The following is a 57,671-nucleotide window of genomic DNA, read 5'->3' as shown; positions in this document are numbered from 1 at the left end:
TCCAGTACCTCGATGATGATAACACTCACGTTGTCCGGCCCCCCTCGGTCGTTGGCCATCTGGATGAGGTCCTCGGCCATCTTTTCGAGATTGTCCCGCCGTGGACGGGCGATCTCGAAAATCTCGTCATCATCGGCATATCCACAGAGACCATCGGAGCACAACAGGAATTGATCCCCTGGCTGCAAACGGATGATGCGGTAGTCGATCTCGATATTCTCGCGAACACCCAGTGCTCTCAGAATGATGTTCTTTCCCACCAGCGCGTTCGCCTCTTCCCGGCTGAGATTCTGCTGAGCCTGCATCTCCGCCACCCAGGAGTGGTCGACAGTAAGCGGCTCGATCTTGTCCTGACGCAGACGGTAGGCGCGGCTGTCCCCCACGTGAGCGATTGACATGATGTCCGCCTCACAGGCCACCGAGATGATCGTTGTGCCCATGCCGGTCAGCGATGGGTCCATCTGCGCCTTCCGATAAATGGCCCGATTGGCCAGGCGAATTGCCTTGAGAAGTAGGTCGCCGGTGCCGGGGACGGTTCGATTCAGCGTGAGCAAGGGGTCCTGCATCAATTCCGCGGAAAATTCCAAAAACGCCGTCTTGATAACTTCTGAGGCGGTCATCGATGCTACCTCACCGGCCTGGTGTCCTCCCATACCGTCGCATACTGCGTACACCAGGTTTTCGTCATCGATATGGAGATAATCCTCATTGCCGGGGCGGACCAGCCCTTTGTCCGTGCGGGCGATAACCTTGAGTTTCAGCGGCACATGTGTCCTTGCTGCAGAATTGTCCAAATCAAATATATCAAAAAGTATACCACCCATCGCAACCAGCGAGCAACTACTAAATTGACACCACTGCTCCGATTTCGCCGGAAGCTTGCCGGACTCGAAGAGCATTTCCAAAGGCTCCTGTCACCCGTCACACTCCACTATAAGAAAAACCCCGGCGGCAGCCGGGGTTTTCCAAGGTTCACGATCGGATGATAATTCTATTTGACCAGCATCATCTTCCGCGAGAGGCTCGCCTCTTCGGTCACGATGCGATACAGATAGACGCCGCTGGCAAGCGATGAAGCGTCAAACTCGATCTCGTGGTTGCCCGAATTCAGACTCCCCAGGTCTCGGAATTCAACCTGTCGCCCTAGCATATCGTACACTTCGAACTGCACGGCGCTTCGGCTCGGCAGCGAGAACGAAACAACCGTGCTCGGATTGAACGGGTTCGGGTAGTTTTGGAACAGCGTGAATCCGTTCGGCAGCGAACTGCTGCCGTCGTTCACATCGGTAATTGAGACGAATAAAATGCACGAATCGTCAATGTGCTGGCTGGTATCAAGGTGGCTAAAGAACGAATAATAAACGTGCTCGACCGTGTCAATCCCCGGCCAGGTCGGTACAACAACGCCAAACCATACGTCGACCCACTGTCCCTGACCAGCATAGTTGTATTGCACCGGATAGATGATTTCCCACCCCTTCGAATCGGTGACATTCACGCCATAAAAGTCGAGCCCGTCGCCGTTATTCTGAATCCTGCCATACAACATGATGGTGTCGTTGAAGGGAACCAGCGTGTCCCTCGGAAGCGACAATGCAGAAAAAGCGACCACCGCACCCGTGACGGAAAGGGAAACGGGTCGCAATACCTGATCAGCCCAGGTGTTGTCACCGGTTACCGTCGCCCAGCGGCCATTGACCTTGAATCTGATACTGTCACCGTCAACAGCCCCTTCGTCGACAGCCGGCGTGTTGGCAACGTCGTCACCGTACACCGACATGAAACCGAAAGTCCCCGCTACACCAACCGTATCCTGACCGCACAGCACATCCTGTGGGTCGTAAGCCTGTATGATCGAACCGGGCGGTAATGAATCACCGTTGAACGTGGAAAGATACAAACTGTCATAGAAGCCTGCCCACCACGGTGTGGGTATGATCTGGGCCGACAGGTTCCCGGAAAGACATACTGTTATTCCTGCAGCCAACAGAAGCATCACAATGCGCTTTCTCACAACATCACCGCCTTGTTCGTCCGGCCCCGCCCAGGCGGGGCCGGATCGATAGAGTATCTCAAAAACGCGACTACTTCAAGAGCATCATCTTCCTGGTTTCGGTGAAGCTGCCCGAGGTGAGGCGATAGAGGTAGACACCCGAGGCGACCGTTTCGCCACTGGCGTTCTTGCCGTCCCACACCACGTCAGTTTTCCCGGCTTCGGCAGCGCCATCATACGGCGTAGCCACCAGCACACCAAGAATGTTGTAGATCTCGAGCTTCGCCTTTCCGCCCACCGGCAGCGAGAAGCTTATAGTGGTCGACGGGTTGAACGGGTTCGGATAGTTCTGCGCGAGCTCGAAGCTGCCCGGCAGGGTGGCATCCGAGGATTTCGCCGTCAACCCCGCCACCTCAAGCCGATCACCGTCGGTGCCGTAGGTAAACTGCTCGTTGGTCTCCACGCCGTTGACCTTCAGAACGAATGTCTCACCGCGCTTCAGACCGTTACCTTCATCATCGGCATACACCGGCATGAAGCCGAAGCTGCCGTCTTTGGCCAGCGTGAAGCTGCCCACTTTGACGCCGCTTTCGGTATGAGCGGTAATTGTGGTGCCCGCTTTCACGGTCCGGCCATCAAGCGTAAGGTCGGCAGAATACAGGTTCATCCAGCTCATGGTAGGCGTGATGTCCGACGGAACCGCCAGACGAGCCGCGATATTGTGCGGATTTTCAACAGCCGCCACAGTCGTGCCGGCGCCTCCCGGATAGACCAAATCGCCGTTCTGAGTCACTTTGACCCAGTAGCCGTGGCAGGTCGACATCTCGGTAAGGGTATTGAACTGACCGCCGCTCGGACGGTAGATCTGGATGCCATTGTCGAAGCCGTAGGCGATAACGAGATTGCTCGCGATCGAGGACAGCGCGTCAACCGGCGCCAACGGGGACTCCGGCAGATAGCTGACCAGGTTCCAGCCACGATACACGTGGATCGCCGTGTTGGCGGGGACCGGAATTCCGGTGAGCGACAACGTGGCGCTGCAACCCGACCTGACCTTTATCCAGTAGCCACTGTAATGGTCGGCATACCATAAGGTCGAGAACTGCGGCAGTGTAGGATCGTACGTCAGACCGCCCCCTTCGAATCCAAGCACCACTTCGATACAACTGTCGATCGGCGCCAGTATGTCGGGCAGGAAATCAACCGGTGTATCGATATTCCAAGAGACCAGATTCCAGCCTTCTTGGAGCGGGCAGTTCTTCTGGATAACGCCACCGGCGTTGAGACAGACCATGACCCGGTCGTACGCAGCCGGATAAGTAACGTCGCCGTTGGCGATCGCCATCTGTCCGTTCACCCAGAACGTGAGCACGTCGCCGGTCATGGCGCCCAGCGTGTCGGTCAGCGTGTCGTTAGCACGATAGACCGGCATGAAACCGTACTTGCCGAATTCGGTCACGTAGAACTGACCGACCAGCAATCCGCCCGGTTCAGTCGCTTCCACCACCGATCCGGCCGGCAGCGGATAATCGTTTAGGAGATTATTATCGCAGAAGTAGTCAACCCACTGGCTGGTGACCACCACGGGACGGAGCGGGTGAAGCACCAGCATCACACCCTTGTTGCCAAACGACAGATCGTTCGCCACAGCCGGATAGTACCCGTCTTTATGCGCAAACAGGTCAAACGTATCCGGGAAACTGGGGAACCAGACCGCGCCACTCGAATCCGATATCTGACGATCGAGCCAGGTGTTGCTGTCCGGGAAACTGGCGTACAGGTCCACGAAAGCGCCAGGGATCTGGATGCCGTCGGGGTCCACTACCCACGCGCAGAACTGATTGGCGGTGCTGTCCACCACGGTCATCATCACCGTGACAACCTTGAACTTCGGTTCGCATACATAAATGTTATCGGTGCTGATGCGGCAGTCGGCAAAATAGGTACCGGGCAGCAGACCAGTCGGGTCGACCGACACCAGAATGCTTTCGGGAGAGGTGCCGAAAGTCGGGGCGAAATGCACCCACGCGGAATCCGATGATACCGTAAACTCGAAACTGACCAGATCATCAGAGCTGTACACGAACAGCGAGCGTGCCGCCGGCGTGGTCAGCGAATCCCCCTGTGTCACGTTGAACGACAGGAGTGAATCCGAGGTCACTATCAGGGCGCACGGCGCCTCGGTGACTTCGACCGTGACACAGAATGAATCGATCGCGCTGCAGGCGCTGTCCTCTATTAGAATGCAGCGGGTAAACGTCCCGGGGCTGAGATACGTGATCGTGTCATAGATCGTCATGACACCAGGCGTCACCCCTGAGGTCGGGTTGATCTGGAATCCGGCATCATTGAGTATGTTCCAGCCGTATGCCGCGCCGCCAGCTCTGGTGAGCTGTATGGAATCGCTGATTTCCAGCAATGTATTAGTGTACACGGAATAATTTCGGCTCGCCGGGGTAAGAATCAACTGTGGACACGTGGACACATCGAGTAGCACCACCACGGTGTCGGCATTGACAGCATCCGCCGACGTTGTCACGACCGCCTCGCTGTAGCTGCCGTCTGTGAGTCCGGCAATATCAACGTTGACTGTGACAAGGTCCGGGGTGTTCCCTGACGCGTTGGTCAAACTCAGCCAGGACGCTCCTTCAAGAGAGGTATATGGAATTACCGCGCCACCCTGTTCGGAAACGGCAAACGTCTGGGAGGCGGGATTCGCGCCACCCGCGACAGCCGTAAAGTACAGCGTATCAGGTGACGTCACGAGGATCTTCGGACGCGCCACCACGGTCAGCATCACGACCCGAGCCTGCGGGCTGTTTTCGGCCGTACCTGAAGTGAAAGTTACGTCGCCGAAATAATTGCCGGGCACAAGACCGGTAATGTCGACCAGCACCTGAACCGAGTCGGGCGTGACACTGTCTTCATTTAACAGCGAGAACCACGTTGAGGTGTCTTCAGCAAAATAGTCCACGCTGCCGCCGGTCGAGGTGACCTGGAATTGCCCGTTCGGAGGATTCGGGCCGCCTTCGATCGCGATGAATTTCAGCGTATCCGGAGAAATGGCCATTAGGCTGGCCGCCGGTGTCACTGTCAGTTCGATCACTACCAGCTGCGGCGAATTGCTTGCTTCGGCTGCAGTCACCGTCACCAGATCCGTATAGCTCCCGGCCGTAACACCCGCCATGATGACGTTCACTGTCACGTCGCCGGGCGTTGTGCCGGATGGATTAGTCAGCGAAAGCCAGGTAGCAGATTCACCCGCCGTGTAGGCGATAGCCGCGCCGCCCGCTTCGCTCACGTTGAAATTCTGGGAAGCCGGATTCGCGCCCCCTTCCTGGGCAGTGAAGCGCAACGTGTCAGGCGATACCACCAGTACTTTCGGCGCCGGATTGACCACCAGCGTAACCTTGACCGTCTTCGATGGTGCCGAAGTCGAGCTTACCGTCACCAATTCGGTGTACGTGCCTGCTGCGACACCTGTAATATCGACATTCACGCCGACATCCGCCGGTGTATTGCCGCTGGCATTGGTGAGCGAAAGCCAGGTCCCGGCTTCCGATGCGCTGTACGGAATCACGGTGCCGCCAAATTCGGAGACATTGAACTGCTGTGCGGCCGGATTGGCGCCCCCCTCCGTGGCCGTGAAACCGAGACTGTCGGGAACCACTACCAACTCGGCGGTGGGCTGATTCGGATCAACTATGGTATAGCAGACCTGCCCGCTCCACGCCGGAAAACGTTGAATTCCACCGGATGCCTGCCACTTCCAGGTACCGCCAGGACGGAACCACGTAGAATCAACGCAGATATGTTTTCCATGCGACGACGGGTTGATGTTAAAGGCAGTCACCGCCCATGCCGTGTCATTGAAATTGGGAGGAAGTCCCGTAGCAAATATCTTGGCTGCGATGAAACCAACAGTATCACTCCCCACGCTTGTTGACGGGCTCGGCGGGAAGTAGTTGATTCCGTATGGCAGATCAAAATTGGCTTTTCCCAGGATCGCCACTCCGGGCGTTGGGTCTCCCGGCCGCCAGCCGAGTGTATCACCGCGGGTACTGTCCCACGTGGCGCCATCAGGCGTAAACACTCTAAAGCCATTGCTGAAGGCGAAATTGAACGAGTCGTTGCGAAGTCGCAAGATCCATCGAAGGTCGCTGCCTACGTAGACCGTGTCACCGTGGGCCAGACCCTGTACTGCATCGACTCCTATGCTGCCGCCTACCCAACCCTGGGCATGAGCCGTGTCGAACGACACTAGCAGGACGACAAGGAGTCCCAGCAACAGAGACCATCGCTTCATGTTGTTCTCCTATCCATTCATGTTGGACAATTGAATGTTTCCCATATCTATCTGTCCGCGCGATCTCCGGTCTCAGCTCAGGGGCTCTTGGGCCGGACTACAGGTCCCGGATTATGCCACTGCTTCGCCGCGGCGCTTTGTCGAAAAGGGACAATACCGGTCCCCGAGACATAGCCGCCGCTTACCAAAGTGGTGACTGAATCACGCGAGTGTCAAATTCTTACCAGTGTACTAAACAAACCAGCTCTGTTAGACCACATGAAGTAGAAAAGGCCTTGTCGTGAGGAATACCAGCAACCCTTTTCCCCTGTCGACCGGCCAAAATATACCATTTCTCCAACCCTTGTCAAGGAAATAGCCCCAAAATGTGCAGGTTCCAAACAGATACATTTCGTATCATGGTTGCGCATTTCTACGAGAGCGGAGCCATAAGAATGTCCCCACTAACACCGCTCCCGCTAAGTCAGTTGCAAAATCTTTCACATCTGTGTATCTGCCGGGAACATACCTCTGGTAGTATTCGTCAAACCCGGCAAACAGCGCAACAAACAGCAGACAGAGAACATACGCAAGGTCGAGATTCATCTGGGGGACCAATTGCGAGAAGGAGCGATAAGCCAGAATCGCAAAAACTGCGTATTCAAGAAAATGGGCCAGCTTGTCGAAGGGAATAAACTGCAGTTGCGGACCCTTGAGGTCCGGAATTGACGAGACGGTTATGATCGCCGACGCGAAAAAGAGCATCGGCGCATGATACCGAACAAAGACCCTACCCGGACTGGTACCAACAGGCATAGTATACATCGCTCCCCTCCCACGCAAACGGCGTGCTTGATAGAAAGGTAATCTGGGACCGACAAAATGACAACAGGGTCCAGCCAGTATCAAAATTTCTTCGTCCTTTTCTGCCATTTCCCCCATCCGGTCCGTCGACTTCGCGTGGGACGGCTCCTGCGGCTACCTTCCTCAGAAGGCAGAAGAATACCCGTCGAACGGACTTAGAATAATGACAGTGTTTCGTTAGAAGATTGTGGGCTCGCTACTAATATTCCAGACAAATTCCTCTCCCCTTTGGGGAGAGGATGTCGCGAAGCGACAGGTGAGGGGCCGAGATCGTTTCCTGCCTTGCAGAACTCTTGAGTCGACTCAGGTGTCGGGCAGAGACGCCCGCCGCCCGAGTGTTTTAGAGTGGCGTTTCCCACCGATAGTGCCTACTATCCGGCCAGCCATGCCAGGAATGAACGCCAATCACCACTTCAGCGCCGGCAAGAAACTTCAACTCGCCTTGCTGGCGTTCCTGACGCTTCTGATCGCTGGAACGATTGGGTTCATGGTCATCGAGAGCATGAGCCCGCTCAACGCCGTATACATGACCGTCATTACCCTCTCGACCGTTGGCTACGGTGAAGTGGAGGCGCTCTCGTCGAACGGCAAACTATTCGACATGGTGCTCATCCTGTTCGGCGTGGCGCTGGGTGGGTTCGTGGCCTCGGTGATCGGACAGGTGGTTATCGAGGGCCAGTTCGGCGAAATGGTGACACGAAGGAAGATGAATAATATGATCCAGAAGATGAATGAACACTGTATCGTGGCCGGCTACGGGCGCGTCGGCCGGCAGGTGGCGCAGGAACTCGCTCTCAAGAAGGCGCCGTTCGTGGTGATCGAAAAAGAGCCCGAGGCTCTGGCCCAGGTGAAGAACGCCGGGTATCCGTTCGTCACCGGTGATGCCGCCGAAGAAGAGGTACTGAAACAAGCTGGGATCGACCGCGCCAAAACCCTGATCACCACGCTGCCACAAGAGGCGCAGAACGTTTATCTTATTTTGACCGCGCGCTACCTGAACGCCTCGCTCACCATTATTTCACGCGCCGAGTACGAAGACGGCGAAAAGAAGCTGCTTCGCGCGGGCGCCAATCATGTGGTCGTGCCGCACGTGCTCGGCGGTACTCGCATGGCCATGGCAGCGCTCCGACCCAATGTAGTCGATTTCATGCGGATGGCGATTGGCGGTGAAGAAGGATTGTTCGTCGAAGAGATCCGAGTACCGGAGAGCTCACCGTTCGTCGGCAAGAGTCTCTCGGATTCAAACCTCAAGCGAGACTACGGCGTCACCATCGTCGGTATCAGGCAGGGTGCGAACCGAATGGTCCTCAATCCTGCCTCGCAGACACCGATTGCGGGCAACGACATACTGGTGGTGATGGGTCAGGGCAGCGACCTGGAGCGGCTGAACAAAGGGCTGGGGGTCTGAAATCCGGCCCACCGGTCATTCCAAAAACCACTTGCCATATCTTTAGCGGTCACATATCGTTACGTCGCTTTGGAGTTAAGCGATAGGCGGCGAGGCCGCCGTAATCAGGCTGTCCGGACCCGTGAAGGTACCTTGCACCGAGGGGTCGACAGTTCGCGAAGCGATCCAACCGGGGATATCACCGCGCCATGGGGCGCCACTGATCAACCCAACCCAAGTAGTCTAAACCGTGGCTCGCTTGACCGAAAGCAAGAATATGGCGGTTGGATCACAACACTGAGAGCGAGTCACATTGTATGAAGCGTTATGAGAGGTAAAATCTCAAACCTGGTTCTGCTCGGGATGCTCGTGGGCGTGCTCCTCGGCGGACTCCTCGGCTACTTTGTGCCGAGCGTTATGCTTGCCACCAGTTTTGTCGGCAGGCTGTTTCTTAACGCCCTCCGTATCATCATGGTGCCGCTGCTCATCACCAGCCTTATTGCCGGCATCAGCGCACTTGGCGGCACACGCCGAATCGGCCGCATGGCAGCGGTCACAATTTCCTACTACGTGGCGATCAGCATTGTCGCCGCCCTCATCGGTCTCGCAGCGGTTGGCCTGATCTCGCCGGGCGAGGGCATGAATGCCTCCAGCGCGCAGATCCCGGCCGGACTGCCGGCGCCAGAGGTCCGCACCCTGACCGACTTCTTCGCCACCCTCATTCCGGACAATCCGATCCTGGCGATCGTCCAGGGACATTTGTTCGGACACGTCCTCCTGGCATTGTTCGTAGGGGGCATTCTGGTCACGCTTGGCCCGCGCGGTCGCACGGCCATTCATTTCTTTCACGAATTGCGAGAAGCACTGTTCCGGCTGGTTACGCTTCTCCTGAAAGTGGCGCCGATCGGTCTTCTGTCCTTGGTGGGAACTATCGTAGCGCAAAATCCTGAGTCGGTCGCGGGCGCCGGCGGCAATCTGGCCATGTATACGGTCACGATGGTAGTGGGGTTGTTGCTGTATGCAGGTGTCGCGTTACCCTTGATCCTCAAATTTGCCGGCAAACGACCGCCGTTTGAGTACCTGAGCAATATGGTGCCGGCGCTGGCCACCGCCTTTGCGACATCATCACCGGCTGCCACGCTCCCGGTAACATATCAGTGTGTTACTGAAAAAAACCGAGTCGACCAGCGTGCCGGCGGCCTGGCGCTTCCGTTTGGCGCCATGGTCAACATGGGCGCGACATCACTCTATTTGGTGGTCGCCACTATGTTCATCGCGCAAGCCTTTGCGGTCGACTTGGGCGCCGGACAGGTACTGTTGGTCGTGGTTTCTTCGATTCTCTTGTCCATGACCGCCACCGGTTTGCCGTCGGCCGCATTTCTGACCGTCGCCGGCGTGCTGGCTATCGCAGACTTCCCGCCCGCGGCCTTCGCCGGACTCGGCTTGATCCTGCTGGTCGATTGGATCATCGACCGGTTCCGAGTTAAGGCGGGCGTTTGGGGTGACGCGGTAGGCGCCGCCATCGTTGCACGTGTGGTCGAGCAGCAGGGCCAACGACCGGGCGAGACTTTTTCGCCTCGTGGCGAAGGATTCCGACAGGACCGACCGCGCCAAATGGACCGCCCGATGGGGCGCCCGCAAGAGCGCGAACCGTTCCGCCGGGACCGGCAGTTCGGAGGCCGTCCTGGTGATCGCGGTCCGCGGCGTGACAGCGAAAGGCGCGACCGCCCGCCGGAACGACGCCGGGATTTTGACCGTCGGTCTCCTTTTGCGGTGAGCGATAAATCGAGCCCCGTGATCGAGGGAGAACATGTGGAAGCGGTCATGATGGAGCCGCCGACCGAACCGCGTCGCACCGAGGAACCCTCGCGCGGTCAAGACCGACCACATCGGGATGACCGGCACGGCCGGCGAGACCGCCGCCCGCCCCGCGGACGACGAGATCATCGCGATTCCGGCTACCCACGCCATGTTTCCGAACCGGAGTCAACTGAGCAACGAGATCTCCCGGTACCGGCGCCACTGCCGGAGCCTGAACCGGCTGCCGAACTGACCTCGGAATCAATCGGTCTGGGAAGCGACGAGCGGACCGAAACCTGGCCACGCACCGAAGAGGCTGAGGATACCGAGGTATCTCGCCACACCACCGATCGTTCCGACGAAGAAGCCGGCACTGCTGGTTCTGGGTCGGACGTACATAATGCCGAAGTCGACGATGCCGAAGTGACATACGGCCGTACGCGTGCTCGACGTTTTGAGCGAACCCGCTCGGACAGCGCCGGGAACGAGTCAACGGCTGAACCGTCACAGAGTGCTGTCACTCCGGATACGCCTGAGCCGACCACGCCCGACGAGCCGATCGAATTTGGTCGCACTCGCCGGAAACGGTTCAGATGATTGAGCTTACAGAGCACATTGTGGCGTTGAAGACGGGTCTGTCCGATTTTGGAAACTTTTCGAATTCTGGCGCAATATATTGAGTGTCGGTCGGCCTTGTGGCCGAGGTTCGAAAAGTGAGAGGATTGACGATATGAACGGCTTCAAAGTGACAATACTCATGCTCGTCCTCATGGCACTGTTCATGTGGCTGGGCAATATGTTTGGTGGCACGCAGGGCATGGTGATCGCGTTCCTGGTGGCGACCGGCTTGAACTTCTTTGCCTACTGGTTTTCGGACAAGATGGTGCTGAAGATGTACCGTGCCCGACAGGTGCAGGAGGCGGATCACCCCAAGCTGTTCCGCGTGGTGAAACGAGTCGCCACTCAGGCAATGATGCCGATGCCGAAAGTGTACATTGTACCGAGTCGTGCGCCCAACGCCTTTGCCACCGGTCGTGATGTCGACCACGCGGCGGTAGCTGCCACCGAGGGACTATTGGAGCTTCTCAACGAAGATGAGCTCGAGGGAGTTATCGGGCACGAGGTTGCCCACATCCGCAACAAGGACATGCTGATCGGCACCGTGGCGGCGACATTCGCAGGCGCGATCGGCCTTATTGCGGAGTTTGCGCGTTTCAGCGCCATTTTCGGCGGCATGGGGCGCGACGATGATAACCGCGGCGGCGGCATCGGTCTTTTGGTGGCGGCAATAGTGGCGCCGCTGGTGGCGATAATCATCCAATTCGCCATCTCGCGTCAGCGTGAATACGGCGCCGACGCCGAAGGGGGGCGTATCACGGGCAAGTTTCTGCCTCTGGCCTCGGCTCTCAAGAAGCTCCACACCGCGCCGGTGCGCATGAACCTGGATCAGCATCCGTCGACTGCTCACCTGATGATCGCCAATCCGCTCTCGGGAAAGGGACTCACTTCGCTGTTTTCCACCCATCCACCGGTCGAAAAGCGGATCGCCAAACTACAGGAACTGGCTCAAACCGCCGTGTATCAACCGTATGTCGGCTGATGGTTCCACCGAGCCTCCGGCTCCCCGTTCAAACAACGTGAGAAAGGTGGCTGTCTGATATGGACAGCCTCCTTGCTCTTGAGATCGGCGCGATCGTCATTCTGATCCTCGCAAACGGGTTCTTCGCCCTTTCCGAATTCTCAGTTATTGCCAGCCGCAAAACCAAACTGCGACAGAAAGTCGACGAAGGGAAATTCGGCGCTGCCACCGCTTCTCGCCTTCACGACAATCCCGAAGGATTTCTGGCGACCATCCAGGTGGGCATCACCCTGGTCGGTGCGTTAGTCGGCGTGTTCTCGGGTGCCACCATCGTGGCATCGCTGGAAAAGTACTACAGCGCCAGCAGCATTACTTTCGTGGCCAATGGTGCGTCGGCGCTGGCGGTGCTTACTGTCGTTGTACCGATCACCATTCTTTCGGTCGTATTGGGGGAACTGGTCCCCAAGTATGTCGCATTATCCTATCCCGAGAAATACGCCCGACTGGTTGCCGGTCCGATCAATCTGTTTTACAAGACCACGTACGTGTTCGCACGCGTGCTGAGCGGGGTGGCCCGCTTGATCGTACGTCTGCTCGGTGTCAGGCGGGATCCGGAGACCGGAGTAATCAGCGAAGAAGAGGTCGAACATATCATCGTGGAGGGGCGGAAGCGGGGATTGTTCGAGATCACGGAGGAGGAGTTCATCAAGTCGGTCTTTGCCTTCACCGACTCCACGGTTCGTCGCGCCATGAAGCCCCGAACTGATGTTATCGGCATCGCGGCCGACGCATCGCCCCAGGAAGCGATGAAGATCATCGCCGAAAATGGCTACAGCCGGTACCCGGTGTACGAGAACACGGTCGACCACGTCGTTGGAGTGTTGTATACCAAAGACCTACTGACTGATTTGACCGAGCGGTCGCAGCTGGATGTCCGGAAGCTCATGCGCGACCCGGTGTTTGTTCCGGACTCGATGCCGCTCACGCGGGTACTTCACCAATTCCAACGCGGCAAAGCGCACCTCGCTGTCGTTCTCGATGAATTCGGCGGCACTGCCGGAATAGTAACGCTTGAGGACATTCTCGAAGAGTTGGTGGGCGAAATCCAGGACGAGTATGACGCCGAGGCGCCCCCCGTGCTCAAGCTATCCGAGACCGTAGTACATGCCGATGGCTCCGTCTGGCCGGGGGAGGTGAACGAGTTACTCGGAACTAAGCTGCCTGAGGAAGAAGCTGAAACGATAGCCGGGCTGTTCATCGACGAGGCTGGGCGGGTCCCGGATCGATATGAGTCGGTGCAGCTTGCCGACGCCAAACTCACCGTTCTGGCCAAAGACAAGAACCGCATTATGCGTATGAAAGTTGAAAAACTTGGTTCGCCGGAGGAAGGGGAGTAGAACTCGGCATGTGCGGCAGGTACACACTCGCGTCGGCCATCAAGGCCTGGGAAGAGCGCTTCCAGCTCAACTTCGGCGATCATCTGACAGCACCGCGCTTCAATGTCACCCCCGGACAGTCGGCGCCCGTTATCGTTCAGGGAAATCGCCGCGAAGTGCGATCCATGCGCTGGAGGCTGGTGCCACACTGGTCTAAAGATGAGACTATCGGCAACAAGATGATCAACGCCCGTTCCGAAACTCTGGCTGAGAAGCCGAGCTTCCGCCGTCCGCTTGAACGCACGCGCTGCCTGGTGCCCGCCGACGGATTCTACGAATGGCGATTGAAACCAAGCGGCAAGGGGAAAGTGCCGGTGCGGTTCGTGCTCAAGAATGGCGAACCGTTTGCATTTGCCGGGCTGTTCGATCAATGGATGGGTCCCGATGATCTGGTCCTTGAATCGTTCACGATCATTACCACCTCCCCCAACGAACTGGCCGCAAAGGTGCACAACCGCATGCCGGTGATCCTGCCGCGGGACTCCGAGAACCTTTGGCTCACCCGTGAGGCGGCAGATCTCACAGGGCTTACGACCCTGCTTCGCCCGTACCCAGCCGAGCAGATGGACTTCTACGAGGTCTCCTCCGTTGTCAACTCCCCAGCGAATGATACCAAGGCCTGCATCGCCAAAGTCCAAACGATTCTCTGACGTTCTGTATCAGCAATGAAGGCTGCAGCTTGACGGTCTGTTCGCCGCCACGTACCTTCCCCCCATGGCCGAACAGAAATATCACTCTGCCAAGCTGAAGGGGCGCATCATCGCCATCGATGGGCCCGCCGGGTCGGGAAAATCGACAACCGCCAAGATCCTGGCGGCCCGCCTCGGCTACAACTACCTGGACACCGGCGCCATGTACCGCGCGGTGACACAAATTGCGCTCCAGAACCGCATCGCTCCCAACGATGCCCCCCGACTTGCCGCCGTCGCGCAGAAAATGAAGATCACATTCGAGACGCATGAGGATGTCAACCGCGTGTTTGTCGACGGTGTCGAGGTGACCGCGGCGATACGAACACCGGAAGTGACCCGCCATGTTTCAGAGGTGTCGGCTCACAAGGCGGTGCGAGAAGCAATGGTGGCACGGCAGATGGAACTCGGCAAGAACGGCTCGATCGTCGCCGAAGGACGAGACACCACCACCGTCGTGTTTCCACACGCGGACATCAAAGTGTATCTGGATGCTTCCGTCGAGACCAGGGCAGAGCGGCGGATGCTCGACCTGGCCAGAATGGGGATCACCACCACGCTCGATGAGCAGATTGCCGACCTCAAGCGACGCGATGCGTTCGATTCCGGCCGCGAACATTCCCCTCTCCAAAAAGCCGGTGACGCTTTCACTATCGACACGACCGATATGACGATCGACGAACAAGTGGCAAATATCGTGGCGCTTCTGGAACGTGTGCTTTCCCGAAAATGAAAATCCTTTATTACACCGGTTGGTCGCTGACCCGGATCATCTCCAAACTGGTCTTTCGCATCAAAGTGACCGGTCAGGAGCATTTCCCAAAATCCGGCGGGTTCATTCTGGCCACCAACCACATATCCTGGTACGACCCACCGCTGGTCGGGAGCTGGGCGCCACGGCAGGTCTACTTCTTCGCCAAGCAGGAGTTGTTCAGAAACAAGCTGTTCGGAGCTATCATTCGCCGCACCAACGCTCTGCCGGTCAAACGCGGGACCGTCGATCGTGCAGCTCTCGAACTCTCGGAAGAGGTGATACGTAGCGGTTACGGGTTGACCATATTTCCTGAAGGCACTCGTTCAAAGCGGGACGGTTTTCTTGACCCAAAACCAGGAGTGGGACTTCTGGCCATGCGGGCCAAGTGTCCGATTGTGCCCGGATATGTCTATGGCTCCAACAGACTTAAGGACTGCCTTCTGGGGCGAATCCGGCTGCAGATTGTCTATGGTGAACCGTTTGCAGCGGACTGGGCGGCCTCTTTCTCCGATGGAAAAGAGAGCTACCAGAGGATCTCCGAAGCGATAATGGGGCGGATCGGCGAAATTCGGGACCGTACCCTCGACCTAAAGTGATTTCCCCACGTTGCCGAGAAAACTAAGCAGCCACCCCAAAAATCCACTTGGCTTTGGCCGGGAATTGGGTATATAGCATAGCTAACTTCTTACTGTTCGCGTGGTAATCACCAGATCATAAGAAGTCACGTTCGATAGTTTTCCTTTCGGGGAAAAAATCCAAACTATCGGGCGGTTTTAAGGAGGTTCTTACAGGCACGATGGCAGTAGCCAAAAAGCCCACCAAACCGACGTTCGACGCCAAGACGAGCAAACGAAAAGCGTCGACGGCCAGGAAGACTGTCAAAGTCAAAACTAAATTGGTCAAGCGGTCTCCCACCGAGGTGGAAGATGTTTCCGCCGCGGTTGTTCGCCAGCGGGAGCAGCTTGATCGCGCGCTGACCACCCGTCGTCAACGCGTCGTCGAAAAAGCCAAGGGTCGCATCGAGATTTCGATGCCGGCCGAACCCACTGAGGTACAGGCGGTCAAGATCACCGATGTCTCCGGCGTTGTCTACGACAAGGCGGAGTACGACGCGATGGTCCAGATGTATGATTCCACCATCAAGGACATCAAGGAAGGTGAGATCGTCCGCGGCCGGGTGCTCGGCGTCACGATGACCGACGTCATTGTCGATGTCGGTTTCAAATCCGAGGGGATCATCCCGATCAACGAGTTCACCGTTCCGGTGAACATCAAGGTTGGCGACCCGATCGATGTCTACCTTGAGCAGATCGAAGATGCCAATGGTCAGCTCATTCTGTCCAAACAGAAGGCCGACTTCATGCGCGTCTGGGATCGGATCCGCGAGGTGCATGATTCCGGCGAGACGATCCAGGGGAAGATCGCCCGCCGTATCAAGGGAGGCGTGGTGGTGGATATCATGGGAGTCGACGCTTTCCTCCCCGGCTCGCAGATATCGCTGCGGCAGGTTCCGGATTTCGACGCTCTCATCAACCAGATGATCGATGTCAAGATCATCAAGCTCAACAAGAGCCGCCGCAATATCGTGGTGTCGCGCCGTGTGGTGCTCGAGGAAGAGCGTGAAAGCATGCGCGCCAACCTGCTTCGCGAGATCCAGGTCGGCCAGATTCGCCAGGGTATCGTCAAGAACGTCACCGATTTCGGCGTCTTTATCGACCTGGGCGGTGTCGACGGCCTGCTGCATATCACCGATATGTCGTGGGGACGGATTCGTCACCCCAGCGAGATGGTGACCCTGGGCGAGAAGATCGACGTCAAGATTCTCGACTACGATGACAAGACCTCGCGCATTTCACTTGGTCTGAAACAGATGACTCCGTACCCGTGGGAGAATATCGAGGAGAAGTATCCGGTTGGTTCCAGGCTCACCGGCCGCGTTGTCTCTATCACCGATTACGGTGCGTTTGTCGAGCTGGAAAAAGGCATAGAGGGATTGATTCACATTTCCGAGATGTCCTGGACCCAGCATATCAAGCACCCGTCGAAGATCATGAACGTCAACGACAAGGTTGATGCCGTGGTGCTCTCCATCGACAAAGAGAACGAGAAGATATCGCTCGGCATCAAGCAGATGGAGCCGGATCCGTGGCTTACTATCGAAGGGAAGTACCCGATCGGCAAAGTTGTAGCCGGCAAGGTGCGCAACCTGACCGCGTTCGGCGCCTTTGTCGAACTCGAGGAAGGGATCGATGGTCTGGTGCACATCTCCGACATGTCCTGGACCAAGCGGGTACAGCACCCATCTGAGATCATGAAGAAGGGGGACAAGGTCGACGTGAAAGTGCTCAAGATCGATCACGAAAACCGTCGCATCTCCCTCGGCTTCAAACAGCTCATGGATGATCCGTGGCCCGAACTGGCCAAGCGGTTCTCCATCGGCGCCGAGTGTCTTGGTATGGTCACCAAGGTACTGGATCGCGGGGTCGTGGTGGACTTGGGCGAAGGTCTGGAGGGATTCGTGCCGGTCGCCCAGCTGGCCGGACGCGACCTGACCGACCCGACCGGCGTGTTCCGTGAAGGTGAGCAGATCCCGCTTACTGTCATCGAGTTCGACAAGAATCAGCACAAGGTGATTCTGTCGGTGGTAGTGTACTACAAGAAGCGGGAGCGGGCCGAGTTTGAGCAGTATCTGGCACAGCATCCGACCTCGGCCAGCCGGGCCATGGCGGAAGCGATGCCGGAGGAACTCAGAGCGACCGCCCAGGCGGAAACCCCGCCTCCGACTGACTCTGCCCCCGAGGCAGGTGCGGCTGAAGCGTAACCTGTTTTATAGATTGAAAAAGAGAACGGCGCTCGAAAAATGGGCGCCGTTTTTCGTTCGGGGGAATTAGGAAGATCAACAGCGGCAGGGTAGTGCTGCAGCGACCATGATCCATCTGCGCTCAATGAACCTGTAAGCGCCAATCCATCCGAAAGGGAGTAGTTCGGGGTCTTTTGAACGAAAGGCCACGATGACGTCGCCTTGGCGCAAGAGACCCAACGCGTAGCTTGCGCCCAGTTTCAAGTGATTCCAGCGTGTGTATTTCGTGACGAGATAGTAATCAGGGGTAGAGAAATCCACTAAGTTGGCCATTGCTACTCCACGGAGTCTGCTGTAGGATCGTGATTTGAAGAGGCCTCTGAATTGGGTGATTCTGGCGGTGTCGTATCGTACGCGGCTACCCTCTACGAGATCAGCATAGATGGAATCAAGATTGGACGCCAGGGAATCGGCTTCACCTGTCAACAGGAACTGCAGATTCCGCAAGTGAACGGCAGCGACCTCATCGAACAGCTTCTGTCCCTCAGCGCGTCTTATTAGAGAATCCTCATACGTGAAAAGTCGTCGATTGTACAGGTCAGCCACTAATGGTGGAACGGTGTCAGCGGTGTCAATTGAAGCTATGAGGCCGACTGGGTCAGAGTGTAAAAGGGCGACGTCACCACACGACACCACTCCTCTCATAATAGCGACTCTCTGGATCTGCATCTTCTCATAACTTACAGATGAGAACGCACAGTCGTATGTCCCCGGTTGTATCTTTGGCACAACAAAAGAGCCGTCACTTTGCGACATCGCACCAATCGTGGTGCCCACTAGTAGTACGGAGGCTCCGAAGATCGGCTCCCCGGTCCGGCAATCGACGATTCGCCCGGTCAGAATGGCAGTGTGCGGCGCGCGAGAATGGAAGACACACCCTGACAAGAGCGTCGGGACAATCGCGGCCGCGATTCCGATCAATGGTTTCATACTATTCCCGTCAAGCCATTCCCCCATCACTCTCTTAAACAGACGACCCAGCCCCTTATTGTGTTCAATCAAGCCGAACGGACTATAAACTCCTTTTCCTGTGGCGGAAATACTCCACCACCCCCGGCAGCACTGATATCAGAATGATGGCCACGATGACGATCGAAAAATTGTCCTTCACGAACGGAAGGTTTCCGAAGAAATATCCGGCCCAGACAAAGCCCCCCACCCAGAGAAGCGCTCCAATCACGCAGAAGACAATAAACCGCGGATAGTTCATGGCCCCCACGCCGGCCAGAAACGGCGCGAACGTACGGACAATCGGCACGAACCTGGCGATAATCACCGTCTTGCCTCCATACTTCTCATAGAATTTGTGCGTCCGATCAAGATACTTCTTCTTCAGAATCCGACTGTTCTCCTTGGCCAGCACTTTCGGCCCAATAAAGTGCCCAATCCAATAGTTGGTGGAATCACCGGCGATAGAAGCACAACAGAGCAGGACATAGAGAAAAATCGGATTGAACGATCCGATGGCGGCAAACGATCCGGCCGCGAACAGCAGCGAATCTCCCGGAAGAAATGGCGTCACTACGAACCCGGTCTCCATGTAGATCACCAGAAACAGGATGGCGTATGTCCAGACGCCATAGTCCGTTATGATCTCAGCCAGATGTTTATCCAGATGCAGAAAGAGGTCGAACAAGCCGGTCAGGAATTCCATGCGTTGATAATACTCTTGGGGGCGGCCTTAATCGTACGTCAACTCGTCAGTTTGGCCAGCCGCGCGCGGGCATCCTTGATTTCTTTGAGTTCGACCTCGGGCGTCCCCCAGTATGAAAGCATCTCGGTATAATATTTGACGGCGTCCTGGTTTTCGCCGAGCCCTTCACTGGCTTTCCCCAGCATGTACAAGTTCATAGGATAGTAATAGCCTGATGACGATTCATGCTTGCCAGACACGAACTGCTCCAGCAATTCCCTGCCTTCTTTGTACTGGCCGTTGGCGATCAACGTATAGCCCAGTTCTCGAATATTGCTGGAGCCTCGCTCTTTCTGGACATCGATAATGGCGCGCAGCCCCTTGATCAGACGGGCGGTATCCACCGCGCAATGGGCTTCAAAAATTTCCTCAAGGGCATCGGCTATCGGCCACAGATCCGATGGGATGCGGGAACGAAAATTGGAGACATCGGCCTTGAATAGCGGGCGAGCTTTCGGTTCGTTCTTAGGATCGGCCGCCACCAACTGGATGGGGTAGGAGGAAATCTGAGTGCTCACTGTCCACGAGTCAGCCAGTTCGTAGTAATACAGGCTGCTGTCAATCCGTCCGAGCTGCTCCTGGCGATTCGCGATGCTGTTGAGAGCATTGACGACATGCATGCTGTCGCCGGTTCTTCTGGCCTGGTTCAGTCGCTCGAATTGATATTGAAGCGCCGTGTTGAACCGGCCGGACCAGTCGACCAGAATTGCTTTGTCATCCCAGTACTCTTCGAGTTTGTACGGGTCGTTGGCCGCTGCCGTCCGGTAGGACTCCAGCGCCTCTTCCGCCGCTCTGAAATCTCGCTTGCGAATATACAGGAAACTCAGGTTCACCAGGGCGTCGGTTTCTTCCGGGTGCTTGCTCAGCAACGTCTGGTATTCCGTGATTGCTTCACTGATCTTGAGCATGCGTCGGTACACATCCGCGGCCAACCGATATGGCAGAGGTGACTCGGGATGAGATTTCTTGATTCGGCCAATGTGTTCCAGTGCCACATCGTAGTGACCGTACCGCGCGTTCTGCTCGGCTAGGTAGCCAAGCGCCATCTGAAAACCGGGGTTGGTTGCGAGCACTGAGTCGAACTGTGCAAAGGCTTTGGTCGTATCCTGCTGAAATTCGTTAATCAGGATACCGTAGATCGTTCGTGCTTCGTAGTCATCCGGATAGCTGCGCACCATCGCCTCCATCTTGGCAAAGGCATCGTTGAACTTGCGATTCAGCCAGATATCGGCATAGATATCCAAAAGCGTTTGCTCACGCGGCGGCAGCTTATCCTGGAACTTCTTGGCCAGCGCCAGGTAATGTGCTCCTACCTGCATTTTGCTTTGAAACGCACTGGCCATGCCGATCCGCATATAGGGAAGCGCGAAAGTGGAGTCAATGGCGATCGCTTCGTTGAACTTGGCTATGGCCTGATCATGCAACTGTGAGCTGAACAGCTCCATCCCCTCGAGATACTTGCGATATGCTTCCGGTGACGACGACGTGTAAGTGGCCACGCTGCGGGCATCCACAGGGTGGCGAAGATTGAGCGAGGCGGCAATCTTGTCGGTCAGGCTGTCGACCAGACCGAACGGATCATCCCCCACAACTTTCTCGCCAAGCAGAATCTTGCCCGTTGCAAGGTCCTCAAGCCGCGCATCAATTCGAATGCGATTCCCCAGCTTGTAATACGAACCCGTCAGAACAGTTGTCGCGCCCATTCCTTTGGCGGCTTCTGTCCAGGCTTCGTGTGACCCCTCCCCCATCTGCTTTCGTTCCGCCTCGTTCAAATTGTCCAGGATGCGCTGTCGGCTGATCAAGTTGACGGATGGGTCCTGCGACAAATCGGTCAACAGAATTTCCGGCAGGCCGGTCTGGAGCCAGTCCAAAGTCGCGTCTCCCGTTTTGTTATCGAAACTGAGGATGGCCAGTGCGTTTTCACCAGCTATCGCTTGCGAGCCGGAGCCAGAACCGTCCGGTCTCGAACGCGACATGATGAAAGCCCACGCAAGCGAAAGCACGAACATGATCAGCACGATCTGCTTCCAGCCAAGGCTGACAAAGAAGTTGCGCCTGGATTCGGTCGGACGGTCGGTCACTGTCGACACACGGTCGGTCACACCGCTGTCGTACTGGCGCCTGAGATTGCGAAGATCCACCACCAGGTCGCGCGTGTCCTGATACCGGTCATTGGCGTCCTTCTGCAGACACTTGTCGATGATCCGCTCCATCTCAGGCGGCACCGCGTCGTTTTTGACGCGCGGCGACTCGTGCCGCGACTCGAGTATCTTCGCCAGGGTAGACACCTCAGTTGTTGCAGCAAACGGGAACTCACCGGTGGCCATCCGGTACAGCAGGACACCGAATGAGAAGATGTCGCTGCGGGTGTCCACGGCTTCGCCGCGTATCTGTTCCGGCGACATATAGGAGACGGTCCCCATAATCTTTCCGGCTTTCGTCAGCTCGCGCGAAACCGTCTGCGTGCCCCCCTGTTTCTCACCAAATGACACCGGGTCAAGCGGCTTGGCCAGACCAAAATCGAGAATCTTCGGCTGGTCGTCCTCATCGACAAGGATATTGTCTGCCTTGATATCGCGATGCACCACGTTGATCTTGTGCGCGGCCGCCAGCCCGGATGCTATCTTCTCGGCCTGCCGCGCCACGGCCGCCAGGTCTCCCGACCTGCCTTTCAGATATTCCGACAGAGATCGTCCCTTGACATACTCCATCACAATGAAACTGAGGTCGCGTCCGCTGGCGGGATCGGGCGCCACGCTCAGGTCATAGATCGCCATGACGTGCGGGTGGGATATTTGTGCGGCGGTCTTGGCCTCCCGTTGAAACCGCTCCAATCGCTCCATATCGCCGACAAACTCCGGCGACAGCACCTTGAGCGCCACCTGCCGGTGCAAATTCTGATCGTCGGCCAGATATACCTGACCCATCCCCCCCTCGCCCAGCATCCGGACGATACGAAATTGCGCCAAAGACTGGCCCGAACTTAGCATCGGCTATCCCTCTTGAGTATAAGCATGGTAATGTCGTCCGATCGCGGGGCATCACCCACGAACGCATCGATATCCGCCATCAGACGCCGGGCGAGTTCCGCCGGTTCCATATCTCTGGCTTCGATCACCAGCCGCTCCATCCGCTCATCCGAATACTGCTGATCCCCTTTCATCGCTTCAGTAACACCATCGGTGAAAATAAACACGAAGTCGCCGTCGAACAACCGTTGAGTCTCGACATTCCAGGCACTGAAATCGAAAGCCCCGATCATCGTGCCGGAGGGTTGCAGATATTCCCTGGTGCCGTCGCGCCGCACCAGAAGCGGCGGATTATGCCCGGCGTTGATGAAACTGATCTGATCGGAGTCGGGATTCGCGATGCCGATGAACAGGGTCGCAAAGTCCTCCGGCGCGCTGTAACGCAGGAGCTGGGTGGACACATGCCTGACCACTTCACCCAACTCAAATCCTGACCCGCCATACAGGATTCGGAACGCCGCCAGGATATTCGACATCAGAAGGGCCGCTCCCATTCCTTTGCCGCTGACATCAGCCACCAGAAACACGAGCCGTCCATCCGGCAGCACCGTCACGTCGTAGAGATCGCCGCCGACCGAGCGCGACTGTTTCTGAAACGCGTGGATCCGGTATCCCCTGAACGCGGGAGCGCTTGTGGTCAGGAGATTTTTCTGTATCGAGGACGCTCGCCGGAGTTCCATATCCAGGGCGTGTCGTTCTTCGCGCTCTTGCAATAGCGTGTAGTTGACCAGGCGTGAGGCGATGATGTTTCCGAACGTGGCCAAAAGATGCAGATATTCGTTACTGTACCGGTGCATCGGGTTGGTGGTATCCACGTAGAGGATCCCCAGCACCCTGGCCTCATCGAACAGCGGCACCGCCATGGCGGACTTCAGCGCCGACATGATGATCGACTGCTGCGAGGCAAAACGGGGGTCCTCCGACGGATTCCCGATCAGGATAGCTGTCTTGTTGCCGAGGAGGTCTTTCAGGATCGTGCGCGAGAGGCTGAACGAACCGGGATCTTTCCCCTCCGGCAGGAGTGTCGCGGCAGTATACACCTCATCCTGGTTGTCGGAGACGAACAGGACAGCCAGCCGTTCGGCCGGGATCACTTTGGCCACCATGCCAAGCGAACGCTGCAGCATGGATTCTCTCGGCTCCGGCAACACCAGCGTGCGGGCCATTTCAAACAGGGTCGGCATCAGTTCAGGAATATCAGCTACCCGCTTCGGCAACGGTTTCATGGCCTCATGCAGCGACAAGAACACCGATTGTTCGAAATTGCCGTCAGCCAGCCGGGCGGTCGGCAGGGACGACATCGTGGATGCCTGTTTATCGTCCAGCGTGATCTTGAACTCCGCCTGCCCGAACATAAGGATATCACCGGGATTAATCTGGGTGCGCACGCTGATTCGACGCCCGTTCGCGGTTGTGCCGTTGTGGCTGTCCAGATCGGTCAGATAGAATTCGGCGCCGGATGGGGCCATTTCCAGCTCGGCATGCGACCGCGACACCGTTTTGTCCGGTATGCAAAAGTCACAGGTTGGGTTGCGGCCGATCAGATACTTGCCCGGTTCCAGCGGGAACGAGTATAACCGGGTGCCGTCGGTGCCTATCAGTTTTGCCATGGCGGTGTCATCAAAGGGTGGTTGCGGTTCACGCCGTCGCGCCCCCGGTGTCTACCGGTCGTCCGGGCCGCGACATCGCCAACATACCACACCTGACGCGGTGAGCACAAGCGGAAATGAGACGTCGCTGGGGGGGCACCCCGACGCATGGTCTTCGTTCATCCCACATAGTCAAGAAACCCCGAAAACATCCGACAATCATGCGTACGATCCTGAGATGCTTGAATATGAGTTCAGAGAGACAAAGCGGGGCAGGGCACGGCGGAGGCAATCCCCGGCAGAGGAAAACGATTCTGGTGGTCGACGATGACCCCATTGTCATCAAGCTCATTCAGCACCTCCTGGCGGAAGGGGAATACGATGTCATCGACGCCGGTGACGGCGAAACAGGCATTCGCCTGGCCGTGGAGCGGCGACCGGACTTGATCATTCTGGACGTCAGCATGCCAATTATGGACGGCTACGAAACAGCCGATCGACTGCGTACGTCACCCCAGCTATCATCCGTCCCGATCGTATTCCTGACCGCCCGCCAGCCTGAGCTTGATGAGGGGCGTGCTTTTGCCCATGGCGCGGCTATGTACCTCAAGAAGCCGTTTCCGCCCGACCAGCTCAAGCAGCTCATCGGCAGGGTGCTGTCCCCCCATACAACTTCATCGCCGTCGTGATCTGCACTCGCTCTGACTGCAGGGTTCGGCCTGTCAGTCCATCACTATTCATGTGTCTGCAAACGCAAAATTGTTGTCTTGCCCGGCGCCCATCGGACTATGGAAAATAGATGCACCGCTCTCCGACGCCTCTATACCGGCGGACCAACCGACCGATATATAAAACGATAGGAATCTGAAGGGGAATTCAAGGGTCCGGGAAGAAAGTTGTGAGGTCGTTGAAGACTCATACGAAGCTGGTGTTCCTGGTTTCGGCGGTCGCCATTCTGGGGGGTGTTACGTTATGGCTGAACAGCCGCCAGGAGACGCGCCAGCTCGGGCTGTTTCTCGACCGGGAACGGTCCGAGACCAAACGCGTGATCACCGGTTTTCTGGAGTTGTCGGGAGAGAGGCTTCGGGCTTTTGCCTATGACTACAGTTTCTGGGATGATCTGGTTCGGTTCGTTTCTACCGGCGACACCACCTGGGCCAGGAATTATTTGGATCCCGCGCTGTCCACTTTTGGCGCCGACGCCGTCTGGGTCCTGCGTCCAGACTGCAGCCTTTTTTATCTGACCACGAACTCATCGCTCTCGATCTCCTCCATCATGCCGGCCTCGCCGAAGACTCTTCGGCAGACATTTGACACCTCCCTGTTCTGTCATTTCTACAGCCTCACGCCAGAAGGCCTGTTTGAAATCAGGGGAGCATCGATCCAACCGACCGTCGACACCTTGCGGGTCACGAGGCCGAACGGGTACTTCATGGCGGGACGGCTCTGGACGCCTGCATTGATCGCCTCACTGGATAGCCAACATCAAGGGCAATTCAGCCTGGTCACGGATCCCGATTCCATCAGCCGCCATGAACATGCCGAGACCGATGGAAACAGGTCGAGAATCGACTGGGTATTGACGGATCCGGATGGACAGAAGGTCGGGCTCCTGCACTACGGATTTGCGACCGACCACATGTTTGAGCTCAGGTCGGTCGGCGATACCGAGATGCTGGTACTCGTGGGGTTCGTCGTCACCCTCATCGTGATCCTGACGATCGGGTTACGGCGTTGGGTGATCGCGCCGCTCAACTTGCTCTCGGAGAGTCTGCTGACTGACAATCCTGCGCACCTGGCGGGTATTCCCCTGTCCGATCATGATTTCGGCCGGCTTGCGCAGCTCATTGCCGAGTTCTTCTCCCAGCGCGAGCGATTGCACCAGGAGGCGACTGAGAGGCAACGCGTCGAGCGCGCCCTGCAGGAACTCAACGCCGACCTTGAAGATCGGGTCGCTCGGCGAACCACCGAGTGGGCGGAGGCAAATCGATCACTCGGCAACGAGATCGCCCGGGGTCGGCAGATGCAGAATGAGTTGCGCGCCAGCGAACAGCGCCTCGCGCAGGTGTTGGACTCGATACAAACCGGCGTGCTCGTTATCGATGCCCAGACACATGTGATCGTCGACGTGAACCCCGCGGCAGCGGCGATGATCGGCCTCGAGGTGAACCGGATCAAGGGGTCAGTCTGCCATCGCTTCATCTGCAACAAAGACGAAGGGCAGTGCCCGGTCACAGATTTGTATCAGAACATCGATCATTCGCAACGCGAATTGCTGACTGCCGCCGGTACGACAGTTCCGATTATCAAGAGCGTCACACGGATTACGCTCAATGGCCGTGACCACCTCCTTGAGGCGTTTGTGGACATCACCGATCGGGTCAAAGCCGAGGAAGCGCTCCGCCGCAGCGAGGAGTACTTCTGGTCATTGATTCACAATATCTCCGATGTCATCGTCGTACTGGAACCGACTGGCATCTGCCGGTACGTCAGCCCTGCTGTCGAAACAGTCCTCGGGTACTCGCCGGAAGATCTGGCCGGGCGGAAACTGACCGATCTGATACACCCTGATGATCTGCGACAGATCACGCCTCAAGGCTTCGACGGCACCCTGTCAGCCCAGACAACGATTCAAATGGAGTTCCGTCTAAAACACAAGGGCGGGGAGTGGCGACGAGTCGAGTCGGCCCAACGAACGGTGATTGATCCGGATGGGCGGCCATCATTGGTGCTTAACCTCCACGACATCACTGACGTGCACGCGCGCATGGAAGAAGTTGGGCGGTTCAAGGCCGCGCTCGACAACGCGGTCGATGCCATCTACCTTCACGAAATACCCTCCATGCGTATCATCGACTTGAACCAGACGGCAGCGGCGATCCTGGGCTACACCCGCGACGAGCTTCTCGGGCAGACCCCCGAATTCTACGATCGGGAGTTCACCCTGCAAAGAGAAGGCGAGCAGGCGCGGCAGCTTGCCGAGCAACACGGACACATAGAACTGGAGCGACGACACGTAAGGAAGGACGGCACAGAGATACCGGTCGAACTGCGGGTTCATGTGCATGACACCTCGAACGGACCTATCCTTGTCGTGCATGCCCACGACATCACGGCGCAGAAGGCCCAGGAGGAACTCAGAACTCGCCACGCGCAGGAAATCATAGCCAAAAACCGGATGCTTGATGCGGCCGTGCGACAAGTGACAATCGCCAAAGAGGCGCAGGAACGGGATGCAGATCAGTTGCGCTTGTTCGTCAAGGAACTCGAGGAAGCGCGCCAGATGGCTGAAAGTTCCAGTCGTGCCAAGAGCCAGTTTCTGGCCAATATGAGCCACGAGATCCGCACGCCCATGAACGGCATCATCGGTCTGACCGAATTGACACTGGATACGCCACTGACGGAGGAACAGCGCACTAATCTCCTGATGGTTCGAGAATCGGCCGACCACCTGCTGGAGATCATAAACGACGTGCTGGATATCTCCAAAATCGAGGCTGGGCGAATGATGCTGGAGCAGATCCCCTTCCGTCTTCGCGAGACCGTCCGTCAGGCGGTAGAAACTACGGCCCTTATCGCCCGCGAGAAAGGACTCGAGCTGGTGATTTCAGTGGCGGACAGCGCTGAAGAGAGTCTGGTGGGAGACCCGACCCGGCTGCGTCAGGTACTGGTCAACCTGATAAGCAATGCGATCAAATTCACCGAGCGGGGCATAGTCCGAGTGCGGGTCGAGCAGACCACGTGCGATGAGCAACGAGCCGCGTTCGAAGTTACCGTGTCGGACACCGGCATCGGCATCCCAGCCGAATATCAGAGTTCGATCTTTGCGAGCTTCGTGCAGGCCGATTGTTCCACCACCCGTCGATATGGCGGCACCGGACTCGGGACCACTATCTCAAAACAACTCGTCGAGTTGATGGGGGGACAGATCTGGCTGGAAAGCCCGACCAATAGCGACAGAGAGATCGGAGGACCCGGTACCACCTTCCATTTTACGATGACACTCCGCCGGGCGCGACCGGTGACGGCTGCAAACACTCACGGTAAAGAACAAGAAGCGGTTTCTGCGGCCCGATCTACCGGACCCAGCCGGTCACTGAACATACTCGTGGCAGAGGATACCCGCGTCAACCAGGAACTGATCAGACGTCTGTTGACCAAGTTGGGGCATCGGGTGACCATGGTCGCGAACGGACTGGACGCCATCACCGAGTCAGGGCGGCAAACGTACGACCTTGTTCTCATGGATGTCCAGATGCCCGATCTGGACGGCTACGAAGCGACTCGGGTGATCCGGCGCTCAGAGCAGTTGTACGAGAACCACCTGCCTGTCGTGGCCATGACTGCTCACGCCATGGACGGTGATCGCGAGAAGTGCCTTGCCGCGGGCATGGATGATTATATACCTAAGCCGATCGACAGCCGGCTGCTGCTGCAAATACTCGAACGCCATTGCGGCGCTTTGACTGGCTCGCCGGTCGGCGCACCCTCTCCGTCGTTTTCGCTGTCATCCTCCCTTTTCGACCCGGCCGACCTTGACCAGATCGTGGCCGGCGACGGAGCTCTGCTCGAGGAGATCATTTCCATTTTCCTCCGAGTCGCACCCGACATGATTGCACAACTGGAAAGCGCGGTTACAACACAGGACGCCGCGCGGATCGAACAACTGGCGCACAAACTCCGAGGCTCGGTCGCGAACTTCAGGGCCCAACCGGTCATGAGCATCGCACAGGAGATCGAGACCATGGGGCACAACCGTACATTTGACGGTATGGCCGAGCGGTTTCAGCGCCTGAGAGAATTGACAACCCGATTGAGCGAGGAGCTTGCGGCTCTTCAGAAGAGGCCGGTGGTATGAAAGTACTTGTGGTCGACGACGATCCGGTGACCCTGGGCACGATCAATGGTTTTCTCACGCCCGAGGGATTCGAAGTGGTGGCGGCCGCCACCGTCAAACAGGCGATTCAGGCGCTGGACGCCCAGCGTCCGATCCGCCTCATCATTGCCGATATCATGATGCCGAGCAAGGACGGGTTTGAGTTGCTCAATTTCCTGCATTCGAACCTGCGCTACCGCAAAGTGCCGGTGCTCATCTGCTCCGCGTTGGGCGCGCCCGATATCATTGTCAAGAGCATCCAGCTGGGAGCCCGTGACTTCCTCAAGAAACCCATCATCAAGGAGAACCTGCTGGCGCACGTCAAGAAGCTGGTCGCTGAGAACGCCAACACCGTTCTGATCGTGGACGATCAGAAGACCATCGCCGATCTGCTCAAGCGGGTTGTCGAACGCGAAGGATACGCCTCGATCGTGGTCGACAGCGGTGAGGAGGCGCTGGAGGCACTGGCCGCCAATCCCGTGGTGGCGGTGATCTCGGAGATCGTGCTGCCCGGCATGTCCGGTTTCGACCTGCTGGTCTCCATCAAGGATCAGCGACCTACACTGCCGGTGCTCATGATAACCGGCAGCAGCGAACAGTTCAACCGTGAGGACGCTATCGGCGCCGGAGCCGACGGGTACATTACCAAACCGTTTAAGAACGTCGAGATCGTGCGCAAACTGACCCACCTGATCATGAATCGTACTGGCAAGATCGATATCAGTAGGATAACGGCGGAGAAAGGCTAAGCACCGGCGCTCTGCTGTTCGAGCCATCTGCCTATCTGCAATTCCAGCGTGTCGAGCGGGAGGCAGCCATATCGTAGCAGTTCGTCGTGGAAGGCTCGGATGTCGAACCTCTCCCCCAGGAGTTTCTCGGCATTCTTCCGAAGCCGGGTGATCCTGAGTTCACCGATCTTGTAGGCGAGCGCCTGCCCCGGCCAGACCAGGTAACGATCGATCTCAACGGCGATATCGTGAAGCGATTTGCTCGAGTTCGCTTTGAAATAGTCAATGGCATGCTGACGGCTCCACCCCTTGGCATGCATTCCCGGATCAACTACCAATCGGATCGCCCGCCACATTTCGTATGTCAACTGGCCAAAACGAGAGAACGGATCCTGATAGAACCCCATCTCCCTGCCGAGGCTTTCGGCGTACAGCGCCCACCCTTCACCATAAGCTGTGATCCATGAGAAGCGGCGAAACTCCGGCAACTCCGCCATCTCCTGGGCTAACGCGATCTGAAGATGATGTCCCGGCACCGCCTCATGAAGCGAAAGCGCCTCCATCTCCCAGATCGGCCGCGAGGGCAGATTGTAGGTATTCACGAAATAGTATCCGGCACGACCGGCCTTGACCGAGCCGGGCTGGTAGTAGCCGGTGGTTTGTGATTTCTCCTCGTGCGGCGGTATCGGTATGACACCGTACGGCAACCGGGGAAGTCGTCCGAACAGCTTCGCCAGTTCCGGGTCCGCTCGCTTGGCGATCTCGCGATACTTCGTTACCAGTTCAGCCGCGGTGGCACAGAAAAAGCGTTGGTCAGTCCTTAGCCAGTCGCAAAACGATGCGAAATCCCCCTTGAATCCAGTCTGTGCGATCACACTCTCCATCTCGCGACGAATCCCCGTTACTTCGGCCAGACCGATCTCATGCACCTCATCAGGAGTCAGTGTAGTCGTTGTATGATGCCGAACCAGATAGGCATACCAGTCTTTGCCCTCGGGAAATTCGGACCAGGCCGTTGTGGACCGACAACCCGGAAGATACCTGCCAATGAGATACCTGCGCAGATTCTCGAAAGCCGGCACAACCTTCTCGAGATAACAGAGTTTCGCGCTTCGCTTCACCTCCGCCGATGACTCTGCGCAACTATCGTCGAATTTTCTGATCGGCGACAGAATAGGAGCCATCTCGACATCCTTCACGGCCTGTGCTTTCACCTGATCGGGGACGTCGGAAAGAGTCACTCGCGGCGGCGTAATCCCCTGTCGTAATCCTTCATCAAGCAGCGCGAGAGTCTGATCAACAAGTTCCGGAATCTTCTCCAGACGCGCCAGGATGTCCCCGATCTGAGCTTTCGTCTGAATCGGCATCATGCCCATCAGGCGCGGGATATCCTGCTGGATGCCGTGCATCTGGCTGATTGGAAGAAGTTCGCTGGGGAACCGATTACCGTCATTGGCGTCTTGCAGTGAGCGGGCGAATAGATCATAGCTGAGTTGATCGGTTTCGTTCAATGCAGAACGATCGATCGACTGCAGCACCTTCAACTGGTCAGTCACCTCGCGCTTCCGACGCGCGATTGTTTCTGGAGACAAATCAGTCCACCGGTCATTGTGCCCCGGGTAACCGAACTCAGTGGCAAACTCGGGGTTCTCTTCGAGACGATGTTCCCAGGAAGCCCGGAAAAACTTATGAAGACGGTCTGGTTCTGGAACGGTGCCGCGTTCGGCTAGGAATACCTTACATAGTTCTGAATAGCTCATCGGTATAATTCTCTCAACATCCTGGAATCCACAATACGACGGAACGCTCAAGACTTAAGGCGCAATGATCGGAGTTGCTGCAGCTCCATTCTTCGTTGCGCGCGGTTCTACATGGTCTTCACATACCGAGCTATCTGGAGCGTGTGAACCCGTTCGTGCCAGATCGCACGACGCATCAGCTTCCTCGGCGACCACTGTTCTCCCGAGCATACTGTCGTCTGCGTATCCCCAACTAATCCGTGCAGGCGCGTCAAAGTGAAATCGCGGACCTTGGCCAGAAGCTCAAAGGGGTCATCCGGTCGTTCCCCTTGAGGAAACGCCAAACCGAGACGGTCCCAGTACCACCACTCGGCCGTCCCAATATGCCTGAGAATGCCATTTATGTTTCGCTGGACCTCTCCGGGAATAGGCTTGTCTCGTATAGCTGCCGGCAAGTTAGCGACCACGGAAAGTAATTCTCGCCGATTCAGGCCGAGGAGACACTCAGCATACTCTGTATCGCCGACTGTGAGCGGGGACCTGTCGTTTTCGAAGAATGCGTTGACCAGGTAGTCAGGAGAACTCTGAAAGGCCCGAAATTCCTCTGCGATAACGAATTCAAATGGTGGTTGGAAGCTGCCCAATGCGAGGAACTTCGCCTGCGTTAATCTTGCCAGAGTCTCGTCAAGGGCATATGGCACCGAACTAATGGCCTCATCACGAGTCGATGCCCGGGCATAACATCCCGGAACTTCAAACACCCAGGCTACCCAGTTCCGTGGTTCCATATCCTCAATGCCGAGACTGAATTTCATTGAGACTGTCTCTGTTTACTGAAAGTGCATCGAACCATGATTTTCAACGCCTGATCGTCGAACGAATGCAGAGGGCGACTGGTTCCATGTAGGCTCGGTGCAAGGATTGGGACACTCGGCAAACCAAAATGACAGGTCACAGACCCTCGACTGGAAACCGCGAAGCGTAAGACTGACGATATCAGCGGGGGACTTGGGATACATATCGAACCGCGATTCTCAACGTCTGATCATCGACTAAATGCGCAGGGCGATTGGTTCCATGTACTACATGGCGGAGAGACTGGGATTCGAACCCAGGAGACGTTGCCGTCTACACGCTCTCCAGGCGTGCGCCTTCGACCGCTCGGCCATCTCTCCGACTCACACGTATATATCAGCCCACCTCAGAGCGGACCGGCGCCCAATCTACAGTAATTTGGCCAAATCGCAACAGGCGTCACTCGATTTGATCCTCTCATGGCTTGTCGGAACCCGGCGATTCCCCGAAATACAGAAACCTGTCCAGCATCTTGACATACTCCGACCATCCGGTTCCCCCCTGGCGGACGCGGATTCGGTCAATCGCCCCCATCTTGGAATCGATCTCATCGCAATAGTACAACACGAATGCTTCGGGCATCATAGGGACTACCGGCGAACCAAAATCCCGCTCCCCCTGATGCGACAGAATCATGTGCCGAAGTTTGACGAGTAATTTGTCCGGGAACCCCTCGATTCGGTGCGCTCTTTCGGCAATCCAGTTATCACAAATCGAAATATGGTCCACCAGGCGCCCTTCATCGGTGAAATCGATCATCATGTCCGCGGAATACGACCGGATCTTGCCGGCATCGTGAAACAGTCCGCCGAATAGCAGATAGTCTTTGTTCAGAAAGTCATATCCGGCAGCCACTCGAAGCGCCAGTTCGCCGACATTGGCCGAATGCTCGGAGAGTCCCCCGATATACGCATGGTGCCAGAGCTTACCGGCCGCCGCACGGAGGTACTCCTCCAGGAACGATTGGTCAGACCAGAATGACTCGGCCAGCGCCTTGATATAGCTGTTCTCGATCTTGTCGGTCAGCGCCCGGATACGGGCCAGCCGTTCATCGCGGGATTGGGTCGAATGCGGCAGGATATCTTCGATACGGTATTCATCGTCGGTGGCCAGTCGGACGCGGCTGACCGTCACCTGGAGCTTCTTGTTGTATTCGGTAACGACACCACGCACCTTGACCACCATCCCCTCGGTCAGCTCGGTCAGGGCGAACTGATCCGGCTCCCACATGACGCCGTTGATACGTCCGGTGTTGTCCCCCAATTCGAGCGATACAAACATACCGCGCTGGAATTCGCGCAGTTCGCGCCTGCGGACCGCGAAGAATCCCTCCACCTGGTCGTCAACGACGAACTCTTTGATTTTCTTGCTTTCCATCCCGACCGATTATAACAATATTTCCCCCAAGCGGTCAATGCCTACTGTCACACCGAGGGAACATCGAGTCCGCTTGAACGCTATAAGTCAATGAACGCGACATAGATATGAGAATCCTCGCCCGCTATATCGTCAGGGAGCATATCGCTCCGTTTCTGTTCGCGTTCTTCACGATCACCTTTCTGCTGATCATCGATTACGTCCCCAAGATCATCGACCACGTCATCGACAAAAATCTCTCCATCTGGGTCGTGCTTGAACTGATCGGCGTGAACCTGGCCTGGATGCTGGCGTTATCGGTGCCGATGGCCGTCCTGGTGGCCACGCTGATGGCGTTCGGGCGGCTGAGCGCCGATTTCGAAATTACCGCCATCAAGGCCTGCGGCGTCAATCTGCTTCATATCCTGATCCCGCTACTCGCCGTCGCCTCGGTTCTGGCCTTCGGAATGGTCCAGTTCAACGACAAAGTGCTTCCGGACCTGAACAAGCGGGCGCGGATGCTCTGGGGGGATATCTCCGCCATGCGCCCCACGCTCATCTTTCGGTCCGGGATATTCGTGACCGATGTGCCCGGCTATCTCATCTTGATTGACCGGATCAATCACGTCACCTCGCGCGTCGACGGCGTCCGCATCACTGAGACCAAAAACCCGACCAAGCCGCGCATCATCGTGGCCGAGTACGGTTTCCTCAAAATGACCGATAACGGCAAGAACATGGAATTCACCCTGTACAACGGTGAAGTGCACTCGCTGGACACGCAGGAGCCGGACAACTATCGCAAAGTCAATTTTCTGAATCAGGTAATCAATATCGCCGGCTCGCCGTCCGAACTGGTCCGCACCGATTCGGATTATCGCACCGACCGGGAGATGAGTATCAGCGACATGCGAACACGCGTCATTGAGGCGCAAGCTCTGGTAGAACCGTTTCGAGAGCGAATTGCCGCCAGTCTACACGACAAGTTGAAATACCTGCTGGCCGAGCCGTTCGAGTTCCGGCCGCACGTCCTGCTGTCGGATTCCGCCGCCACATTCGGCGTGCGAACTGATGCCATGGCTCTGGCCAAGACGGTCGAGCGGAGCAGCCAGCAGATGGACGCCCACGAAAAAACTGTCGACAAATTTCAGATCGAGATATATAAGAAATACTCTATCCCGGCTGCCTGCCTGGTGTTCATCGTCATCGGTGCACCTCTTGGGATTCTCTCGCGCAAAGGCGGCATGGGTGTGGCGATAAGTATCTCCATCGCACTTTTTATAATCTATTGGGCGTTTCTCATCGGTGGCGAGGATTTGGCAGACCGCGGGATGGTTTCGCCGTTCTGGGCCATGTGGGGCGCGAATATCTTACTGGGCGCGCTCGGACTGTATCTCATGTATATCGTTGTGTCGGAGCGCCCAATCTTCGCCTTCTTCCGGCGGTTATCCTAAAGCCATGATCCTCATTAGAAAACTGGACCAGTACCTGCTGAAGAGCTTCTTAAGCGCCCTGTTAGTGGTGGTGATGGCGATCGGGCTGACGATCATTGTCATAAACATGGTGGAAGAGCTACGGGATTTCATCGATCACCATGTGCCGTTCCTGCAGGTGCTGCAATACTACGCGTATTTCGGCGGCTGGGTGGTCAAGTCGTTTTTGCCGGTCTTTGTTCTGCTTGCAACCCTGTTCTCGGTCTCGATCCTGGCCCGGCGAAACGAGATCCTGGCCATGAAAGCCAACGGCCTGTCGCTCTACCGGGTGGCGCTTCCCTATTTCTTCGCCAGCATAATGCTGGCAGTGGGTCATTTCTATTACAACGAATACATCTTCCCGCCGCTCAACCAGCGACGACTTGAAATCAAGGAATTCACGATCGAGCGACGTTCCAAAGACCAATTGACCAAAGTGCGCAATCTGTACCGCCAGATTAGCCCCGGCTATTTTTACACGCTGGCCAATTTCGATGCTGACCGCAACATGGGCCAGGATTTCAAGCTGTACAAGACTTCCGGTAACCAGCTCAGGAGCCTGGTCACCGCTCAGCGGATTGAGTATGCCGACTTTCAGTGGCACGCCTTCCAGGGGAGTGTGCGCATATTCGAGGATTCTTTGCGTGAATCCTACGAACGGTTCGACACCATGACCATAGCCGACATCGCCGACAAACCTGAGGACCTGATGCGACGTCTTGGTAAGCCTGAGGACATGGGACTCGTAGAACTCAAACAGTACATCGACCTGATGAAACGTGCCGGCGGGCCGCACTTGCGCGAGTCTATTGACCTCCGTATCAAGTACTCGTATCCGGTCTCATCGGTGATCGTCATTCTCATTTGCCTGCCGTTCGCATCGAATCCACGGCGAGCTGGTGTTGCTGTGTCGTTCGCGCTCGGCGCCGTGCTGGCGCTCTTGTATTTCATTCTGTTCCGAGTGATGCAATCGGCAGGATACAACGAGAAGATACCTGCCGACTTCGCCGTCTGGGGTGTGAACAGCGTGTTCTTTCTCATTGGAATCGTTTTGATGCTAAAAGCGAGGAAATGATGCCGCACCCGGATCACGAGAAAAACCGCGCGCTCTGGAACGAAACGGTCGACCTGCACTACACGCATCCGCGGTATCACGTCGAAGAATTCCTGCAGGACCGGTCGAGCTTGTTGCCATTGGAGCGACAGGAATTGCCCGATGTTCGCGGCAAGAAGCTGCTTCACCTGCAGTGCCAGTTCGGTCAGGACACGCTTTCCTGGGCGCGTGAGGGAGCGATTGTAACCGGCGTGGATATCTCCGACCGCTCTATAGCACGCGCCAATGAACTCAAAGCCAGGGCGGGACTCGAGGCGCGCTTTGTGCGCTCGGATGTCCTCGATTTGATTGGTGCCATCGATGATCGATTCGACATTATTTATCAGTCGTAGGGCGCCTTGATCTGGTTGGCTGACCTGCAGCGCTGGGCTGCTGTGGTGGCGCATTATCTCAAACCGGGTGGAATATTCCTGCTTATCGACAGTCACCCTGTCTCGGTGCTTTTCGAAGAAACGACCCTGAACTATTTCAGCAAAGAGCCGGAGCGGCTGATTGATTCGCCGGATTACTGCGTGCGGGAGCATCGCTCGAAGAACGAGTCGGTCGAATGGCAGCACACTATCGCAAATATCCTGAACGCTTTGATTCGCGCTGGGCTGACAATCGAGAAGTTGGGGGAATATGATTTCTGTTTTTATCCCGTGAAAGAGGACTGGATTCCCAAAGGGGACGGCTACTGGTATCCGCCGTCCGGCCCGACCCCGTACCCCATGATTCTGTTGGTCAGAGCAAGGAAGACATAGTCCACCGTTTCTCTGCCAGGTGAAACTGAACCTGTGTCATTGCGAGGCGCTTCGCCGAAGCAATCTCAGTTTCCTTGAGTCCGTCATTGCGAGGAGCGAAGCGACGAAGCAATCTCTCATTGCGTCTTGAAGCTCACATGTCCGTTCGGTCGGGTCTTGCGAGCCGTTCTATATGCAGACTTGAGGCGTCAAATCACTCACAACGTTTGAATTAGCAAGTTGTCCATTAGCGCCAAACAGGCTCGTGTGACCCGACCGAATGAACGATTCACTTCAAGTTGCGGTAGTTGTAGTAGGGCGGAACCGCCTCTGGTTCCGCCATCGATGTAATGGCATAACGGCAGAACCACAAAGGGGTTCTGCCCTACGCCTACTTCAGTCATAGCCGACTCCAACCCTCTACGTCCCCATCTCCCACGAACTAAGATATTTCTTCTGCTCAGGCGTCAGCTTGTCTATCGAGATGCCCATCGATTTCAGCTTGAGCGCCGCGATAGCTTCATCGATCTTCTGCGGCACCACGTACACTTTCCGCTGAAGTTTCGCGTGGTTCTTCACCACATACTCCGCTGCCAGCGCCTGGTTCGCAAACGACATATCCATCACCATCGCCGGATGCCCCTCCGCCGCCGCAAGATTGATTAAGCGCCCTTCTGAGAGCACATGGATCCGCTTCTTTGCGAGCGTAAACTCCTCCACGTGCGGGCGGACCATACCCCGTTTTGAGGCCGCTTTGGCAATCGAGGCAAGATCGATCTCGACGTTGAAATGCCCCGAGTTGCAAATGACCGCGCCGTCTTTCATGCGCTTGGCATGCTCCAGACGAATGACATTAATATCTCCGGTTACCGTGATAAACAGATCCCCCAGCGGCGCCGCTTTCGCCATCGACATTACTTGATATCCGTCCATCGCGGCTTCTATCGCTTTCACAGGGTCAACCTCGGTGACAACCACGTTCGCACCCAGCCCTTTTGCCCGCACCGCCACACCACGGCCACACCAGCCATACCCGGCAATCACGACCGTCGAGCCGGCTATCAGCATGTTGGTGGCGCGAATGACACCATCAATTGTCGACTGCCCTGTACCGTACCGATTGTCAAAGAAATGCTTGGTCTTGGACTCGTTCACCGCAATCACCGGAAACAGAAGCGCGTCGTCCCGCTCCATCGCCTTTAATCGTATCACGCCCGTGGTTGTCTCTTCCGTCCCGGCCCAAACCTTCGGAGCGAGATTCTTGCGCTCGGTATGAAGTGTCGACACCAGATCGGCGCCATCATCCATCGTAATCTGCGGTTTGAAATCCAAACACTGGTGAATATGCTTGTAATACGTCTTGTGGTTTTCCCCATTGCGGGCAAAGACCGGTAACTTGAACTCAGCCACCAAGGCGGCGGCAGTCTCATCCTGTGTCGAAAGCGGATTGGATGCGCACAACGCGACGGTCGCGCCACCCGCGCTCAGGGTTCGCATCAAGTTGGCGGTCTCGGTTGTCACGTGCAGACATGCGGCAATGGTCGTCCCCTTAAGCGGCTGCTCTTTTGCGAACCGCTCGCGAATCAACCGAAGCACCGGCATGCTTTTCTCGGCCCATTCGATCTTGCGGAGCCCCTCTTTGGCCAGCCTGATATTGGCGATATCGTATTTCAGTGCCATCACGCTCACGCTTCCTTTGCCAGAATGGCCGCTTTGTCGGTCCGCTCCCAGGTGAATTCCTTCTCGGTCCGGCCAAAATGCCCGTACGCGGCGGTTTTGCGATAGATGGGCCGGAGCAGATTAAGCGACTTGATAATGCCGCGCGGCGTGAGATCGAAATGCTTATTGATGAGTTGAGCGATTCGCTTCTCGGGAACCTTGTTGGTGTTGTCGGTAAACACCATCATCGAAACCGGTCTGACTACGCCAATCGCATACGCCAACTGAATGGTGCACTTGTCCGCCAATCCGCTCGCCACCACGTTCTTCGCGATATACCGCGCCATGTAGCTGGCTGAGCGGTCGACTTTGGTCGGGTCCTTGCCCGAAAACGCCCCGCCGCCGTGTGAGGCCATCCCGCCGTAGGTATCGACAATGATCTTTCGCCCTGTCATGCCGGTGTCGCACTGCGGACCACCCACCACGAACTTACCGGTTGGGTTCACGTAGAACTTGGTCCTGTTGTCTATCATGCGGTGCGGGATGACCGGCATCACCACCTTCTCGATCATCTCATCCACAGACCGCTTCGTGATCCTCCTGCCACTTTTGTCCAGAATATCCTCGGAATGCTGCGACGAGATCACGATTGTATCCACGCGAGCCGGCATCCCATCGACATACTCAATAGTCACCTGCGATTTGCCGTCCGGACCAAGATACCCCAGTATCTTCTTCTTGCGAACTTCGGCCAGCCGATGAGTCAGCTTGTGCGCGAGCATGATCGGCATCGGCATCAGTTCTTTCGTCTCACGACAGGCGTAACCGGACATCAACCCCTGGTCACCCGCGCCACCGGTGTTCACACCCTGCGCGATATCGGGAGACTGTGAACCTATCGTGTTGACAATCGCACAGGTATTGTAGGTGAATCCCATGCGCGGATCGGTGTAACCGACTTCGCGAATGATTTTTCGGACCAGCGTGTGAATGTCGACATAACCGACCGTCGTGATTTCGCCGCCGACGATTACGAGCCCAACCGTCACGAATGTCTCGCAGGCCACCCGGCCATGTTTGTCCTGCCGAAGGACCTCGTCGAGGACGCCATCGGATATCTGGTCAGAAAGCTTGTCGGGATGCCCCTCGGTGACGGACTCCGAGGTGAAGAGGAAATTCCCTCCTGCCATGAGCCTTACTCCTTGTATGCGTGAAATACGTGTATGATCATGATTTTCAAGTGATAATCATCTCGGAGGAATCGCCGATATTGAGCGTGCGCGGCGATCCGGTGATAACCACATGATGACCGATTAGCGAGTTTTCGAGCACCACATGCTCGACCCGCGCGTGCGGCCCGACGATCGTGTCCCGAAGAATGGCATGCTCCACTACGGCTCCCTCCGAGAGCGAGACATTCGGCCCCAGCACGCTGTGCTTGACCACCGCCCCTTCGCCGATAAACACAGGCTGGACAATCGTAGAGCCAGCCACTCTGGTCTGGTGCGCCATCCGTTTCAGCAGATGTCGATTAGTTTCTAAGATTGTCTCTTTCTTTCCGCAATCGAACCATTCGGCCACCTCGTACGGCACGAACCGGCTGCCCGACTCGATCATGGCCTGGAGAGCATCCGTAAACTGCACTTCGCCCCGGGTGATCCGACCGGAAGCAACGTGATCATCCAGCGCCGCCTTGAGCTTGCCGGAGTCCTGGAAATAATATAGCCCGATCACTGCCAGGTCGGTTTTCGGGTTAGTGGGCTTTTCTTCGAGTCGAACCACCGTCCCGTCCTCGATCTCGACGATGCCGAACCGTTGAGGGTCTTCCACCTGCCGAACGCCCAGAACGTATTCACCGGCTGAGACGAACTTCTGCAGGTCGCATTCCACGATCGTGTCGCCAAGCACCACCAGCACGGGGCCGTTTTGTATCTGGTTCATGGCCAAACTGACCGCATACCCAAGCCCCAGCAGGTTCTCCTGCCTGACGAATGACGTCCTGAAGCTGTAGGACTTCTCGATATATTCTCTGATATCATCACCGCGGAAGCCGATGACAAAGACCACTTCCTCTGGATTCAGTTTCAGAATCGGCTCGAGCACGTGCGAAATGATGGGTCGCCCGGCCACATGGAGCAGAACCTTGGGCGTGGTGAAGGTGTGCGGGCGAAGGCGGCTGCCGACTCCGGCGACTGGGATAATGACTTTCACGTGTGACCTCTCACTTCGCCTGCCAAGGTAGGCAATGGCACTGTCCCTGACAAGTCCAATCAGGAGTCTTCCGGGAAATCCGGCTGCATCCCTGCGCTATTTGCTCTGAAACGTGCTTGTCGGTAAGGTGAGGAATCGCTCGCCTGTCTCAAGCACCCGGACAAAATGCGCGCTGTCGGCGCCCCGTTCATAGAGACCAAGCTGCAGTTCGACCGCCGGGCCGGCATAGCGAAACCGCCGGTACACTCCGGCCGGCTCGCCGCTCTTCCAGCGCGAGGTCGGTACGACCGGCCGGAAGTCAAACACCAGGTCCTGACTATCGGCCAGGGTGCCCCCCTTTGCGCTTGAATCCGCCGCCTGAATGCGGAACGCGACCGTGTAATTAACGGTCAGCGATTCATGTGGGACGAAGTAGAACTCAGCCGCACACCAGTCGCCGGACTGACGGGTTATCTGTGCCGCGACAAGGTCGATCGGCGGGTCCGAGAAGACACCGATACGGCCATGGGGTGATTCCTGCTTGAGTCCCAGGAGCACCCGGAACAATCGGTCTGCACTGGATATATTCTCAGTTGAAGCCGGTTTGTCGAGTGGGTTGATCACCAGCAGTTCCGGAATCAGGTACTGCCGGGCGAACTCGCGGTGAAGGGTGTCCCCCAGGACAAAGTATTTGAGAAGCGCCAACTCGTCAGCTTCGGACAGTTTCACTTTCTCCGGATCGAAGTCGCCTGGGATTATGGAATCACTGATCGCCTGGATCCACCCGGCGAACAGCTCCTGGCGGTTTCGAAGCCGCTCGTCGTGAGGGCGCGCCATGCTGGCCAGGCCGTAGAATTGCGCGGCACGGGCGAAACCGACGATCCCGGCTTCAGCAGCTTGCTCCGCCTTGAACTTGAACTGCACCCCAAGCCGTTCGATCACTTTGCGCCACCGGTAGTCATCCAAAAGCTCCGGATTACCCGTGTAGAGGTTGCCGAAAGAGGCAACAACCGTGTCGTAGCTGTCCAGACTGCCGGACCGGACACCATCAAGGAGCGAAAGAGCCGGCGACGGGAACTTGTCCGGGTTTTTTGTCGTGTCATAGACCGGCGTCTCGGGGTCATAGCCGCAGCCGGACAGCACTACAAAGATTTCGGCGCAAAACACCAAAACCGCCATTGACAAGCATCTATTCGCTCTCATATGTTCTATGATACGAGTCGCAGTCTTCAAATGCAACGGTCTTGAGTACCTGGGAGACTGATATCCAGCATAGGGTAGTACCTTGATTTGGGCACATCTCGGATTCAATCGCGATATTTTCTTCGTGGAGCCACTGCGGCCCACAGAGCAAGACATTAAGCTTTTTGTCGGCCGCGACAAAGAGATAAACAGATATTTAGTCGATACTCTAAGCGGTGAGCGTTCATTAAAAGTGGTTACCGGAGAGGTCGGCGTTGGCAAGACGACTTTCGTCAACGCCTGCCAATACTTTTCCTACATAAACCAAGAACCTGAGGGCTTCAGGTTTGCACTTCCCAGGGTTCTGCCTTGCTTCGAGAAGATTCAGATCAGGGAGGCGGACGACTTAGACCTTTTCATCCAACAGACAATTACGTCCGTGTGTATTAGCATCGCACTGCATTGTCGGTTGGAAAAGATCGAACCGCCCAAAGAAGTTCAAGAGATTCTATCTGTATTTCTTGATGTCATGATTAAGACCGGTGGCGCCGGTGTCAGCATCGGTGCTTCCCTTTTAGGCTCAGGGCTTGACTTCGGACGTTCGGCTGAGGGAAAGGCACAGAACGTCATTAAAAATGGGCGGATTCACCTGACGCATTTGGTGGAGATTGCAAGAGAGAAGCTCGGATTTCGCGGTGTGTTCATACTCGTCAATAATCTTGACCTCCTGTCCAAAGAGCGGTTGGTGACCTTCTTTAATGCTGCCAGAGATGAGCTGTTTGACCTCCCGGGCATTTACTGGACTGTCATTGGCAGAAAGGGAGTAGGTAGTATCATAGAAACAGAGATTAGCCGGGTGGCAAATTATCTGTCTGGTACAGAGCTATACATCCCGCCTTTGACATATGAGAAGGCGAAAGAGGTGATAGACCGTCGAGTGCAGATGTTTCGGAAGCAAGACTCTATTCGGAGTCCCTTGACCGACGAAACCATAAAAATAATTCACCACTTTTCCATGCGAGAAATCCGCGAGACGCTCAAGACCTCTGGTGACCTCGTGAAAAGCGTGATTATGGTAAACCCGTCCCTAAATCCCATACCCACCGACGTCGCAATGTCAGCATTCGTGCAACTTGCGCATGAGCGTGCGAAGGATCTTGAGTTGTCTACTGCCGCCACGAATATACTTAAGGCAGTAGCAGACAAAGAAAGCTGTCGTCCAAAAGACTTTGCAAAATACGGCTACAAAACCCCGCAAGCTTTTTCTGCCGCGCTCAAGGGCCTGGTAAAGAAGAAACTTCTTTCAGTCGAAGAGAGGGGCAAAGCGACATACTACAGGATGACGGGAATGACCTTATTTGCAGCAATCACCGGGGCATTGGGAACCGATATCCAACGAGAAGCGATGGAGAAGCTTCAGACACACAGGAAGTCAATCACAGGCGAGGATCGCCTCTTCTCCGGACAATTGGAGTTTCAGTTCGACGATTAGGTTCGCTACCGCATCGTTCCGATCCAGTCGTTCCAGAGGAAATAGACCCGTCCAATCAGCAGCGATACCCGCCCCATCACGGTGTATCCGAAATGGGCCCCAAACGAAACCATAATAAACCAGATGCCGACTCGGGCTGTTCCCCCCAACACCCCCCGGTGCTCCTTGGAAAAATAGAAATAGATCAAAGTTGTGATAAGCCCCACAACTACGATAGCGGTAAGCCACCAGTTGACCATCCCCTGAACTCGCTGTGGTGACATCGTGCCGACCATCTGCCCCAGCACATTGCCGTGAAGTTCCGATAGCAGGTAAACACCTGACGTGGTCCCCATCACGAAGGCAAGTCCCAGTCGCGCCAGCCAGGAATACCGCGTGGAGAGCCGGGCGAACATCAAGAACCCAAGCAGGCCAGGCACAATCAACCACCATTCCCCTTGTTCGCTCAGAGGCATCCACAGCCGCTGCTTGATCACCGTATCATAGTACAGTCCGAGGTAATAGCCGGTCGAGAGTCCGGCATACATATGCTCGACGAACTTGAACAGTGGGTTGTCTCTGTACAAAAACGAGAAAATGGCCAGCGTGAGAAACGCCATCAGCCAGATCTGGAAGATCTCCCAGCCGCTCACGCCTTCACCTTCCGTTCGCGCGTGCGTGCAACCTGCCGAGTGACAATGTACCCCACGTTACCGACCACGATCAGGGCTATGAGCAGGAAATGGACCAGCGACTGCATCCCCATGCCGGTGGTGGCCAGTCCGCTCTTTCCGACCAGCTTTTCATATTCGGCTGCCCCTTTCATCCCGCCCAGAAGTCCTACCAACTGACCGGATCCAACATATGCAAACTGCTTGGGCGCCATAACTGCGGTCACACCCGCCCCTACCGGTTTTCTGAACTGGGCGTTGACTATCGACACCCAGTAGTCGACCGTGGCGTTGTCGGCTACTACGAAGATGAAATCGACCTGCTCGTAATTCTTCACCCGCTGCATGAGCGGAAGTTCAGACAGTGGCGTCCCGCTGTTGTCAGTCGGGAAGATCCCCTCAATCGATGTCCCCATCCCCCGCAGAACCGACACATACCCCGGCTTGTAACCCAGGTTGACATAATCAACACCGTACGTCTTGCCGTATTGCGCTGCCAGTTCGCGGGTCACACGCTCGGCCACCGATGGCCCACCAAGCGGAATATTGGCCACGGTAATAACATACATGTTCTTGCGAAACAGATGATGTAGGGCGGCCCTCTCCATCGGCTCGGTCTCGGCCAGCGCGTTCGGCCAGATGTCGAACGTCAGGATAACAGTCGACGAGTCCGGCAGGCGGTCGACCGCCTCAAACAGACTCTTCCCCTCGGGAGAGATACTGATCTTGAACGTGGCCGGGACGATCAGGGGGATAACAGCGGCGATCCAGACGAGAAGGAAGACCCAGCGACGGTCGAGCTTGTCCAGTTGCTGCCAGAGATTCACCGGTTATCCCTTCCCCATATACGTGCGCTCGATACCGAGGATTATGCGGAGCGACATGGTGGCGGCTCCGAGTGCCGCCCCGATAATGATACCGCGTTGCACCGACAGGTTGACGCCGTTCATAATATAGGTGTTGATGAAATCCGGGAGCGCCGGGGTAATCGTGTTGAGAAGCGCTTCTCCCATGGGGACACGCCAGAGCATTACCAGCGAGGCGGTCAACAGGAGAAGCGTGGCTTCGGTGCTGCGGGTTCGAAACGCCCGATAGGCGGCCGAGGCAATATAGAACGCCAGAATTGCGAACATAGTTTGGCTCATGGGGGTCATGATGTTTACAAACAGCCAATCGTAGACCGATCCCGCGTTACGCCCGGCCAGTGATGTCATCCCCTCCGGCAGCCAGCCGGCAGGTATCAGAGCCGGGAGTCCCATGACAAACACCGAAATGACAGTGACCAGATTGTAGCCCCAGCCGTGCTGTCGCGCCGCAACCTTGCGCCAGTTCACGCGCGTGATGGACACGACGCCAAGCAGGAACGAGAAGCCGCCGATGATTGAGCTCCAGATCAGAAACTCGGCGGAAATATCACGCACCACCGGCACGCCCGGACCGGAGAAAAACGAAAGCACCATGGCGAGTCCGGCCAGGAATGCGATAATCAGTGGGACCGTGGTCTTCATTGGTGACGGAAAAACTCCACGAATTGATCCCCCACTCCGAACACCACCAGAGCGACCCCCAGGAGAATGCAGATCGCTATGATCACTTTCATGAAATCCTGTCCCTTGAGCCCGCCAAGCAGCAGCGGCTCGTGCGACAAGTATGCCGAAGCCGCGTACAGTTCCTCGCCCATCAGGGTGTAGTCACACGCTGCGATAAAAAACGGGATTTGCTCCGGAAGCGCCGTGCCCGCTATCTGAATTGACCCGGCCGCATTGCCGGTTTCGGCCAACAGCAGTGATTCGGCGAAAAACGCCCCCATAAAAATATTCGCCGCAGGACGCTCCCGCATCATCATGCCGTTGACTGTCGCCGCAAATGCCATCTGCTCCCCCGCTACGTACCGAACGGTATCCTTGTTGTAGGAATCTTTCTTCCCCTGCTCCACATACGCTTGTTCGACCACTTCCTGGCCGGCCGCCAGAACCAGCGGGTATCGCACCGGCACCACCAGCGGCGTTTCGTACTGGGCCGTAATCTTGGCCACCCGGCCCAGGATCGAAATGCCGGCGATCGTTTGAATATCATCGAGTTCCTGAAGCCCCGGGATATAGAGCACCGGCTTCCCCATCTCGGTGGCGCGCCCCACCGCTTCTTCAATCGCATCCAGCCCGGCGATTTTCCGTATGAAAAGCGGCTTCCCCTGTTTCGCCCATCGGGTGTACAATAAGACCGCTGTCGAAAAGATTATTACCAGAATTAGGGCGTTGATCCGGTCGCTCCGAAACAGCGTACTGTCCGGCTCCTGGGCCATCGCCATGGCGGGGTACAATAGAATGCCAAAGAAAGCGCCGACCAAGAGACCGGTCAGACGCCCGCAAACTGTCTGATGGCTGAACTGTTCAGACCGGCTCACGCGTGGGCCTCGCACGAAAGTATGCATCCACAAAGAACGACGACTCGGCAACAAATCTGTTCAATCCGTTTCGGCATGGGTTCGCCCAAAATCCGCGATCAGGGACTCGATCTGCGAGTCGGTGAAGTTCTTCTGCTGTGCCAGTTCAGCCAGTGTGCCCCAAAATGGCTCGCCACACACTACACAGGGCAGACCATGCTCAATAAGAAAGCCCACCGCATCCGGGCGGGCTTGTACCAGATCCTCGATCAATGTGTCCCTGCTTAATACGAACGCCACTGCCGGAATCTCAGTTGCCTTCGGCCAGCGCTTTCTTCAGGGTCTCGATCGCCGCCACCGGTGTTGGATCCACGTTGTTCAGGATCGCCAGATAGTAGGAGACGAAATCCCCAAGCTGCACCAGCGACAATAGCCGACTCAGCGGGGTTGTCCCCATCCCCCAGACATCCACCACCGGCACGCCGGACTTCTCGATGATCCCTTTCACAATGTCGATCCGTTTGGTCACCTTGGGGTGATCGTCGCCGGTCCGAATCATCACCACCACGAGATGGTCCTTGTGGGGCTTGAGCACATCACAATAACCGACCAACTCGTTGTGATTGAACTCCGGAAACTGGTTGGCGAACGCCATATTCTTGCCGTTCTCGCACATCTGCCCCTTCCATCGCACCGCCACGACATCAGTGAGCACCGGACCGCCATAGATAATCGGAATGCGGCCGTGCAGTCTGGCGGCGACCGCTTTGGCCAGATTCTTTTCCGTCGGCGTGTCTTCGATATACACCTCCCGCCGCATTTGCATCTCTTTGATCGTCTGCGGGATCTCCTTGACCAGCCCTTTGACCAATCCGATGCGGTCGAAGAGTACCAGCAGCGGGATCATCGAATACCCCAGCGCCGCACGCGGCTGCAAACCGGCCGGAAGGGTCAGCATGGGGATATCATTCAATTTGCAAACTTCCGCCATCATGCCACCGGTGGTGAGCGCCACCAGCATAGCTTTGCGCCCCAGGGCATCATCGAGCGCCGACATGGTCTCTTCGGTATTGCCGCTATAGGACGAGGCAATCACCAGCGTCTCATCATCGACGAATTCCGGCAAGGCGTAATGACGGCAGATCACCATGGGGACCTGTAGTCGTGCCCCGAGATAGGTGCGGACCAGGTCACCGCCGATGGCCGACCCGCCCATGCCGATCAGGACGATATTTTTGACGCCGGCGAAATCGGTCGGGTTGACCTTCCACCCCTCGGCGAGTTTGAACGCCTCGGCCACCTGCTCCGGAAAGTCGAAAATCCGGTTATACATATTGCCCGGGTCGACCGAGCGAATGGTATCGACATTATCTAACACTGCCAAGGCTCTGTTTCCTGTTATCTAAAAGGTTGTTTTTGTTCCAACGCATCCCGGAAACTCTGGAGCTTCCGGGTCACCGCTGCCACCGAACTGCTGCTCATCACTGAGCCGACCAGCAGCCGGACCAATTCCGAGTCCAACTGCTTTACCAGCCGGCACATATCAAAGATCTTCACCGGGCTCATGGACAACTGGTCCACTCCCATCCCCATAAAGAGCGGCAGCGCCAACTGGTCCCCGGCCACCTCCCCACATATAGATACCGGTTTCCTTCGCTTTTTACAAGCATCAACCGTCAGCTTGATCAAATGAAGCACCGAGGGGTGGTATGGACTGTAGATATCGGCCACTCGGCCATTGCTCCGGTCGGCCGACAACGTGTATTGTGTGAGGTCGTTGGTCCCGATCGACATGAAATCGACCTTCTCCGCCAGGCAATCGGCGGTCAGCGCCGCCGAGGGGACCTCCACCATGATGCCGAGTTGGATATTTTCGTCAAAGGGTATCCGGTCGCGCCTGAGCTCCAGCATTACCTGTCCAAGCAGTTTGCGTGCCTTTTCGAATTCTGCCAGGTCAGACACCATGGGAAGCATGATCTTGAGATTCTTTCGCACGGAGGCACGAAGCATCGCCCGGAGCTGATCTTTGAACACTTCCGGCATGGCGAGCATGGGGCGGATCCCGCGGAACCCCAGCGCCGGGTTATCCTCATGCGGCATCTGGCCGGACGGATGCATCTTGTCCGAGCCGATATCAAACGTGCGAAGAATCACCTCGGAATGCGCGAACGTCTCTGCTATTGCGGCATAATGCTGGTACTGGGCCTCTTCGTCGGGAAACGTCCCGGCCTCGAGGTACATGAACTCCGTCCGGTACAGACCCACCGGAAATCGTTGCTCGGCCAGGATCTCGTCCATCGGGCCCGGAAGCTCCAAATTGGCCGCTATTTTGAATGGCTTGCCGTCTTTCGTCTTGGGCGGTATGGTCGAAAGTTTCTTGATGCGTAATATAGTCGCCGGACCTTGGCGTTTGCGAAGCTTCTGATACTCGGTCCACTCAGCCTCTGTCGGATGAGCGATTACCACACCCGTGTTGCCGTCGATAATGATCGGGCAGTCATCGCATGCCTGTGTCCAGATATCTTCCACCACCACGGCAGGCACCATGAGCGACCGCGCGATCAGCGCCATGTGCGAGTTGCGTCCCCCCTCGCCCACCAGAAAACCGACCGCCTTCCGATGGCGATAACTGAGGACATCGCCGGGGGTGAACATCTTACCGACCAGGACCGTGTCCGGCTGGAAATTGGCCTGTGAAAGTTCGCCCGAACCCTGCAGGTGCGACAGCACTTTCCGCGAAACCGCCTCGATATCGAGCGCCATCTGCTGCATGTAGGGATCCCGCGACATCCGGAGCGGAACCGTGGTCCGTTCTACCAGCGAGTTGTACACAAAACCGGCGTTCCGTCGCTGCGATGTGATCTGTTCTTTGACCTGTTTGAGAAACTCGTAATCCCCCGCGATCAACACCTGGGCATCGAATATTTTCGCGACCGGTCCGGCGACTTTCTTCCCGGCAGTCGTACGGATCGCCCGAAGTTCTTCCAGAGCAGCTGCGACTGCCCGCTCCAGCGCCTCGATCTCATCGTTGACCCGCGATGGCGCTACCACCACTTCGGCTATCTTGATATCCCCCGGAAGGATCACCCGGGTGCGTCCCATGGCAATACCGGGCGATATCGGCTGCCCCTTGAATGTGCGACGACCAGTTCGCATCCTGCTACCTTACAAGCACTTCGTTAGATCGAAAGGAAAGTAAGGGAATGCTCAAGCGGCAGGCAAGCCAAATGTCAGCCGTTTTCGCCGAACCCGGATGCGATGACTTTCAGAATCTCCGCCAGCGCCTGGTTTTCGTCCTCCCCATTTGCCTCAATTGTCAGGTCCGACCCCATTTCGGCTGCCAGCATCATCACCCCCATGATGGACTTGCCGTTCACCCGGAGGTCGTCTTTGGTGATATACACCTCGGAGGCAAACCGCGAGGCAGTCGTCACCACCATCGCCGCAGGACGGGCGTGAAGCCCCAATTTATTCACAATCTTGGTTGTCTGTTTCACCATCGAATCACTCGACCAAAACGTATCGCTTGCCGGACAGTTCCTGCACCGCTCCCTTGAGTTCGAGCGCCAGAAGATACTCCAGCAACTCGGCGACCGGCAGTCCGGCGGTCCGTGAAAGTTGATCTATTTGCAGCGGCCCGGAGGCCAGATGGCCGACCAACTGCTTTTCGGTATCGGTCAAATCCGGCAGAGTCTGAAACTTCTGTGCCACCACCTGTCCCTTGAGCCGTGGCAGTTCATCGAAAATATCTTCCACATTCGTCAGCAGCTTCGCGCCCTTCTTGATAAGCGCGTTGGTGCCAAGGCTCGCCATCGACTCCGGCCCGCCCGGCACCGCAAACAGTTCTTTCCCCTGCTCAAGTGCCAAGTCGGCGGTGATCAATGCGCCGGACTTCCGCCCCGCTTCAACTACCACCACTCCCTCCGAAAGTCCCGATATGATTCGATTCCGCTCCGGGAAAAAACCGGGCTCTGGCTTGATATCCGGAAAATATTCCGAATACGCTGCTCCCTGTCGCATGATCCTATCAGCGAGACCTCGATTACTTGTCGGATAAACATGATTCAGCGGCGTCCCCCAAACTGCAATCGTCTTGCCCCCCGCCTCCAGCGCTCCCTGATGAGCAGCGGAATCAATCCCCTCCGCCATCCCCGACACCACGATCACGCCCGCTTTTGCCAAATCTGCCGCCAGATTCCGCGCGAAAGCTCTCCCCCTCTCCGATGCGTGTCGTGTCCCAACTATCGCAATCATCTTGTCTTCGGCTTTGGTCGGCTCTCCCAGGCGAAATAACAGCGCCGGACGGTCCGCCAACGGCAGAAGCTGTTTGGGGTACTCGGGATGTTCCGGGAACAGCATGCTCCAGCCAAGCTGCACGATACGTGCGTAGAGTTCCTTGGCTTTGTCCCGGTCGCAACTCGTTCTGATACTCGCCGCGGTCGTGTGCGAGACCAGTGGGACCGCCTCTAGTTCCCAGACCGTCGCCGCCATCACCCGGGCCGGTGTACCGAACTGCGCCACCAACTTATGAAACCGCCCCTTGCCAACTCCCGGGACATTCAAAAGCGCAATCGTATCAATCAGTCGTTCTGTGAGCTCGTTGTTCGTCAAGCGTCTTCTCAATCGTCTGCAGGAATCGGTCCGTCCCCATCCCGGCCACGGCCGAGAGGTAAATATAATCACCCGGCAGTTTTCCGGAAATCGATTTAAGGTCACTTTCGGAGAGCGTGTCAATCTTGGTTATCGCCGTCACCGAAGGCCTCGTCAGCAGCGTCTGATCGAACGCCTCCAGTTCCTGTGCGAGCGTGGCGTGCGTCTCTTCGATATTCTCATCGTTTACATCGATCACGTACACGAGCATGCCGGTCCGCTGGATATGGCGAAGAAACTGAATGCCGAGCCCTTTCCCCTGTGATGCCCCTTCGATCAGTCCCGGAATATCCGCCATTACGCACGATTTGTATTCGCGGAATTTGACTATGCCAAGATTCGGCACGAGCGTGGTGAATGGATACTCAGCAATCTTCGGCCGCGCCGCCGAGAACGTGGCAAGAATAGTTGATTTCCCCGCATTCGGTTTCCCCACGAGCCCGACATCGGCCAGAAGTTTCAACTCCAGCGACAGCCGCTTGTGTTCCCCGGGCGCACCATCCTGTGCTTTGCGCGGCGCCTGATTGACTGGCGATTTGTAAAACGCATTCCCGTGCCCCCCTTTGCCCCCCTTGGCCAGCACTATTTCCGCACCCAGTTCATCCAGGTCGACAATGGTCTGCCCTGATTCGAGGTCTTTGATGATTGTCCCCACCGGTACACGGAGCCGAATACTCTCGCCGTTCTTGCCGGTCTTGAGCCCGCCAGAGCCGAACCCGCCCCGCTCAGCCTTGTAGCTCTTGCGATATCGGAAATCGAGCAGTGTGGTGAGGTTATCATCGGCAACTGCGATCACATCGCCGCCCCAGCCTCCGTCGCCGCCGTCCGGTCCCCCTTTGGGGATATACTTTTCGCGCCGAAAGGCGATACACCCGTGACCGCCATCCCCCGCTTGCACCTCGATTTCAACGTAGTCGATAAACATGACTGGTGAATATCCCGATTGTGCCCGCAATTGTCAATGCGGTAGTGGGTGAGTGGGGGCGAAACAAGTTGCTTGAATTTGCAGTCTGGTGATATACTAAGCCGAGGCAAGTTATGGAACATCGAGAAGAGAACACCGATCGACCGATTAGCGAATTGGCGGAAGCCCCGTAGCGCACCCAACGGGTGATGAATTCCGAAATTGCCGATAACTGATGTCCAACGCATGCAACAAATGAAACCTGATAACCCCATCCACCAACTTCTCTACTCTCTCGAACAACGCCTCCTTCAACCCGACATCAGACGTTCATCTGAAGAACTGAACAAACTTCTCGCCGACGATTTCATCGAGTTCGGGGCATCGGGAACGATATGCGACAAGCGGCGGATTATCGAGGAACTCGCACAGGAGCCGCCGGTTGATATTTCGATAACGGATTTCGCCGTTTGCCAACTGGCACCCGATATCGTGCTGGCGACCTACCATGCTGTCGTGATCTCTGTAAAAGACGGTCAGCCGAAGCACTCGCTACGCAGTTCCATCTGGAAGCTCGCCGACGGCTCATGGCGGATGCTGTTCCACCAGGGGACACCAACCGCTATGCCCTCGCACTCGTAAGTCAGTCATTGCGAGACGACGCGCTTCGCGGCGGCGAAGCAATCTCGGATTCCTTCCACGGCAGCAGTTGAGATTGCGTCGGCGAAGCGCCTCGCAATGACTTGGTCTTACCCGTCCCGGCAGTTCTTGCTCGCCCGAGACAATCGCGAATCCAGCCCCTACATAGCTGTACATAGTGTCGAGGGCGAGTGTGAACTGCCGGAAATCATAACGGTGCGCAATCGGTCGGGTCACACGAGCCGAGTCGAACCTCGAACACGAAACCCACCGCAAGCCTTCATCTACTCCCAGGCAGGCTACGGTGGGGTACCCCGCCCCTTGGGGCGGGTCAGTATTGCACAGGTGGCGCACAGCGTCGTGGTGAGCGGAGTCGAACCACGAACCGTGCCACCATTGGCACACTGGCCATGCACGCCCTTCGACTACGCTCAGGGCGACGACCGGAAGTGTCTACGTACGCCAGTTGACGGCGGCCTTGTGTGGACCTATATTCCGCCCCGTGAGGACTGTCCAGAACGAGCCGCCACTGACAATCAACCAGCGCAAACGCCAGTGGTACGAAAGGTGGTCGCTGGGGCTGGGGCACATCTGCCTCAAAATGGGACTCACCCCCAACATGCTGACTGCGGCGTCGCTCGTGTGCGCCTTCATTTCTGGCATCTATTTCTGGAAAGCCCAAATGGGCTGGGGCGTGTTCTGGATGCTCATGACCGCGTTCACCGACATGCTCGATGGTTCCACCGCCCGTGCCGGCAACATGGGGACAGTGTTCGGCGGCATACTCGATCACGTCTCGGACCGCTATGGCGAGTTCTTCATTCTGGCCGGAATCACCATGTCGAAGGTCACCCATCCCGGATGGGGTCTGTTCGCACTGTTCGCCATGCTGATCGCCAGCTACACGCGTGCGGCGGCCGAATCGATGGGGAAAATCGAAAACTGCGCAGTCGGGATCATGGGGCGGATGGAAAAATTCCTGCTCATCATGGCTGGCGCGATTATCGAAATCTATCTCCCCGGTGGCAGTTGGCCCCGCGGCCGATGGCTGGAGTTCGCACTGATTATCGTCGGCCTCACATCGCTTATCACCGCCGTCCAGCGCCTCATCTACGCCCGCAAACTGCTCGGCAACAAACGGCATGTCTGAGCAAAGCAACAGAACCGTTTCTCTGACTAATTGACAAGGAGCAGCTTCTACCTGTGATCACGGCTATCGGCAATCCCGTATACGATTATATCAAAACCCCCCGCGTTGACACCAAGGAGCGGATTCTCTCCGGCTGCTCCACCAACGCCGCGCTGGCGCTGAGCAAACTGGGTGAAAAGGTGCGACTGGTCGGCGCGGTTGGGGATGGTTTCAAGCAGCAGTTCATTCACGACCTCCATCGATTCAATATCGAACCTGTCATTACACCGTCAAGCGGCACCGGTGGCTTTTCGCTCATCTACTACGACGCCTTCGGCAACCGCACGCTCGATCTGCTCGGCAAAGCGGACAATATTGCCGGTCTTACGCCCTCAATGTACACGGATTCGCAAGCTGTTCTGATAGGCCCGATTCTTGGCGAGGTGTCATTCGACAATATCCGCGAGATCAGCCGCCGTTTCCGCGGTCTGTTCTTTTGCGACCCTCAAGGCCTGATTAGGGGTGTTGGCCCAGATGGCCGCATCTTCCACGAGAAGAAACCGGGGATCGAGCAGATACTCGGGTTGTTCGATATCGTCAAACCGAACGAACTTGAGGGGAAGATTCTGACCGGTATCGACTGCCGCGAGAACCCGTACGAAGCAGCCCGCCGGATCAAGTCTTGGGGGCCGAAACTCGTGATCGTGACGCTCGCCGAGCTTGGTTCGGTTATCTACGACGGCACGACGTTTATTGATATCCCGCCGTATGATGTCGATCTAATCGATGCCACCGGCGCCGGCGATACCTACATGGCCGGATTTACATTCGAGTATCTGAAAACCGGCGGCGATCTGCGGAAGGCCGGCTGCTTCGCGTCGTGTACGTCATCGATCATGATTGAATATGTCGGCCCGGATTTTGTTATGACGGAATCGCTGGTTCGGGCACGCCAGCAGACATTGCTCGCGATGAGTGATTACCGAGTGAAAGTTGCCGTTAACGCTTGATCTGTTGCAGTGCGAGACGCAAAGCGACGACGACGCGGCTAACAGCGCCGCCTGACACGAATCCTTCTCCCTTCGGGAGAAGGTGCCCGAAGGCGCTGCCCCGAGCGAAGACGAGGGGGCGGAGACCGTTGTGTCAGTTCCTGCCGTCTGTCGACAGACAGACGGTGTGAACTGACACCCGCAGTGTCATTCCCGCGAAAGCGGGAATATAGAACGCGCCCGCGCCGAGCGGTGCCGCACCCCGAACGTCATTGCGAGGCGTCACGCGTCGAGCGTGACGACGAAGCAATCTCTTAGGGTGCATTGGACACAACATGGAGGTGACTCATGGATGACTCGATCTTCTTCCGCCGCCAGAGCAAACGGTCCTATCTGCCGGACCCGCTGCCGCAGGACAAACTGGATCGGCTGTATGAAATAATCCAGTGGTCCCCTTCCGGCAGCAACAGCCAACCGTGGCGATTCATCTTCGTGTCGGAGCCGTCGCAAAAAGAGCGGTTCATGAAAGCGCTCGCTCGCGGTAATCAATGGGCGGCCGCGGCGCCGATTTTGATCGCTGTTTGCTCTCGTCCATCCGACGACGGTGTTCGCGACGATGATCCGGTACAGTATTACTCGTTCAACACCGGTCTGGCGGTGATGTCGCTGTTGCTGGGCGCTACCGACATGGACTTGCTGGCGCATCCGATGGCCGGCTACGATGCCAAGAAGGTGAAAGAGGCATTGGCCATCCCCGATGACTACCATGTCCTGTGTGTGATCGCGTTGGGGTACAAAGGGCCGATCGAGTCGCTCGATGAGCGCACGCGCGCAAAGGACGAGGCTCCACGAACCCGCAAAGAACTGAGTGAGATTATTAGTCTCGACCGGTTCGAGTTTTGACCGCCTATGTACACTATCTCTTTCTCCGACTTCGAAAAGGTCGATATCCGCGTCGGCGTGATAGTCGAGGTAACCGATTTCGAACGGGCGCGGGTGCCGGCGTACAAACTGAAGATCGATTTCGGTCCCGAGCTCGGCATCAAACAAACCTCAGCCCGGTTCAAACAAGACTACACTTCCGAGCAACTGCTCGGCAAACAGTGCTTAGCTGTAGTGAATTTCGAGCCGAAGAACATCGGCGGGTTTATGTCAGAGGTCCTGCTGCTCGGTGTCCCGCGCACAGGTGGCGGGATCGTGCTGGTCAGCCCGGTCGACGCAGCGGAGATTGGCGGACGACTGTACTGATAAGTGCTGTCTCGCAACACAAGTCACCGTGCCAGTCATTGCGAGGCGTTTTGCCGAAGCAATCTCGAACGGAGCAGCTTGGCTCCTGCAATTGTCCGGGAAACTGGATAACTACGGCTGGAACACGACATGTACTGAGTCGTGAGCGGACACTACTACCGTGCCAAAACTCCCTGCCAGTTCGGTGTGATTGATGTTGTTCGCCAGTTGAGTCGGCAGCGGCGCGGGCAACGACAGGTCGGCGAGCGATTTATTGGGTGAACCGGTATACGAATAGACATACAGATAATACCACCCGGTGTCCGGGGCGTCGCCGACGCTGAGCGAGAATGCATCCGGAGGGAAAGTACCCGCCGTAGCCATCGACGTATTGTATGCGCTGTACGCAGGACCGCTGTAAGCATCTTTCTTCTGAACAGCCGCCAGTACATACCCCTGCGCGCCCGATGACGTTGTCCAGGTGAGCGAGGCCTGCCCATTCCCCTGAATCAGACGGTTGGCCGGTGTTACAGTCAGTATGGACAGCGTCCCCGGAGAGGTGGTGATAGCGCTGTCGACGAAGACTGTCGAGTCGGCCACGCGAAGATACCGCGTTCCGACCGAGTAATCAGTGACAGAATCCACCATCCGCGAATACACCGAATCAAGCGGATACGCCTGATTATTGAACGCAAGGGTGCGGGTACCAAGCCGAATATCAGCGTTCTTGGCAACAGCGAGGTCGCGGAGAAACTGCACCGCGGTGACCGTCGAGTCGTGGTCCAGGTTGATAACCAGCGAACCGCCGACCGCGTACTGCTGGTCGGTCCCTTTACCGGTAGGGGGTGTATTGCAGCTCCAAAGCAGCAGCAGCGCCGTGCTGATAACACCGCCAAGTGAGATTCGCAATATCTTCTGAGTTACAGAGAGCATACTCTACTCTATATCGGCAGAGACCGGTGGTCCATTTAGGCGATGATCCCGTTCTAATCTCATGCGTATATTATACTTACAATACACTACTCGAGAAGAACCAAATATCGACGCCGTTTACGCTCAAAACGGTTGACCATTTGAGTCGCTGATCCGCCCCGCTTCGAGGAAGCTTCGAAACAAGAAAGAACCTGTCTATCAATGAGTTATGGGGGCGAATCGAGCGACACAAACTCTGTTCTCTAAAAGGTCTTGACTATTTTCGACTCTCACATTGATTACGAATACTGCCGCCGATTTGGGGCGTTCGGTCGGCAGTTTGGTTCTTTGAGTAAAGAAAAAGAAATCGACCGGCAACCGGTTTTTTAGGAAACCAAAGTGGACCGGTTCGGTTGTAACAAATGGCGGCCTGCCTTGCTAGCCATGCTTCGCATCAGTGCCGCCTACTTCGCCCTGTGCCGTTCCCCCTCCCCCCCGGCGCGGGGCGTTTTTTTTTGGCCTCGGCTTTTGGCCATGTGACCCGTTGCACACCTGTTGTTCGATCAGATTGGCTGCCCGTCTACCGCCATCGCGCTCATCCACTCTCCGCACTTTCACTACCGTTCTTCCACTGATTATTGATGTTCTCCTCGTTTGTAAGAGTGGTTGTCTCTGCAGCCCGAACCCGCCATGGAGGGAACGGTCATCTGGCGACCATTGCCGAAAAACCTCTCGGGTGTCTCCGATCAGGTTAGAGTGCCCCGCCGCAGCCCTGAGCGCCGCTCAGGTATTGTCCTTCGCGTTGGCGAAGAACCGTCGCGGGCTCCGCTCGCAGGGCTCGTCCG

Annotated in this window: 47 protein-coding genes and 1 tRNA gene (1 of these 48 running past the window's edge); 21 read left to right on the top strand and 27 right to left on the bottom strand. The window is 56.7% G+C overall.

Going from position 1 to position 57,671, the window contains the following annotated elements:
* The 4 genes from AB1644_05360 to AB1644_05345 form a co-directional block, all read right to left on the bottom strand.
* Positions 1-767, bottom strand: the 5' portion of a protein-coding gene (locus tag AB1644_05360; GenBank protein ID MEW6050475.1) for a Stp1/IreP family PP2C-type Ser/Thr phosphatase. 232 nt of this gene lie to the left of the window's left edge; 767 of the gene's 999 nt are visible here — the first part of the coding sequence; it begins with the start codon at positions 765-767; its stop codon lies off the left edge, out of view.
* Between the two features lie 224 nt (positions 768-991).
* Positions 992-2,014, bottom strand: coding sequence for a T9SS type A sorting domain-containing protein (locus AB1644_05355; protein ID MEW6050474.1), 1,023 nt, complete (start codon positions 2,012-2,014; stop codon positions 992-994).
* Between the two features lie 70 nt (positions 2,015-2,084).
* A complete protein-coding gene (locus AB1644_05350) occupies positions 2,085-6,299 on the bottom strand; it encodes a T9SS type A sorting domain-containing protein (protein MEW6050473.1) in 4,215 nt (1,404 codons plus the stop codon).
* A 396-nt stretch (positions 6,300-6,695) separates the two neighbouring features.
* Entirely contained in the window at positions 6,696-7,094 is a 399-nt protein-coding gene (locus AB1644_05345) for a VanZ family protein (GenBank protein ID MEW6050472.1), read from the bottom strand.
* A 433-nt stretch (positions 7,095-7,527) separates the two neighbouring features.
* On the opposite strand from AB1644_05345, the gene AB1644_05340 reads away from it, so the two are divergent.
* The 8 genes from AB1644_05340 (at position 7,528) to rpsA (ending at position 17,608) form a co-directional block, all read left to right on the top strand.
* Entirely contained in the window at positions 7,528-8,550 is a 1,023-nt protein-coding gene (locus AB1644_05340; GenBank protein ID MEW6050471.1) for a potassium channel protein, read from the top strand.
* A gap of 306 nt (positions 8,551-8,856) precedes the next feature.
* Positions 8,857-10,926, top strand: coding sequence for a dicarboxylate/amino acid:cation symporter (locus AB1644_05335; GenBank protein ID MEW6050470.1), 2,070 nt, complete (start codon positions 8,857-8,859; stop codon positions 10,924-10,926).
* 133 nt (positions 10,927-11,059) lie between these two features.
* On the top strand, positions 11,060-11,929 hold the full coding sequence (htpX, locus tag AB1644_05330; protein MEW6050469.1) for a zinc metalloprotease HtpX: 870 nt from the start codon (positions 11,060-11,062) through the stop codon (positions 11,927-11,929).
* Between the two features lie 59 nt (positions 11,930-11,988).
* Positions 11,989-13,305, top strand: coding sequence for a hemolysin family protein (locus AB1644_05325; GenBank protein MEW6050468.1), 1,317 nt, complete (start codon positions 11,989-11,991; stop codon positions 13,303-13,305).
* An 8-nt stretch (positions 13,306-13,313) separates the two neighbouring features.
* The gene (locus AB1644_05320) at positions 13,314-13,994 is read left to right on the top strand and encodes an SOS response-associated peptidase (protein ID MEW6050467.1); all 681 of its coding nucleotides are present in this window, start codon (positions 13,314-13,316) and stop codon (positions 13,992-13,994) included.
* A gap of 64 nt (positions 13,995-14,058) precedes the next feature.
* Positions 14,059-14,766 carry a (d)CMP kinase gene (gene cmk / locus AB1644_05315; GenBank protein MEW6050466.1) on the top strand — a complete coding sequence of 236 codons (708 nt, stop codon included), beginning with the start codon at positions 14,059-14,061 and terminating at the stop codon, positions 14,764-14,766.
* Positions 14,763-15,383: a lysophospholipid acyltransferase family protein gene (locus AB1644_05310; GenBank protein ID MEW6050465.1), complete on the top strand. Its 621-nt coding sequence runs from the start codon at positions 14,763-14,765 to the stop codon at positions 15,381-15,383. Before cmk ends, AB1644_05310 begins: the two co-directional genes overlap by 4 nt.
* A gap of 200 nt (positions 15,384-15,583) precedes the next feature.
* Positions 15,584-17,608 carry a 30S ribosomal protein S1 gene (gene rpsA / locus AB1644_05305; GenBank protein ID MEW6050464.1) on the top strand — a complete coding sequence of 675 codons (2,025 nt, stop codon included), beginning with the start codon at positions 15,584-15,586 and terminating at the stop codon, positions 17,606-17,608.
* A 75-nt stretch (positions 17,609-17,683) separates the two neighbouring features.
* Here rpsA and AB1644_05300 read toward each other — a convergent pair whose 3' ends face one another.
* From AB1644_05300 to AB1644_05285, 4 genes are all read right to left on the bottom strand, one after another.
* Entirely contained in the window at positions 17,684-18,577 is an 894-nt protein-coding gene (locus AB1644_05300; protein ID MEW6050463.1) for a carboxypeptidase-like regulatory domain-containing protein, read from the bottom strand.
* 82 nt (positions 18,578-18,659) lie between these two features.
* The gene (locus AB1644_05295; protein ID MEW6050462.1) at positions 18,660-19,301 is read right to left on the bottom strand and encodes a DedA family protein; all 642 of its coding nucleotides are present in this window, start codon (positions 19,299-19,301) and stop codon (positions 18,660-18,662) included.
* Between the two features lie 38 nt (positions 19,302-19,339).
* Positions 19,340-22,330, bottom strand: coding sequence for a protein kinase (locus tag AB1644_05290; GenBank protein MEW6050461.1), 2,991 nt, complete (start codon positions 22,328-22,330; stop codon positions 19,340-19,342).
* On the bottom strand, positions 22,324-23,979 hold the full coding sequence (locus AB1644_05285; GenBank protein ID MEW6050460.1) for a SpoIIE family protein phosphatase: 1,656 nt from the start codon (positions 23,977-23,979) through the stop codon (positions 22,324-22,326). The genes AB1644_05290 and AB1644_05285 overlap by 7 nt, the downstream gene beginning before the upstream one ends.
* Positions 23,980-24,206: 227 nt before the next feature.
* Between AB1644_05285 and AB1644_05280 the strand changes: the two genes are divergently transcribed.
* The 3 genes from AB1644_05280 to AB1644_05270 all read left to right on the top strand — a co-directional run bounded on the left by AB1644_05280 (position 24,207) and on the right by AB1644_05270 (position 29,583).
* Positions 24,207-24,647: a response regulator gene (locus tag AB1644_05280; GenBank protein ID MEW6050459.1), complete on the top strand. Its 441-nt coding sequence runs from the start codon at positions 24,207-24,209 to the stop codon at positions 24,645-24,647.
* A gap of 218 nt (positions 24,648-24,865) precedes the next feature.
* A complete protein-coding gene (locus AB1644_05275; protein ID MEW6050458.1) occupies positions 24,866-28,816 on the top strand; it encodes a PAS domain S-box protein in 3,951 nt (1,316 codons plus the stop codon).
* Complete coding sequence (locus AB1644_05270) at positions 28,813-29,583, top strand: response regulator (GenBank protein ID MEW6050457.1); 771 nt, start codon at positions 28,813-28,815, stop codon at positions 29,581-29,583. The genes AB1644_05275 and AB1644_05270 overlap by 4 nt, the downstream gene beginning before the upstream one ends.
* Here AB1644_05270 and AB1644_05265 read toward each other — a convergent pair.
* From AB1644_05265 to AB1644_05250, 4 genes are all read right to left on the bottom strand, one after another.
* Entirely contained in the window at positions 29,580-31,322 is a 1,743-nt protein-coding gene (locus tag AB1644_05265) for a DUF885 domain-containing protein (protein ID MEW6050456.1), read from the bottom strand. The genes AB1644_05270 and AB1644_05265 overlap by 4 nt on opposite strands.
* 107 nt (positions 31,323-31,429) lie before the next feature.
* Positions 31,430-32,116 carry a hypothetical protein gene (locus tag AB1644_05260; protein ID MEW6050455.1) on the bottom strand — a complete coding sequence of 229 codons (687 nt, stop codon included), beginning with the start codon at positions 32,114-32,116 and terminating at the stop codon, positions 31,430-31,432.
* 272 nt (positions 32,117-32,388) lie between these two features.
* A tRNA-Ser gene (locus AB1644_05255) sits at positions 32,389-32,476 on the bottom strand.
* Positions 32,477-32,573: 97 nt separating this feature from the next.
* A complete protein-coding gene (locus tag AB1644_05250; GenBank protein MEW6050454.1) occupies positions 32,574-33,533 on the bottom strand; it encodes an OB-fold nucleic acid binding domain-containing protein in 960 nt (319 codons plus the stop codon).
* A gap of 107 nt (positions 33,534-33,640) precedes the next feature.
* Here AB1644_05250 and AB1644_05245 point away from each other — a divergent pair, with 107 nt between their 5' ends.
* Genes AB1644_05245 through AB1644_05230 form a run of 4 tightly spaced genes read left to right on the top strand, consistent with a single transcriptional unit; the run spans position 33,641 to position 36,841 of the window.
* The gene (locus tag AB1644_05245) at positions 33,641-34,966 is read left to right on the top strand and encodes an LptF/LptG family permease (protein ID MEW6050453.1); all 1,326 of its coding nucleotides are present in this window, start codon (positions 33,641-33,643) and stop codon (positions 34,964-34,966) included.
* Positions 34,967-34,970: 4 nt separating this feature from the next.
* Positions 34,971-36,059 (top strand): LptF/LptG family permease, encoded by a 1,089-nt coding sequence (locus tag AB1644_05240; protein MEW6050452.1) that lies wholly within the window; start codon positions 34,971-34,973, stop codon positions 36,057-36,059.
* Positions 36,059-36,430, top strand: coding sequence for a class I SAM-dependent methyltransferase (locus AB1644_05235; protein ID MEW6050451.1), 372 nt, complete (start codon positions 36,059-36,061; stop codon positions 36,428-36,430). Before AB1644_05240 ends, AB1644_05235 begins: the two co-directional genes overlap by 1 nt.
* A 6-nt stretch (positions 36,431-36,436) precedes the next feature.
* On the top strand, positions 36,437-36,841 hold the full coding sequence (locus tag AB1644_05230) for a hypothetical protein (GenBank protein ID MEW6050450.1): 405 nt from the start codon (positions 36,437-36,439) through the stop codon (positions 36,839-36,841).
* 399 nt (positions 36,842-37,240) lie between these two features.
* Here the strand turns inward: AB1644_05230 and ahcY are convergent, their stop codons facing one another.
* From ahcY to AB1644_05210, 4 genes are all read right to left on the bottom strand, one after another.
* Positions 37,241-38,494: an adenosylhomocysteinase gene (ahcY, locus tag AB1644_05225; GenBank protein ID MEW6050449.1), complete on the bottom strand. Its 1,254-nt coding sequence runs from the start codon at positions 38,492-38,494 to the stop codon at positions 37,241-37,243.
* Positions 38,495-38,505: 11 nt separating this feature from the next.
* Positions 38,506-39,669 (bottom strand): methionine adenosyltransferase, encoded by a 1,164-nt coding sequence (metK, locus tag AB1644_05220; GenBank protein MEW6050448.1) that lies wholly within the window; start codon positions 39,667-39,669, stop codon positions 38,506-38,508.
* A gap of 46 nt (positions 39,670-39,715) precedes the next feature.
* Positions 39,716-40,690 carry a sugar phosphate nucleotidyltransferase gene (locus AB1644_05215; GenBank protein MEW6050447.1) on the bottom strand — a complete coding sequence of 325 codons (975 nt, stop codon included), beginning with the start codon at positions 40,688-40,690 and terminating at the stop codon, positions 39,716-39,718.
* Positions 40,691-40,786: 96 nt separating this feature from the next.
* Complete coding sequence (locus AB1644_05210) at positions 40,787-41,836, bottom strand: hypothetical protein (GenBank protein ID MEW6050446.1); 1,050 nt, start codon at positions 41,834-41,836, stop codon at positions 40,787-40,789.
* 118 nt (positions 41,837-41,954) lie between these two features.
* On the opposite strand from AB1644_05210, the gene AB1644_05205 reads away from it, so the two are divergent.
* On the top strand, positions 41,955-43,343 hold the full coding sequence (locus AB1644_05205; protein MEW6050445.1) for a hypothetical protein: 1,389 nt from the start codon (positions 41,955-41,957) through the stop codon (positions 43,341-43,343).
* 5 nt (positions 43,344-43,348) lie between these two features.
* On the opposite strand, the gene AB1644_05200 is transcribed toward AB1644_05205, so the two are convergent.
* From AB1644_05200 to obgE, 10 genes are all read right to left on the bottom strand, one after another.
* A complete protein-coding gene (locus AB1644_05200) occupies positions 43,349-43,975 on the bottom strand; it encodes a hypothetical protein (GenBank protein MEW6050444.1) in 627 nt (208 codons plus the stop codon).
* Positions 43,972-44,820 carry a hypothetical protein gene (locus AB1644_05195; GenBank protein MEW6050443.1) on the bottom strand — a complete coding sequence of 283 codons (849 nt, stop codon included), beginning with the start codon at positions 44,818-44,820 and terminating at the stop codon, positions 43,972-43,974. Before AB1644_05195 ends, AB1644_05200 begins: the two co-directional genes overlap by 4 nt.
* 3 nt (positions 44,821-44,823) lie before the next feature.
* Positions 44,824-45,501, bottom strand: a complete 678-nt coding sequence (locus tag AB1644_05190; GenBank protein ID MEW6050442.1) for a hypothetical protein — start codon at positions 45,499-45,501, stop codon at positions 44,824-44,826.
* Entirely contained in the window at positions 45,498-46,397 is a 900-nt protein-coding gene (locus AB1644_05185) for a DUF6754 domain-containing protein (GenBank protein ID MEW6050441.1), read from the bottom strand. The genes AB1644_05190 and AB1644_05185 overlap by 4 nt, the downstream gene beginning before the upstream one ends.
* A gap of 60 nt (positions 46,398-46,457) precedes the next feature.
* On the bottom strand, positions 46,458-46,676 hold the full coding sequence (locus AB1644_05180) for a DUF1858 domain-containing protein (protein MEW6050440.1): 219 nt from the start codon (positions 46,674-46,676) through the stop codon (positions 46,458-46,460).
* Between the two features lie 10 nt (positions 46,677-46,686).
* Complete coding sequence (locus tag AB1644_05175) at positions 46,687-47,754, bottom strand: bifunctional phosphoglucose/phosphomannose isomerase (GenBank protein MEW6050439.1); 1,068 nt, start codon at positions 47,752-47,754, stop codon at positions 46,687-46,689.
* 20 nt (positions 47,755-47,774) lie between these two features.
* Positions 47,775-49,532, bottom strand: coding sequence for a phosphoenolpyruvate--protein phosphotransferase (ptsP, locus tag AB1644_05170; protein ID MEW6050438.1), 1,758 nt, complete (start codon positions 49,530-49,532; stop codon positions 47,775-47,777).
* A 74-nt stretch (positions 49,533-49,606) separates the two neighbouring features.
* A complete protein-coding gene (locus tag AB1644_05165) occupies positions 49,607-49,876 on the bottom strand; it encodes an HPr family phosphocarrier protein (GenBank protein ID MEW6050437.1) in 270 nt (89 codons plus the stop codon).
* Positions 49,877-49,880: 4 nt separating this feature from the next.
* Positions 49,881-50,987, bottom strand: coding sequence for a DNA-processing protein DprA (gene dprA / locus AB1644_05160; GenBank protein MEW6050436.1), 1,107 nt, complete (start codon positions 50,985-50,987; stop codon positions 49,881-49,883).
* On the bottom strand, positions 50,953-51,951 hold the full coding sequence (gene obgE, locus AB1644_05155) for a GTPase ObgE (protein ID MEW6050435.1): 999 nt from the start codon (positions 51,949-51,951) through the stop codon (positions 50,953-50,955). Before obgE ends, dprA begins: the two co-directional genes overlap by 35 nt.
* A gap of 225 nt (positions 51,952-52,176) precedes the next feature.
* On the opposite strand from obgE, the gene AB1644_05150 reads away from it, so the two are divergent.
* The 5 genes from AB1644_05150 (at position 52,177) to AB1644_05130 (ending at position 55,935) form a co-directional block, all read left to right on the top strand.
* Entirely contained in the window at positions 52,177-52,572 is a 396-nt protein-coding gene (locus AB1644_05150) for a DUF4440 domain-containing protein (GenBank protein MEW6050434.1), read from the top strand.
* Positions 52,573-53,071: 499 nt separating this feature from the next.
* Positions 53,072-53,719, top strand: coding sequence for a CDP-alcohol phosphatidyltransferase family protein (locus tag AB1644_05145; protein ID MEW6050433.1), 648 nt, complete (start codon positions 53,072-53,074; stop codon positions 53,717-53,719).
* A gap of 53 nt (positions 53,720-53,772) precedes the next feature.
* The gene (locus AB1644_05140; protein ID MEW6050432.1) at positions 53,773-54,708 is read left to right on the top strand and encodes a PfkB family carbohydrate kinase; all 936 of its coding nucleotides are present in this window, start codon (positions 53,773-53,775) and stop codon (positions 54,706-54,708) included.
* A 327-nt stretch (positions 54,709-55,035) separates the two neighbouring features.
* Positions 55,036-55,590, top strand: coding sequence for a nitroreductase family protein (locus tag AB1644_05135; protein ID MEW6050431.1), 555 nt, complete (start codon positions 55,036-55,038; stop codon positions 55,588-55,590).
* 6 nt (positions 55,591-55,596) lie between these two features.
* Complete coding sequence (locus tag AB1644_05130) at positions 55,597-55,935, top strand: tRNA-binding protein (GenBank protein MEW6050430.1); 339 nt, start codon at positions 55,597-55,599, stop codon at positions 55,933-55,935.
* Positions 55,936-56,046: 111 nt separating this feature from the next.
* Here the strand turns inward: AB1644_05130 and AB1644_05125 are convergent, their stop codons facing one another.
* Entirely contained in the window at positions 56,047-56,847 is an 801-nt protein-coding gene (locus tag AB1644_05125; GenBank protein ID MEW6050429.1) for a hypothetical protein, read from the bottom strand.
* Positions 56,848-57,671: the final 824 nt, after the last annotated feature.

The organism is Candidatus Zixiibacteriota bacterium (genome assembly GCA_040753875.1).
Lineage (GTDB): Bacteria > Zixibacteria > MSB-5A5 > GN15 > FEB-12 > DATKJY01.
This window is presented reverse-complemented; position numbering and strand designations above follow the sequence as displayed.

Coding starts and splice junctions, on each gene's coding strand:
- AB1644_05350 (MEW6050473.1), bottom strand. CDS start 6,299: ATGAAGCGATGGTCTCTGTTGCTGGGACTCCTTGTCGTCCTGCTAGTG.
- AB1644_05345 (MEW6050472.1), bottom strand. CDS start 7,094: ATGCCTGTTGGTACCAGTCCGGGTAGGGTCTTTGTTCGGTATCATGCG.
- AB1644_05340 (MEW6050471.1), top strand. CDS start 7,528: ATGCCAGGAATGAACGCCAATCACCACTTCAGCGCCGGCAAGAAACTT.
- AB1644_05335 (MEW6050470.1), top strand. CDS start 8,857: ATGAGAGGTAAAATCTCAAACCTGGTTCTGCTCGGGATGCTCGTGGGC.
- htpX (MEW6050469.1), top strand. CDS start 11,060: ATGAACGGCTTCAAAGTGACAATACTCATGCTCGTCCTCATGGCACTG.
- AB1644_05325 (MEW6050468.1), top strand. CDS start 11,989: ATGGACAGCCTCCTTGCTCTTGAGATCGGCGCGATCGTCATTCTGATC.
- AB1644_05320 (MEW6050467.1), top strand. CDS start 13,314: ATGTGCGGCAGGTACACACTCGCGTCGGCCATCAAGGCCTGGGAAGAG.
- cmk (MEW6050466.1), top strand. CDS start 14,059: ATGGCCGAACAGAAATATCACTCTGCCAAGCTGAAGGGGCGCATCATC.
- AB1644_05310 (MEW6050465.1), top strand. CDS start 14,763: ATGAAAATCCTTTATTACACCGGTTGGTCGCTGACCCGGATCATCTCC.
- rpsA (MEW6050464.1), top strand. CDS start 15,584: ATGGCAGTAGCCAAAAAGCCCACCAAACCGACGTTCGACGCCAAGACG.
- AB1644_05300 (MEW6050463.1), bottom strand. CDS start 18,577: ATGAAACCATTGATCGGAATCGCGGCCGCGATTGTCCCGACGCTCTTG.
- AB1644_05295 (MEW6050462.1), bottom strand. CDS start 19,301: ATGGAATTCCTGACCGGCTTGTTCGACCTCTTTCTGCATCTGGATAAA.
- AB1644_05290 (MEW6050461.1), bottom strand. CDS start 22,330: ATGCTAAGTTCGGGCCAGTCTTTGGCGCAATTTCGTATCGTCCGGATG.
- AB1644_05285 (MEW6050460.1), bottom strand. CDS start 23,979: ATGGCAAAACTGATAGGCACCGACGGCACCCGGTTATACTCGTTCCCG.
- AB1644_05280 (MEW6050459.1), top strand. CDS start 24,207: ATGAGTTCAGAGAGACAAAGCGGGGCAGGGCACGGCGGAGGCAATCCC.
- AB1644_05270 (MEW6050457.1), top strand. CDS start 28,813: ATGAAAGTACTTGTGGTCGACGACGATCCGGTGACCCTGGGCACGATC.
- AB1644_05265 (MEW6050456.1), bottom strand. CDS start 31,322: ATGAGCTATTCAGAACTATGTAAGGTATTCCTAGCCGAACGCGGCACC.
- AB1644_05260 (MEW6050455.1), bottom strand. CDS start 32,116: ATGAAATTCAGTCTCGGCATTGAGGATATGGAACCACGGAACTGGGTA.
- AB1644_05250 (MEW6050454.1), bottom strand. CDS start 33,533: ATGGAAAGCAAGAAAATCAAAGAGTTCGTCGTTGACGACCAGGTGGAG.
- AB1644_05245 (MEW6050453.1), top strand. CDS start 33,641: ATGAGAATCCTCGCCCGCTATATCGTCAGGGAGCATATCGCTCCGTTT.
- AB1644_05240 (MEW6050452.1), top strand. CDS start 34,971: ATGATCCTCATTAGAAAACTGGACCAGTACCTGCTGAAGAGCTTCTTA.
- AB1644_05235 (MEW6050451.1), top strand. CDS start 36,059: ATGCCGCACCCGGATCACGAGAAAAACCGCGCGCTCTGGAACGAAACG.
- metK (MEW6050448.1), bottom strand. CDS start 39,669: ATGGCAGGAGGGAATTTCCTCTTCACCTCGGAGTCCGTCACCGAGGGG.
- AB1644_05190 (MEW6050442.1), bottom strand. CDS start 45,501: ATGAAGACCACGGTCCCACTGATTATCGCATTCCTGGCCGGACTCGCC.
- ptsP (MEW6050438.1), bottom strand. CDS start 49,532: ATGCGAACTGGTCGTCGCACATTCAAGGGGCAGCCGATATCGCCCGGT.
- AB1644_05165 (MEW6050437.1), bottom strand. CDS start 49,876: ATGGTGAAACAGACAACCAAGATTGTGAATAAATTGGGGCTTCACGCC.
- obgE (MEW6050435.1), bottom strand. CDS start 51,951: ATGTTTATCGACTACGTTGAAATCGAGGTGCAAGCGGGGGATGGCGGT.
- AB1644_05150 (MEW6050434.1), top strand. CDS start 52,177: ATGCAACAAATGAAACCTGATAACCCCATCCACCAACTTCTCTACTCT.
- AB1644_05135 (MEW6050431.1), top strand. CDS start 55,036: ATGGATGACTCGATCTTCTTCCGCCGCCAGAGCAAACGGTCCTATCTG.
- AB1644_05130 (MEW6050430.1), top strand. CDS start 55,597: ATGTACACTATCTCTTTCTCCGACTTCGAAAAGGTCGATATCCGCGTC.
- AB1644_05125 (MEW6050429.1), bottom strand. CDS start 56,847: ATGCTCTCTGTAACTCAGAAGATATTGCGAATCTCACTTGGCGGTGTT.